The 55,579-nt window shown below is 68.7% G+C and carries 56 protein-coding genes (2 of these 56 running past the window's edge); 22 read left to right on the forward strand and 34 right to left on the reverse strand.

Annotation, left to right across the window (positions count from 1 at the left end; all coding sequences use genetic code 11):
* From KY572_RS04705 to KY572_RS04715, 3 genes are all read right to left on the reverse strand, one after another.
* Positions 1-906: the 5' portion of a Kelch repeat-containing protein gene (locus KY572_RS04705; RefSeq protein WP_224240956.1), read on the reverse strand. It extends 228 nt beyond the left edge of the window; the window shows 906 of its 1,134 coding nt (coding positions 1-906); it begins with the start codon at positions 904-906; its stop codon lies beyond the left edge, outside the window.
* 117 nt (positions 907-1,023) lie between these two features.
* Positions 1,024-1,908, reverse strand: coding sequence for a S1 family peptidase (locus KY572_RS04710; RefSeq protein WP_224240957.1), 885 nt, complete (start codon positions 1,906-1,908; stop codon positions 1,024-1,026).
* 116 nt (positions 1,909-2,024) lie between these two features.
* Entirely contained in the window at positions 2,025-4,274 is a 2,250-nt protein-coding gene (locus tag KY572_RS04715; RefSeq protein WP_224240958.1) for a PrkA family serine protein kinase, read from the reverse strand.
* 352 nt (positions 4,275-4,626) lie between these two features.
* Between KY572_RS04715 and KY572_RS04720 the strand changes: the two genes are divergently transcribed.
* From KY572_RS04720 to KY572_RS04730, 3 genes are read left to right on the forward strand one after another with little or no spacing between them, the layout of a single operon-like run.
* Entirely contained in the window at positions 4,627-7,104 is a 2,478-nt protein-coding gene (locus KY572_RS04720) for a hypothetical protein (protein ID WP_224240959.1), read from the forward strand.
* Positions 7,105-7,155: 51 nt separating this feature from the next.
* Positions 7,156-8,679, forward strand: a complete 1,524-nt coding sequence (locus tag KY572_RS04725; RefSeq protein ID WP_224240960.1) for an Hsp70 family protein — start codon at positions 7,156-7,158, stop codon at positions 8,677-8,679.
* A gap of 7 nt (positions 8,680-8,686) precedes the next feature.
* Positions 8,687-9,967 (forward strand): protein kinase family protein, encoded by a 1,281-nt coding sequence (locus KY572_RS04730; protein WP_224240961.1) that lies wholly within the window; start codon positions 8,687-8,689, stop codon positions 9,965-9,967.
* A gap of 9 nt (positions 9,968-9,976) precedes the next feature.
* Here the strand turns inward: KY572_RS04730 and KY572_RS04735 are convergent, their stop codons facing one another.
* The 8 genes from KY572_RS04735 to fabZ are packed head-to-tail and all read right to left on the reverse strand — an operon-like array spanning position 9,977 to position 17,017.
* Positions 9,977-10,399, reverse strand: coding sequence for a phosphopantetheine-binding protein (locus KY572_RS04735; RefSeq protein WP_224240962.1), 423 nt, complete (start codon positions 10,397-10,399; stop codon positions 9,977-9,979).
* Positions 10,396-11,070, reverse strand: coding sequence for a nitroreductase family protein (locus tag KY572_RS04740; protein ID WP_224240963.1), 675 nt, complete (start codon positions 11,068-11,070; stop codon positions 10,396-10,398). The genes KY572_RS04735 and KY572_RS04740 overlap by 4 nt, the downstream gene beginning before the upstream one ends.
* Complete coding sequence (locus KY572_RS04745) at positions 11,067-11,810, reverse strand: SDR family NAD(P)-dependent oxidoreductase (RefSeq protein WP_224240964.1); 744 nt, start codon at positions 11,808-11,810, stop codon at positions 11,067-11,069. The genes KY572_RS04740 and KY572_RS04745 overlap by 4 nt, the downstream gene beginning before the upstream one ends.
* Positions 11,807-13,006 (reverse strand): beta-ketoacyl synthase N-terminal-like domain-containing protein, encoded by a 1,200-nt coding sequence (locus tag KY572_RS04750; protein ID WP_224240965.1) that lies wholly within the window; start codon positions 13,004-13,006, stop codon positions 11,807-11,809. Before KY572_RS04750 ends, KY572_RS04745 begins: the two co-directional genes overlap by 4 nt.
* Positions 13,003-14,286 carry a beta-ketoacyl-[acyl-carrier-protein] synthase family protein gene (locus KY572_RS47705; protein WP_224240966.1) on the reverse strand — a complete coding sequence of 428 codons (1,284 nt, stop codon included), beginning with the start codon at positions 14,284-14,286 and terminating at the stop codon, positions 13,003-13,005. The genes KY572_RS04750 and KY572_RS47705 overlap by 4 nt, the downstream gene beginning before the upstream one ends.
* Entirely contained in the window at positions 14,283-15,323 is a 1,041-nt protein-coding gene (locus KY572_RS04760) for a beta-ketoacyl synthase N-terminal-like domain-containing protein (protein WP_224240967.1), read from the reverse strand. Before KY572_RS04760 ends, KY572_RS47705 begins: the two co-directional genes overlap by 4 nt.
* Positions 15,320-16,519, reverse strand: a complete 1,200-nt coding sequence (locus tag KY572_RS04765) for a beta-ketoacyl-[acyl-carrier-protein] synthase family protein (protein WP_224240968.1) — start codon at positions 16,517-16,519, stop codon at positions 15,320-15,322. The genes KY572_RS04760 and KY572_RS04765 overlap by 4 nt, the downstream gene beginning before the upstream one ends.
* A 30-nt stretch (positions 16,520-16,549) precedes the next feature.
* Positions 16,550-17,017, reverse strand: a complete 468-nt coding sequence (gene fabZ, locus KY572_RS04770) for a 3-hydroxyacyl-ACP dehydratase FabZ (protein WP_224240969.1) — start codon at positions 17,015-17,017, stop codon at positions 16,550-16,552.
* Positions 17,018-17,155: 138 nt separating this feature from the next.
* Here fabZ and KY572_RS04775 point away from each other — a divergent pair, with 138 nt between their 5' ends.
* From KY572_RS04775 to KY572_RS04805, 7 genes are read left to right on the forward strand one after another with little or no spacing between them, the layout of a single operon-like run.
* A complete protein-coding gene (locus tag KY572_RS04775; RefSeq protein ID WP_224240970.1) occupies positions 17,156-18,952 on the forward strand; it encodes a radical SAM protein in 1,797 nt (598 codons plus the stop codon).
* Entirely contained in the window at positions 18,949-19,689 is a 741-nt protein-coding gene (locus KY572_RS04780; RefSeq protein WP_224240971.1) for an SDR family NAD(P)-dependent oxidoreductase, read from the forward strand. Before KY572_RS04775 ends, KY572_RS04780 begins: the two co-directional genes overlap by 4 nt.
* Positions 19,690-19,698: 9 nt before the next feature.
* Positions 19,699-21,192 carry a radical SAM protein gene (locus tag KY572_RS04785; RefSeq protein WP_224240972.1) on the forward strand — a complete coding sequence of 498 codons (1,494 nt, stop codon included), beginning with the start codon at positions 19,699-19,701 and terminating at the stop codon, positions 21,190-21,192.
* A complete protein-coding gene (locus KY572_RS04790) occupies positions 21,189-21,932 on the forward strand; it encodes an SDR family NAD(P)-dependent oxidoreductase (RefSeq protein WP_224240973.1) in 744 nt (247 codons plus the stop codon). Before KY572_RS04785 ends, KY572_RS04790 begins: the two co-directional genes overlap by 4 nt.
* A gap of 9 nt (positions 21,933-21,941) precedes the next feature.
* Positions 21,942-23,249: an aspartate aminotransferase family protein gene (locus KY572_RS04795; RefSeq protein ID WP_224240974.1), complete on the forward strand. Its 1,308-nt coding sequence runs from the start codon at positions 21,942-21,944 to the stop codon at positions 23,247-23,249.
* On the forward strand, positions 23,234-23,959 hold the full coding sequence (locus KY572_RS04800; RefSeq protein ID WP_224240975.1) for an SDR family NAD(P)-dependent oxidoreductase: 726 nt from the start codon (positions 23,234-23,236) through the stop codon (positions 23,957-23,959). Before KY572_RS04795 ends, KY572_RS04800 begins: the two co-directional genes overlap by 16 nt.
* Before the next feature lie 27 nt (positions 23,960-23,986).
* Positions 23,987-24,631 (forward strand): glutathione S-transferase family protein, encoded by a 645-nt coding sequence (locus tag KY572_RS04805; RefSeq protein WP_224240976.1) that lies wholly within the window; start codon positions 23,987-23,989, stop codon positions 24,629-24,631.
* A gap of 52 nt (positions 24,632-24,683) precedes the next feature.
* Here the strand turns inward: KY572_RS04805 and KY572_RS04810 are convergent, their stop codons facing one another.
* From KY572_RS04810 to KY572_RS04825, 4 genes are all read right to left on the reverse strand, one after another.
* Positions 24,684-25,316 carry a VanZ family protein gene (locus KY572_RS04810; protein WP_224241501.1) on the reverse strand — a complete coding sequence of 211 codons (633 nt, stop codon included), beginning with the start codon at positions 25,314-25,316 and terminating at the stop codon, positions 24,684-24,686.
* 70 nt (positions 25,317-25,386) lie between these two features.
* Positions 25,387-25,812, reverse strand: a complete 426-nt coding sequence (locus KY572_RS04815; protein WP_224240977.1) for a hypothetical protein — start codon at positions 25,810-25,812, stop codon at positions 25,387-25,389.
* A 35-nt stretch (positions 25,813-25,847) separates the two neighbouring features.
* The gene (locus KY572_RS04820; RefSeq protein WP_224240978.1) at positions 25,848-27,068 is read right to left on the reverse strand and encodes a sterol desaturase family protein; all 1,221 of its coding nucleotides are present in this window, start codon (positions 27,066-27,068) and stop codon (positions 25,848-25,850) included.
* Positions 27,069-27,084: 16 nt separating this feature from the next.
* The gene (locus KY572_RS04825) at positions 27,085-28,569 is read right to left on the reverse strand and encodes a radical SAM protein (RefSeq protein WP_224240979.1); all 1,485 of its coding nucleotides are present in this window, start codon (positions 28,567-28,569) and stop codon (positions 27,085-27,087) included.
* A 231-nt stretch (positions 28,570-28,800) separates the two neighbouring features.
* Between KY572_RS04825 and KY572_RS04830 the strand changes: the two genes are divergently transcribed.
* Positions 28,801-30,204 (forward strand): clostripain-related cysteine peptidase, encoded by a 1,404-nt coding sequence (locus tag KY572_RS04830; protein WP_224240980.1) that lies wholly within the window; start codon positions 28,801-28,803, stop codon positions 30,202-30,204.
* A 17-nt stretch (positions 30,205-30,221) separates the two neighbouring features.
* Positions 30,222-30,566: an MGMT family protein gene (locus tag KY572_RS04835; protein ID WP_224240981.1), complete on the forward strand. Its 345-nt coding sequence runs from the start codon at positions 30,222-30,224 to the stop codon at positions 30,564-30,566.
* Between the two features lie 7 nt (positions 30,567-30,573).
* On the opposite strand, the gene KY572_RS04840 is transcribed toward KY572_RS04835, so the two are convergent.
* From KY572_RS04840 to KY572_RS04865, 6 genes are all read right to left on the reverse strand, one after another.
* A complete protein-coding gene (locus tag KY572_RS04840) occupies positions 30,574-31,320 on the reverse strand; it encodes a hypothetical protein (RefSeq protein WP_224240982.1) in 747 nt (248 codons plus the stop codon).
* Between the two features lie 37 nt (positions 31,321-31,357).
* On the reverse strand, positions 31,358-31,927 hold the full coding sequence (locus KY572_RS04845; RefSeq protein ID WP_224240983.1) for a hypothetical protein: 570 nt from the start codon (positions 31,925-31,927) through the stop codon (positions 31,358-31,360).
* Complete coding sequence (locus tag KY572_RS04850) at positions 31,924-33,030, reverse strand: hypothetical protein (protein ID WP_224240984.1); 1,107 nt, start codon at positions 33,028-33,030, stop codon at positions 31,924-31,926. The genes KY572_RS04845 and KY572_RS04850 overlap by 4 nt, the downstream gene beginning before the upstream one ends.
* A 98-nt stretch (positions 33,031-33,128) precedes the next feature.
* A complete protein-coding gene (gene clpX, locus KY572_RS04855) occupies positions 33,129-34,409 on the reverse strand; it encodes an ATP-dependent Clp protease ATP-binding subunit ClpX (RefSeq protein WP_224240985.1) in 1,281 nt (426 codons plus the stop codon).
* 199 nt (positions 34,410-34,608) lie between these two features.
* On the reverse strand, positions 34,609-35,241 hold the full coding sequence (locus KY572_RS04860; protein WP_224240986.1) for a hypothetical protein: 633 nt from the start codon (positions 35,239-35,241) through the stop codon (positions 34,609-34,611).
* Positions 35,242-35,291: 50 nt separating this feature from the next.
* Positions 35,292-36,206 carry an AgmX/PglI C-terminal domain-containing protein gene (locus KY572_RS04865; protein ID WP_224240987.1) on the reverse strand — a complete coding sequence of 305 codons (915 nt, stop codon included), beginning with the start codon at positions 36,204-36,206 and terminating at the stop codon, positions 35,292-35,294.
* Between the two features lie 68 nt (positions 36,207-36,274).
* On the opposite strand from KY572_RS04865, the gene KY572_RS04870 reads away from it, so the two are divergent.
* Entirely contained in the window at positions 36,275-37,117 is an 843-nt protein-coding gene (locus KY572_RS04870) for a tRNA pseudouridine synthase A (protein ID WP_224241503.1), read from the forward strand.
* Between the two features lie 6 nt (positions 37,118-37,123).
* On the opposite strand, the gene KY572_RS04875 is transcribed toward KY572_RS04870, so the two are convergent.
* The 9 genes from KY572_RS04875 to KY572_RS04915 form a co-directional block, all read right to left on the reverse strand.
* On the reverse strand, positions 37,124-37,288 hold the full coding sequence (locus tag KY572_RS04875; RefSeq protein ID WP_224240988.1) for a ribbon-helix-helix domain-containing protein: 165 nt from the start codon (positions 37,286-37,288) through the stop codon (positions 37,124-37,126).
* Between the two features lie 60 nt (positions 37,289-37,348).
* Entirely contained in the window at positions 37,349-37,855 is a 507-nt protein-coding gene (locus KY572_RS04880) for a hypothetical protein (RefSeq protein ID WP_224240989.1), read from the reverse strand.
* Between the two features lie 7 nt (positions 37,856-37,862).
* Complete coding sequence (gene larE / locus KY572_RS04885; RefSeq protein ID WP_224240990.1) at positions 37,863-38,750, reverse strand: ATP-dependent sacrificial sulfur transferase LarE; 888 nt, start codon at positions 38,748-38,750, stop codon at positions 37,863-37,865.
* 97 nt (positions 38,751-38,847) lie between these two features.
* A complete protein-coding gene (cysC, locus tag KY572_RS04890) occupies positions 38,848-39,564 on the reverse strand; it encodes an adenylyl-sulfate kinase (RefSeq protein WP_224240991.1) in 717 nt (238 codons plus the stop codon).
* A gap of 174 nt (positions 39,565-39,738) precedes the next feature.
* Positions 39,739-40,176, reverse strand: a complete 438-nt coding sequence (locus tag KY572_RS04895; protein ID WP_224240992.1) for a Mov34/MPN/PAD-1 family protein — start codon at positions 40,174-40,176, stop codon at positions 39,739-39,741.
* Between the two features lie 28 nt (positions 40,177-40,204).
* Positions 40,205-40,825, reverse strand: coding sequence for a ThiF family adenylyltransferase (locus tag KY572_RS04900; RefSeq protein WP_224240993.1), 621 nt, complete (start codon positions 40,823-40,825; stop codon positions 40,205-40,207).
* A gap of 4 nt (positions 40,826-40,829) precedes the next feature.
* Positions 40,830-41,102, reverse strand: a complete 273-nt coding sequence (locus KY572_RS04905) for a ubiquitin-like small modifier protein 1 (protein WP_224240994.1) — start codon at positions 41,100-41,102, stop codon at positions 40,830-40,832.
* A 2-nt stretch (positions 41,103-41,104) separates the two neighbouring features.
* Positions 41,105-41,344: a sulfurtransferase TusA family protein gene (locus KY572_RS04910; protein WP_224240995.1), complete on the reverse strand. Its 240-nt coding sequence runs from the start codon at positions 41,342-41,344 to the stop codon at positions 41,105-41,107.
* Positions 41,332-42,063 carry a HesA/MoeB/ThiF family protein gene (locus tag KY572_RS04915; RefSeq protein WP_224240996.1) on the reverse strand — a complete coding sequence of 244 codons (732 nt, stop codon included), beginning with the start codon at positions 42,061-42,063 and terminating at the stop codon, positions 41,332-41,334. The genes KY572_RS04910 and KY572_RS04915 overlap by 13 nt, the downstream gene beginning before the upstream one ends.
* A gap of 132 nt (positions 42,064-42,195) precedes the next feature.
* Between KY572_RS04915 and KY572_RS04920 the strand changes: the two genes are divergently transcribed.
* From KY572_RS04920 to KY572_RS04935, 4 genes are all read left to right on the forward strand, one after another.
* Complete coding sequence (locus KY572_RS04920) at positions 42,196-42,831, forward strand: hypothetical protein (protein WP_224240997.1); 636 nt, start codon at positions 42,196-42,198, stop codon at positions 42,829-42,831.
* A 90-nt stretch (positions 42,832-42,921) separates the two neighbouring features.
* Complete coding sequence (locus KY572_RS04925; protein ID WP_224240998.1) at positions 42,922-44,208, forward strand: sensor histidine kinase; 1,287 nt, start codon at positions 42,922-42,924, stop codon at positions 44,206-44,208.
* Between the two features lie 14 nt (positions 44,209-44,222).
* Positions 44,223-45,002: a response regulator gene (locus tag KY572_RS04930; RefSeq protein ID WP_224240999.1), complete on the forward strand. Its 780-nt coding sequence runs from the start codon at positions 44,223-44,225 to the stop codon at positions 45,000-45,002.
* Between the two features lie 69 nt (positions 45,003-45,071).
* Positions 45,072-45,815, forward strand: a complete 744-nt coding sequence (locus tag KY572_RS04935; RefSeq protein WP_224241000.1) for a DUF7873 family protein — start codon at positions 45,072-45,074, stop codon at positions 45,813-45,815.
* A 413-nt stretch (positions 45,816-46,228) separates the two neighbouring features.
* Here the strand turns inward: KY572_RS04935 and KY572_RS04940 are convergent, their stop codons facing one another.
* The 3 genes from KY572_RS04940 to KY572_RS04950 form a co-directional block, all read right to left on the reverse strand.
* Positions 46,229-48,031, reverse strand: a complete 1,803-nt coding sequence (locus tag KY572_RS04940; RefSeq protein WP_224241001.1) for an acetate/propionate family kinase — start codon at positions 48,029-48,031, stop codon at positions 46,229-46,231.
* 110 nt (positions 48,032-48,141) lie between these two features.
* Entirely contained in the window at positions 48,142-48,666 is a 525-nt protein-coding gene (locus KY572_RS04945; protein ID WP_224241002.1) for an ankyrin repeat domain-containing protein, read from the reverse strand.
* A gap of 35 nt (positions 48,667-48,701) precedes the next feature.
* Entirely contained in the window at positions 48,702-50,174 is a 1,473-nt protein-coding gene (locus KY572_RS04950) for a catalase (RefSeq protein ID WP_224241003.1), read from the reverse strand.
* 156 nt (positions 50,175-50,330) lie between these two features.
* On the opposite strand from KY572_RS04950, the gene KY572_RS04955 reads away from it, so the two are divergent.
* The 5 genes from KY572_RS04955 to KY572_RS04975 are packed head-to-tail and all read left to right on the forward strand — an operon-like array spanning position 50,331 to position 54,890.
* The gene (locus KY572_RS04955; RefSeq protein WP_224241004.1) at positions 50,331-51,584 is read left to right on the forward strand and encodes a cytochrome-c peroxidase; all 1,254 of its coding nucleotides are present in this window, start codon (positions 50,331-50,333) and stop codon (positions 51,582-51,584) included.
* Between the two features lies 1 nt (position 51,585).
* Positions 51,586-52,707 (forward strand): metallophosphoesterase family protein, encoded by a 1,122-nt coding sequence (locus KY572_RS04960; protein WP_224241005.1) that lies wholly within the window; start codon positions 51,586-51,588, stop codon positions 52,705-52,707.
* Between the two features lie 12 nt (positions 52,708-52,719).
* A complete protein-coding gene (locus KY572_RS04965) occupies positions 52,720-53,496 on the forward strand; it encodes a c-type cytochrome (RefSeq protein WP_224241006.1) in 777 nt (258 codons plus the stop codon).
* Between the two features lie 21 nt (positions 53,497-53,517).
* Positions 53,518-54,078: a sigma-70 family RNA polymerase sigma factor gene (locus tag KY572_RS04970; protein ID WP_224241007.1), complete on the forward strand. Its 561-nt coding sequence runs from the start codon at positions 53,518-53,520 to the stop codon at positions 54,076-54,078.
* On the forward strand, positions 54,075-54,890 hold the full coding sequence (locus KY572_RS04975; protein ID WP_224241008.1) for an anti-sigma factor family protein: 816 nt from the start codon (positions 54,075-54,077) through the stop codon (positions 54,888-54,890). Before KY572_RS04970 ends, KY572_RS04975 begins: the two co-directional genes overlap by 4 nt.
* A gap of 29 nt (positions 54,891-54,919) precedes the next feature.
* Here the strand turns inward: KY572_RS04975 and KY572_RS04980 are convergent, their stop codons facing one another.
* Positions 54,920-55,579, reverse strand: the 3' portion of a protein-coding gene (locus tag KY572_RS04980; RefSeq protein ID WP_224241009.1) for a patatin-like phospholipase family protein. 4,569 nt of this gene lie beyond the right edge of the window; the window shows 660 of its 5,229 coding nt (coding positions 4,570-5,229); the start codon falls outside the window, past its right edge; the stop codon is at positions 54,920-54,922.

Consider the following 55,579-nt stretch of genomic DNA (forward strand, 5'->3'; position numbering starts at 1 on the left):
AGGCAGCAGCGTCGCCGAGTGATGTTCCCGAGCCATGGCCATGGCGCCCACCGTCTTCCAGGTGCGCGAGGCCGGCGCGTAGAGCTCCGCGCCACTGTCGCCTCCCCCCGTCACCAGGACCGCACCCGAATCGAGCAGGGTCGCCGTGGGATGGACGCGCGGCCGCGCCATGAGGTCGACCTCGGACCAGGTTCGCGTGACCGGGTCGTACTCCTCCGCGCTGCTCAGCTCGCCCATCGCTCCGATGCCTCCCACCACGAGCACCTTCCCCGTGGGCAGCAGCACGGCCGCGTGGCCGTAGCGAGCCCGGCTCATGCGGCCCGCCAGCGAGAAGGTGCGGGAGACAGGGTCGTACAGCTCCGCCCTCGAGAGCGCTCCCCCCACTCCGAAGCCACCCGCGATCAACACCTGCCCCGAAGGCAGGACCGTCGCGGTGTGCCCCGCTCGAAGCGAGGCCATCGCCCCCACGGGAGACCAGCGGCCCGTGCTGGAGTCGTACTCTTCCGCGCTGGCGAGGATGCCCTCTCGGAGGTTGTGCCCGCCGGCCACCAGCACCCGGCCCGAGCGCAGCACGCTGGCCGTATGGCCTCTGCGGGCCGAGCCCATCTCCCCCGTCCTCGACCAGCGCCGGGTGGCGGAGTCGTACACTTCCGCGCTCTCGCGGGCGTCGTCCGTGTAGCGCCCCGCGATCAGCACCTGGCCCGAGGGCAGCACGCTGGCCGTGTGATCATGGCGGGGCGCATGCATGTCCTCCGCGGAGGACCAGCCGACCCGCTCGAAGCTGCCTGGAGGTGCCTGCCCGTCACCCACATCCCATGCGGAGCGCCGCTCCTCGGCGGGAGCACCACAGCCCGCGGCGAGCACAGCCACTCCACCGATGAGCCACCAGGCGCGCCCCCTGCTCACGAGCCATGCGAGTGCCTCGCGTACTTGTCGCATGCGGCGCAAGGTACGCGCCGCTCGGGGGAGCGCCTGTACCCCTCCGGGAGCATTGCCCCGGAGGAGCGAAGTCCCAGCGCCGCGCTACCGCTGCGCGGTCTGCCCGACGCCACCCTCGGAGGGGCGCGACAGCAGCCGGCCAAAGCCCTTGGACTCGAGGAACCCGCGCACCTTCGAGGTCGGCGCGGCGAACGTCTCGCCCGGCATCGGCACGTCGAAGCTGTAGTCCTTGTCCGCCACCGCGAAGCCCACCTTCGCCGTGCGGTAGCCCTCGACGATGGCCAGCAGCTTGCCCGTCTCCAGGCTGAAGATGCCGCCGCCCGAGGCCCCGTAGCCGATCGGCGCGTCCGTCTTCACCATCTTCGGGCGCTTGCTCTCGGGATCCCACTCCACCTGCGACAGCATGCCGCCCGACAGCGACAGCGACTTGCCGAACGGGCACGCGGCCACCACCACGTCCTCGCCCAGCTCCAGCTCCGTGTCCGTGGCCAGCTCCGCCGCGGACAGCTCATGCCCCGGCACGCGCAGCAGCGCCAGGTCCATCTCCGGCACCTGCCCCGTGGCCACCACCTCCACCGGGTACTCCGTCACCTCGGCCTGCCGCTCCTGGGTGACGAGCATCTTCGGGCTCTTCAGCCCGTCCACGTCCACCGCGTGCGCGTTGGTGATGACGTAGCTGGCCACGCCCTTCTCCGTGCGCTCGGTGGCGATCACCACGCCCGAGGCCGTGCGCCGGGACTTGCCACCCTCGGTGATCACCAGCCGTACCGTGTGCGGCAGGATCCCCCGGACCATCTGCTTGCGCGAGGGCCTCGCCGAGGCGACGGCGACCGCCTGCTCCACCGGCGCCGAGAGGCGCGGAGCCTCCGTGACGGGAGCCATGGGCGCGGCGGGAGACGACGATGGAGCCGCGCTGGCGCAGGACAGCAGGGTGAACAGGGCCGGGGCCCCGAGGAGAAACCGGTTCATCAACGCTCCGGGTGAGGGGTACGGGGTGCGTACATCCTTGAAGGGATGGATCATCCCGTGGCCGGCCGTGATGCGAAAGCACCTCGGCCGACAGGCCCTCCCCTGCCCGGCTGCCCTCAGCCGTAGCGCTTCTTCATCAGGAACAAGATGGCGTCCTTGGCGCAGTGCTCGCAGTAGCCGTACTTCTCCGCCATCGTCTTGAGCGTGCTCTCCACCTGCGTCTGCTCGCGCGAGGAGAGCGAGCCGCGCTCCTCGGACAGGTACTTGAGGACGTTCTCCTTGTTCTTGCGCAGCACCCGCTTGCGCTCCTCGAAGTAGTGGTCGCGCAGGCGCTTGAACATGTCCGGGAAGATGACCGAGTAGTCGATCTGCGCATCCGGGTTGTCCAGCCGGTGCGCGCCGATGTTGGAGATCAGCCCGCGGCGGTACTCGCCGGCGTCCTCTCCCTTGGGCATGACGATGGCCTCCAGCTCCGCCATGCGCTGCTCGTCCGGGCGCTCCATCTCCCCGGTGATGCGGTTGCGCATCTTCTCGCCGCGCACCCAGTGGCTCACGTGCTGGATGTAGCGCTCCACCAGCTCGCGGTACTGGCCCTCGGACACCAGCCCCATCGAGTCGCGGACCTCCGAGTCCACCAGATCCAGGTACTGGCCCTCCACCGCGCGCACGAACTCCTCGTGATCGTGGTAGCCGTCCACCACCTCCTGCTGGAGGAACTCGAAGACGCTCTTGTCCTGGCAGATGGCCTGCAGCTCCTCGAACACCGCCAGCGCGTGCAGGCACTTGTAGTCCGGGCTCTGCGCGGCGTTGAAGAGCGCCATCTTGATCTCTCGCGCGCTGGCGCCCGAGCGGCCCTCGTAGTTCGGGTAGGCGTCGGACTCCTCGTAGAGCTCCGTGCGCAGCTTCTTGAGCTCCTTGGTGTTCGCCAGGCTCAGCCGCGCCGGGGCCCGCGCCTCCTCATAGAGGTGCATCTTCTCCAGCGGCGTGACGTGATCGACCAGCTCCTTCACGTCCGGGGCGTAGCGCTCCGGGATGGGCTTCTTCAGCCGCGTGAGCACCGCCCACATGGCGGCCACCTCGGTGGCGTGCGGCGACACGTGCTTGCCCACGGAGGTGGGGGTGATCTCCGCGTCGTACACCTCCTGCTCCTGCTTGTAGCGGCGCAGGTAGGGCACGCGCACCAGCTCGATGCGGCCCTTGAACGAGGCGAAGTCCGGCAGCTCCTTGAAGGCCCCCAGGTGCTTCTCGTTGGCCGAGGCGATCAGCACCTCGTCCAGCTGCAGCACGAAGGGCTCGAGCGGCACCTGCGCCGTCTCGCTGAAGCCCAGCAGGTACTTGAAGGCCTCCAGCGGGCGCTTGAGCAGGTCCGCGTACTCGATGAGCCCGCGGTTGGCGTGCACCAGCGGGCCGTGCGGCTCGTAGAGCACCACTCCGTGCAGGGCGGCCGGCAGGTTGAGCTGCGTGCGGTCCGCGGTGATCTGCTGGGCGATGGCGTCCACGCTCATCTGCGGCTCCACCGTCACCGTGCCCACCTGGTAGCGCCGGGAGATGTAGAAGCGCTCGATCTGCACGTGGCGCAGCACCTTCAGGTAGTCGCCCCCGTACGAGGCCAGCAGCGCGGTGTAGATGCGCCGGCACTTGTGGCACATCTCCCCGTCGCGGATGTAGTCCGAGAGGATGAAGTCCCCCGTCTCCCCGTCCCCGCTGCCCAGGCCCTTCTTCTTCAGCGCCGACTCCAGCATCTTGCGGCGCTCGGTGGGCGGGACGACGAAGAGCGGGTGATCGTTGAGCTCGCACGGCATCCGGACGTCGATGGCCTCCGCGTCCAGGTGCGCGAAGCTGCTGAGATCGCCCGTGCTCGCCGGCACCCGCTCGCCGAAGCCGATGGAGCCCTTGATCAGCTTCTCCGAGGGGAAGACCCAGCCCAGCCGGTACAGCGCGCCCTGCGGCTGGTGCGAGTAGTCCTCCATGCCCGCCTTGAGCGCGTTGACGAGCGTCGACTTGGCGCTGCCGTTGGGCCCGTGCAGGAGGATGAGCTTGTTGATGCGGCCGGCGCGCACGAAGTTGCCCAGCAGCCGGTAGATGGCGTTCTGGATCTCCTCCTGGCCGGCCACCCGCCCGTCCCGATCGCTGGACGGCACGTCGAACACCTTGAAGCGGCGGATGGTGCCGGTGGGGTGCGGCACCTGCTCGGTGCCGTAGTGGTCCATCACGTCGTGCAGGTACTGCGCGGCGTTGCGCGCCTGACTCCGTGGATCGTTGAAGAAGAGGGTGACGTACTCCTCGAAGGACAGGATGGACCTGTTCTTGACGAAGTCCGCAGACACCTGACTCCCGATGTCCTGCAGGTAGCGCCTGGCTTCCACGTCGTCTCTCCTGTGTGCTTGAGTCGTGGCCTATCTATGACACCAAGCGGCCGTCATTGCTCGGTGGAACACGCGAACTTTCCCCCCGGTGCATCAGATGTCCAGGGCCCTGCTTGCACTTCTGTTGGTGGCCACGCTCTCCGGGTGCCCGCCCGCCCCCTCGGCCCCCTGCGTCACGGACGCCGAGTGTCCAGAAGGACGCTGCCGCTTCGGCGGGTGTGGGCCGATGTGTCTGGATGACACCGACTGTGGCTCTGGACAGGCCTGCGCCGGGGGGATGTGCGCGGCCCGCCCGGAGTGTGCCTCCACCGAGGAGTGTGCGCGGGGCTTCACCTGCACGGAGGGCCAGTGCATGTGCGGCTCGGACGCGGCCTGTGCTTCCAACCAGGTGTGCCGCCAGGGCCGGTGCGAGGATCGCGGCCGGTGCACGGGGGATGCAGCCTGCCCGGACGGTCAGCGCTGCGAGGTGACGCAGGGTGCCTGTCTGCCCGCCTGTACCACCGCCGCCAGCTGCGCTCCGAACGTGGATCCCCAGGTGGCCAACCTGCTCTTCGTCTGCCAGGGAGGAACGTGCATCCGCCGGTGCATCAATGATGCCTCGTGTGGGGGGCAGGGGCTCATCTGCGAGGGGAACCTGTGCGCCCGCGCCGACTGCGCCACGCTAGCGGACTGCCCCTCGGGCCAGTACTGCACCAGCGCCACGGCGGGCCGCTGCCAGGAGTACCGAGTCTGCCAGTCCCGCGAGGAGTGTCCCGAGAACACGGACTGCCGGGCCTTCGGCGCCTCCAGCTGTCCTCCCGGCTTCGACTGCTCGCTGAAGATCTGCCAGGAGCTGCCGCGCTGCCTCATCGACGCGGACTGCGCCGCTCCGGCCTTCTGTCAGCAGGGATACTGTCAGCCCTCCACCGCCTGTGGCTCGGAGGGTGCGTGTCCCACGGGTCAGCTCTGCGTGGCGCAGCGGTGTGTGCCCGGCGGGTGTCGGGGCCACGCGGACTGTCCGACGGGTCAGGCGTGCACGGATGGGGCGTGCCGCTCCGCCCCCTCGGCCTTGGAGATCTCCAGCCTGGCGCTCAGTCCCAACGCGGCGGTGCTGGGGGTTGGGGGCTCGCTGAAGCTCTCGCTCGTGGCCTTCACCTTCACAGGGGAGAGCTTCCCCTTCGTCTCCGGCACCTTCTCGGTGGTGGACGCCAGCGGCTCGCCGAGCGATGCCGCCACGGTGACGTCCTCCGGAGAAGTGACGGCGGTGAAGGCCGGGACAGTCCGGATCCGAGCGAGCGTTTCGAATTCGGGGGTGACACCCGTGGAGGCCAGCCTCACGCTGCTGCCGACACTCGGCCAGGGCCGCCGGGTCACCGTGGTGGAGGCGGCCACGAACCGCCCGCTGAGCGGAGTGGCGGTGCTCGGGTGTGACGCGCCTCCCGTCTCCGCGCCCTGCCCCGCTCCCGTCACGGTGACGACCGATGCCAGCGGCACCGCCTCCTTCCCCACCCTCACCGGAGCCACCGCGAGCTTCTCCGTCGCCTCGCCGGAGCTCCGCTCGGATGGCTACCCCCGCTACGACCGCCTCTCGGTGGCCGCGACGACCGCGCGCGACCTGCTGCTGCCCCTGGGCGAGAACCCCGTGCACGGCGCCGCGGGCTTCAGCGCGGGCATCCAGTTCTCCGAGGTCCACTCGAGCGGCTCGGCCTGGCTCGGCTTCTCGCTCCTCTCCGCCGGAGACGTGCCGGACCTGGACCTCGGCACGCTGCTGGGTGAGACCTTCTTCAGCACCGTGCCGGGCCTGCCCCAGCCGGTGCCGCTGCCGGGCAGCGCCGTGGCCTATGCCTCCGCCGGCATCGGCCCGCCCGTGGAGCTCAAGGGGCGCTCTCTCGGACTGGGGCAGCCGGGACGCCGCGCCGCCGTGGCCTTCGCCGGGCGGACGGACCTGAGCCTGGCCGCGAGCCTCGGCTCCACCGATCTGCTGGCCTACACGGGGGCCATGGACTTCGCGCTCCAGGCCTTCACGCCGGTGCCCCTCGAGCCGCGCATCCCGGACACGACGGACGTGGACTCGGACGGCCGCTGCTCGGACACCGCGCGCTGCGCCCAGGGCCCCGAGGATGTGCCGGACTACCTCCGGCTGCCCGGCTTCTCCCACCGTCCCCGCCGCGAGCAGCTGCGCCGCACGGAGGTGGTGTTCCCCCGGCTCCCCGCCGGGCTCGACACGGCGTTCGCCAGCGCGGTGGAGCTGTCCGCCGAGGCCGGACTCACACCGCTGGGGTTCTCGTCACGCACTGGCGGTGCTCCCGCTCCGGACGGAACCCGCGCGCTGGAGCCCGTCCTGCTCCGCAGCGGTGCCCCCTACGGCGGAGTGGAGACAGGGACGCCCGGAGTCTGGGCCTTCGCCACCCAGGCCGCCCAGGCCCGAGGCGACCTCACCGGCCGTCTCACCCGAGCCACCTCCCTTCCCACGCGCGTGGTGTTCCCGCCCTTCCTGCCCCTGCCCGCCGCGACCTACGACGCGACGCAGCGTCTCTTCACGCCCTCCGCCGAGCGCTGGACGGCACTCGCCCGAGCAGGAGCCGAGCTGGCGCGCATCACCATCACCGGCGCTCGCAGCCGACACGTGGTGCTGCTGTCGATCTCCGAGGAGCAGCCGGCGCTGCGCCTCCCGGACTCGCCCCTGTCTTCCCAGGAAGACCCGGCGAACCAGGAATCTGCGACAGGCGAGATAGCAGCTATGGATCTTTCGAGTCCCACTACCCCCCAGGACATTCTGGACGTGCTAGGGGCGCAGCTGCCGGGGCTGACGGTCCACCTGGATGCTTACTCGCGGGCCCGTTCCTGGTGAAATAGCCTCTGTCACTCGTCCTCTCGCGGCCAACCTGGGAGTCCACGCCCGATGCAAAAGAAGGAGCCCATCATCGGCATCGACCTGGGCACGACGAACTCGTGCGCGGCGTATGTCGAGGAAAGCGGAAACGTGAAGCTCATCCCCTACAAGGGCGGTGACTACACGATCCCCTCCATCTTCGCGATTGACGACAAGGGCAACGAGCTCATCGGCTACGAGGCCAAGCGCCAGTGGCAGCTCAACCCGCGCAACACCATCTACGGCGCCAAGCGCCTGGTGGGCCGCGGCTACAAGAGCGACATCGTCGACACGATGAAGAAGGTCGTGGCGTACCAGATGCGCCCCGGCAAGAAGAACGACGTCGTGCTGGACGTGGGCAAGAAGGAGTTCTCGCTCCAGGAGATCAGCGCCAAGCTGCTGAACAAGATCCGGGACGTCGCCTCCAACTACCTGAAGACGCCCATCAAGCGGGCGGTGGTGACGGTGCCGGCGTACTTCAACGATCGGCAGCGCCAGTCGGTGAAGGACGCGGGCAAGCTGATCGATCTCGACGTGGTGCGCATCATCAACGAGCCCACGGCCGCGGCGCTGGCCTACGGCGTGGGCAAGGGGCTGAACGAGAAGGTCGTCATCTATGATCTGGGCGGCGGCACGTTCGACGTGTCCATCATCGAGATCCGCGACCGGGTGTTCGAGGTGAAGGCCACCGGCGGCGACATCTTCCTGGGCGGCATCGACTTCGACAACGCGATCATCCACCACGTGCTGAAGGACTTCGCGGCGAAGACGGGCATCGATCTGGCGACGGATCCGGTGGCCATGCAGCGCATCAAGGATCTGGCCGAGCGCACCAAGATCGATCTGTCCGCGCGCGAGGAGGTGCCCTTCAACATCCCGTTCATCACGATGACGGCGCAGGGCCAACCGCTGAACATCGAGATGAAGTTCACGCGGAAGATCCTGGAGATGCTGACCAGCCACCTGATCGACAAGTCGCTGCAGATCGTGGCGCGGGTGCTGGTGGACGCGGGGCTGTCGACGAAGGAAGTGGACGAGGTGATGCTGGTGGGTGGGCAGACGCGCATGCCCATCGTGCAGGACCGGCTGACGAAGTTCTTCGGCAAGCCGCCGAGCAAGGGCGTGCACCCGGACGAGGCGGTGGCGATCGGGGCGGCGCTCTACGCGCACTCGCTGCAGGACGACACGAACCTGCGCATCCAGCTGCTGGACGTGATTCCGATGGCGATCGGGCTGGAGAAGGCCGGTGGGATGTTCCACACGGTGTTCCCGCGCAACGCGCCGATCCCCAACGCCAAGCAGCTCCTGGCGACGACGAGCATGGACAACCAGACCGAGCTGGCCATGCGCATCTACCAGGGCGACCACGAGATGGTGGTGAACAACGACTTGCTGGGCGAGTTCACCTTCTCGGGGATCCGGGCGGACAGGGCCGGCAAGGTGCAGGTGGAGATCACCTTCGACGTGAGCGTGGAGGGCATCCTCACGATGCGCGCGAGGGATCCGGCCACCGGCCGCGAGATGAGGACCACGGTCCGCGTCACCCAGAGCTGAGGCTCCGATGGCATCGAAGAAGGTCAGCCCCTACGCGAAGCGCCTCGCGGGGCTGGCGAAGACGATCGCGAAGGCGAAGCCGGAGAAGCTCCATCCCCTCCTCTTCGACGCCTTCGTCGTCGTGGCGGCGACGGGCGACGCGAAGCGGGCGGCCAGGGTCCTCGATTGGATGTACGGCCGTGTTCCCGCGCCCACCCAGGTGGCGCATGTGCTCTCCACGCAGGCGATCGATGGGTTCTGCGCCGCGGCCGGGCTGGGCGATCGAACGAAGGGCCTCCCGGCTCAAGGGAAGGTCACCGGCTCGCTCGCCGAGCGCGTGAAGCGAGCCGAGCTCCAGGTCCGTGAGCGCGTCACGGCCAACGCGTACGACGGCAACCCTCCGAAGGACGATGCCTGGGAGAAGAAAGAGGAGCCGTGGCGCACGATCGATAGATGGCGCCGCATCCAGACGCTCGCGGCGGCGAAGAAGGAGCAGGACGCGCTCACGCGGCTCGTCGGCTACCTCGCGGACCTCGACTCCAAGGCGAACGGCGCCGGGTATGGGGACGAGCTCGTGCTCGGGCTCGACCTCGCGCTGCGGAATGGCGGCGAGCAGTACATTCCAGGCTGGCTCGACCGACACGGACATCGCTTCGCGTCCTCGCCGGGCCTGCTGCTGGGGATGTTCTGCCTTCCAGCGGTCGCGACCGCTGTCGCGAAGGGCTTGCTGACCGGGACGATCGGCCTGTCGACGCGCGAACTCGACGAAGCGCTCGATGCGATCGAGGAAGCGCTCGAGAAGGTGATGAAGCCCGCGAGGACGGCTCCCAAGCCGGCGGCGAAGGTGCAGCGGCGCCGTGTCAGCGCCGAATACTCACAGGTCCAGCTCGAGCCCGCCGAGCTGAACTCTCAGGAGCAGAAGCAGGTCCATTTCCAGAAGAAGAGCGACCACACGCGCGGCATGTCACTCTTCCCCACGATGGTGGGGATCGCGACGCCTCCGGAGACGGTCTACGTCGACGCGGAGATCACGGTCGTCGATGGAGCGAGGAACAGCGTCGATCCGAAGGACGCCGTTCAGGCGGTCGCGTTCCCACTGAACGTGCGAGGGCCCCTCCTGCTCCGCAGCGCGACAGGCACCGAAGACGACCCGTTCGTCATCCCGAATGGGGACTACGACGTGCTCGCGTCCTTCTTCGAGAAGAAAGCTCCCCGCGCCTCGGCTGGAATGCGTGTCTTCCGGCTCGAGCTCTCGTTCCATCCCGCGAAGAGCCTCGGAGCGCCGAAGACGCTGCGGCTGGAAGGCTGACCGGCCAGCTCAGGCGCTCTGGCCCTGGCACTTTGCGAGCACCAGGTTCACGAACGTCCGCACGGAGAACAGGGTGAGGATCTGAGAGGGACGCAGCCCGGGCTGGATGCGGTGGGAGGCCTCCGGCATCAGCTCGCGGAGCCGCGTCAGCCCCGCCTCCGAGATGACGCCTCCGGGCGCGAACTCCTCGTCGGACATGGTGCCTCGGGCGGCACGCTCCATCTCCCCGCGAGTAATCTGGATGTCGAAGGCGCGCTCCAGCTTGAAGACGATGTCCAGGAAGTCGAGCGACTCGGCGCCGAGCTCCTCCATGAGGATGCTCTCGAGCTTCACCTCGGAGATGTCCCGGGCCAGCGCTTCGGCGACGACCTCGCGCACCGTCTGCTCCGTCTTCTGGACCTCATCCCGGCTGGGTGCGACTGCGACGGTCATGACTGGGCCTCCCGAGGCTCGGCGTCATCCTCGAACCACGTCACTACCTGCGCAAGGGGCTTGCGAGAGGGCTTCGTCGGGAGCTGCTCCGGGTAGCCGACGGCCATGGCTCCGACCATCTTCCACGGCTCCCGGATGTCCAGCAGGCGCTGGATCTCGTCGCGAGCGATCATCGGTCCGGACATCCAGCAGGCGCCCAGCCCCTCGGCCTGGGCCTGGAGCAGCAGGGCCATGCAGGCGGCACTCGTCGAACAGAGCTCCGCCTGCATCGAGGCGGCGGTGTGGAACTTCGTCGGGTCCCCTCCCCCGGAGGCCACGAGGTTGGCGATGAGGTCCGGATAGACGCGGTACTGCGGCACGATGATGGCCGTGGCGGTGGAGAGGGGCTCGTGGAAGAAGTCCCCGTACTGGCCGAAGTCCTCCGCGTGGTGGCCCTGCCGGATGATGGCCTTCATTTCCTCGGCTCGGAGGCGAACGGCCTCGGTGATGCGCTGGCGGAGGGTGCTCTTGGTCACGACCGCGAAGCGCCAGGGCTGGCGGTTGGTGGGGGAAGGAGCCGTCACCGCCGCCTGCATCAGCCGCTCCAGCACGGCGCGGGGAACCGGCTGGGCCGTGAAGGCGCGCACGCTCCTGCGCAGGGAGAGGAGATCCAGAAAGGATTCGCCATTCATTCGAGCTTGAACCCTCCATCCACGTTCCACACCTGACCGGTGACGTAGCTGGCGTCCGAGGAGCACAGGAAGGCCACCACCTTCGCCACCTCCTCGGGCCGCCCAGGACGCCGCAGCAGGATGCGCTTCTTCACCTCATCGGGCGCAAGGGCGAGGATGTCCCGGGTCATCTCGGTCTCGATGACTCCGGGGGCGACCGCGTTCACCCGGATGTTCCTGGGGGCCAGCTCCACGGCAAGGGCTCGCACGAAGGACTCCACCGCGCCCTTGGTGGCGGCGTAGAGGCTCTGGCCCCGCCCGGGGCGCTGCCCCGCGACCGAGGAGAGCGCCACGATGGAGCCCCTCCGACGCCCGAGCATGCGCTTCGTGGCCTCGCGGCAGCAGTGCACCACGCCGTCCAGGTTGATGGCACGGACCGCGTCGAGGTCCTCGGGAGTGCTCGCGCCCAGGAGCGTGTCCCGGGTGACTCCAGCGCCGCAGACGAGCACGTCGACGGGGCCGAGCTGGCGCTCCGCGTCCTCGAAGAGGCGGGCCACCTGCGCCGCGTCCGTGACGTCCGCCTTCAGCAGGAGCGCCTTCTGGCCGAGCGCCTCCACCTCGCGTGCGACCTCCGCCGCACGAGCCTCCTGGTCGCGAAAGCCGATGCCTACGGAGTAGCCACGGCGCGCCAGCTCCAGCACGACGGCCCGGCCGATTCCCCGTGAGCCTCCGGTCACCAGCGCCACGGTTGGGTCGCTCATGGGGCACCTCGCAAGGCGGGAGCATCCGTGATTTCGATTCGGACCGCAGCCGCCAGCCCCGGCGCCCCCGTGGAGAGCGCCAGTGCCGATCGCGCATCTGTCGGCTGGGACTCTCGAAGAGGGATGAGCGGGCCTTCCGCAGGCTCACGCAGGCCCGTGATGCCGGGGAGCACGCCTCGGCCCAGGCAGTTCCCGAGGGCGATCGCCTGAACCAACGTGGTGGCGGCTCCCAGTTGTCCGAAGGCGGCCTGGACCGCCGTGAGCCTCGCGCCCTCCCCTAGCGATCCCGCCAGCACCGTTCTCTCCTCCGTGTCCAGCCCAGGCACCGCCCTCCCGGCGCCGTCCACGACCGTGTCTGCTCGCGCGACTCGTGCAGCGACGGCAGCGAGGGTCTCCGAGCCAGGCTCCGAGGGACGGCCATCGCCCCCATCCGCAGCCGTGATCGACATGAGCGCTCCCCCGCTACCCGGCCGTTGCAGCACGAGCGCCGCGGCGGCCTCTCCGGGGACGAAGCCGCCCGCTTGGACGTCATAAGGAGCCGCGAGGCGCGCCAGCTCCGCGGTGGTCGCGGCCCCACGCGCGGCAAGGTCGACCAGGGTCTCGGGCTCGAGCAGCGAGTCGTAGGCGAACACCAGCGCCACATCGATGCTCCCCGCGTCGAGCGCCCGGATGGCCGCGCCGAGCGCCTGGGAGCCTGCCGTGGCTCCGCCGTACGTCGCGCCATCACCCCGCGCCGACAGGTCCGCCGCGAGCAGGGCATGCGCGTTGTTGGAGAGGTGCTTGAGCATCCAGTACGGGTGGATGCGCTTGAGGCCTCGCTCCCACGTGCCGCTCTGCTCCGGCTGCTGCCCGGAGAGCGCCTCCATCATGTCGTCCCAGTGGGCGCGCAGTCCGCCGTAGCCACAGAAGATGCCTAGCCGCTCTCCGGAAACCTCACAGCCACGGGTGCGTGCCTGCTGGAGCGCTTCATGCGCGGCCTCCAGCCCGAAGAGGCCCATCCTTCGCAGGAAGCGCGAGTGCTTGGAGCGCTGCGGAGAGGAGAGGATCGGCGCACCGATGCGGCAGGCGTAGGTGCGGGTCTCGAAGCGAAGCTGGTCCGTCGCGGCCCGCTCTCCCGCGAGGAGCCGACCCACGGCGGTGTCCACCGTGTCTCCCAGCGGCGTGCGCCAGGCCTGGCCGACGACGTCCACGCTCATGACCATCTCCCGAGGATGATGGTCGCGTTCTGGCCTCCGAACCCGAAGGAGTTCGAGAGCACCGTGTCCACGTGGGCCTCGCGCGGCCGCTCGCCAATGACGTCGATGTCGCACTCGGGATCGCGCTCGCGGTGGTGCGCCGTCCCAGGCAGGCAGTCACGCTGGAAGGGTAGCAGACAGGCCGCCAGCTCGACGGCTCCCGAGGCCGCCATCAGGTGTCCCACCGCGCCCTTGATGGAGCTGACCGGCACGTGGCCCAGCACCTCGCGGATGGCCCGAGCCTCCGCGGGATCGTTGAGCGGCGTGCCCGTGCCGTGGGCATTCACATAGCCGATGTCGCGAGCGGAGAGACCGGCACGCTTCAGCGCCTGCTGCATGGCCCGCTTCGCCATGGCGCCATCCGGCAGAGGGGCCGTGGCCCTGTAGGCGTCCTGGGTGCTCCCCCACCCGAGGATGCGTGCCAGGGGGAGTGCGCCGCGCGCGAGGGCTCGCTCCTCCGACTCAACGACGAACATGGCGGCGCCTTCGCCGATGACGAGCCCATCCCGCCGCCGATCAAAGGGGCGGCACGCATCCGGCTCGGCACGAGGCGAAGGGGCTCCCAGGCGGGACATTCCTCCGAGCCCGAGGGGATTCACCATCGAGTCGCTCGCGCCGCACAGCACTCGCGTGGCCGCACCGCGCTCGATGAGCGAGGCGGCGTGGGCCACCGCGAGCGTGCCCGCCGCGCACGCCGAGACGTGCGGTATCACGGGCCCTCCGAGGCGCAGCATCGAAGTGAGCCCCTCGGCACAGAGATCGATCCGGGAACGGAAGCGCACCCGAGGCAATGGCGCACCGGACTCGGCGGCCCAGTCGATGGACGGGCGTCCTCCCTCCTTGCGCAGCAGCGGCCCGAAGTCCTCTAGGAAGGCCTGCTCCAGCCCGAGGGCCATGGACAGCCAGGTGTCCTGGCCATCGTCGCCGCAGCCCGCCTGGCGCCAGGCCTCCAGCGCGGCGACCCACCCGAAGCCAATCTTCCTGTCGCGCAGTGCTCCGGACTGCTCCCAGGCCTCGATGGCGACCTCGGACAGGTGTCCACCCAGGGCTTCCCGGAGCCAGGTTCCATTCGTCTCCAGGACCGGCACCTCTCCAGCCACCCGGGTCGGGAGCTTCGAGGCGTCGAAGTGACGGATGGGCCCCACGGCGGCTCGGCCCTCGCTGAGCGCGTTCCAGAACGCCCGTGTCCCCAGACCCAGGGCGGAGACGATCCCGCAGCCCGTGATGACGGCGCGGCTCACGACGTCCCCTCCCGGACGAGCCCTACGATCCCCAGGCTCTCATCCGGTCCCGCGACGAGCACCCCCACCCGCAGCGCTCCCTCCTGGAGGAGATCCAGCGCCACCACCGTCGCCAAGGCCGCGGAGGCGGCCAGCGTCTCACCGAAGAACTCGGAGGCCTGGAGAACAGCTCCCGTCCCCACCGTGGCGGCGATCTCGTGCGCGCTCCCTCCGCGCCCGGAAGAGGCCGCGAGCACCACCACCTCCGGGTTGAAAGCGATGAGGGAGCGCCTCGCGGACTCGAGCGAGAGATCGATCTGCTGCCTCCGAGGGTGGACCTCACAGCGCTCGAGGATGGCGAGCGAACTCCCGGTTCCCTGAGGGGCCAGCGCGAGCACCGCAGCGCCCTCTCCCGGCATCACGGATGCGTATCCGTCACGGCGCAGCTCCGCCCAGGTCACAGGATGAAGCGCCGAGTCCGCACCGCCCGCGAGCGCCGTCTCGCACTCGCCTGAGGCGACCGCGTAGCGCGCCTCCGCCAGCGCCAGCACCGTGCCCGCCCCTCGTGAGAAGATCGCGGCGTTCGGGCCCCTCAGCCCCTCGCGGATGGCGGCATGGCAGAGGGTGTAGTTGTTCATCAGCTGGAAGGCGAACAGCGGATTGCAGGCGTTGAGGCCTGCGGTGCCAAACCGCCCCACATCGAAGTGAGCCTCCGAGAAGCTCCCTTCGAGCATCGCCTCGAGCTCCTCCACCGCGCCCCCCGAGGCGCCCACGCCCAGGAAGAAGCCTGTCTCCTCCCTCGGCAGGGACGGCATCTCCTGGAAGAGCTGGCGGGCCGCCACGCAGGACAGGCGTGCCCCTCGGCTCATCAGCTTGCGCTGGCGTGGTTCCACGTCCTGAGCCGCGGGCAATGCGGGCACCTGCGCGGCGAGGATGCCTCCGAGCGCCTCACACGGCGTGGCAGCGCTCGTGCCCGTGCGAAGCGCCTGACCGAGACCGCGCCAGCCCAGCCCTCGGGCACTCACAGCGGAGGCAGCGACCACGGCCACGGGCCTCATGCGCGGACCACCACGAGGCTCGTATTCGCTCCACCGAAGGCGAACGCATTGACCAGGGCGGAGTCCACCCGCTTGCGCAGCGCCGTCCCCTGCACGTGGGGAAGCTCGCAGCGGGGATCCGGGTGACGGAGGCCGGCGGTCGGAAGGATCTCTCCCCGCTCCAACGCATGGAGTGCGCAGAGCAAGCCCAGCGCTCCCGCGCCAGCGATCCAGTGGCCCAGGGCTCCTTTCACGGAGCTCACATGAGCCTGCGCCAGCCGCGAGCCCAGCACTCGCCGGAGCGCCTGAGCCTCCACCTCATCGTTGAGCTGTGTCGAGGTGCCGTGCGCCTGCACGCAGTCCACGGCCTCCAGCTTCGCCTCTCGCAGCGCGGCGCGCATGGCCATCGCGGCGCCCTCGCCCTCCGGATCCGGAGCCGTGAGGTGCCAGGCGTCAAGCGAGCGCCCCACCCCCGCCACCGAGGCCCGAGCGTTGCCCCGCTCCGCCGCGAGGACGACCATGGCCGCACCCTCTCCCACCACGAAGCCATCCCGATGCGCATCGAAGGGGCACGAGACGCCACGGGCCGACAGCGCCCCCAGCAGCCCGAAGCCAGCCAGCATCAGCGGATCCACGTCGGCCCCGACGCCGCCGCACAGCGCCACGTCCACCTCACTCCGGCGGATGGCTCGCACGCCCTCGGCGATGGCCGCCGCGCCCGAGGAACACGCCAGGGACAGCGTCTCACACGGCCCGCGAGCCCTGAACTCCCCCGCCAGCATCGAAGCCACCGCCGCCGGAGACACCGCCGCCGCGTCGATACGGGGAGCCAGCTCTCGCGCCCGCTGGCCGAACGCGCCATGGTCGAAGCGAGCACCGCCTCCCGCCGCCTGAGCCAGCGCCAGCACCGTGGAGTAGCTCGCGCGGCCCGACTCGGCCCCGATGAAGACGCCCACCCGCTCCGGAGCGGCCTCCAGGCCCGCCTGGGCCCAGGCCTCACGCGCGGCCCGCAGGGCGAACTCCCTCCGGCGATCCTCCGCGCCCTCGGCGATGCCTCTCACCGGCGCCGCGACCTGGCACGGGAAGCCCTCCACGTCGAAGTGCTCCACCCGCGCGACGGCACTCTCCCCTCGCGCAAGGGCCTCGGCGGTGCTCGGCCAGTCCAGCCCGAGCGACGAGACCGCGCCCACGCCGCGCACAAAGGCCTCACGCCTCATGGCCGCACCCCGCGTGTGGCACCCGCGCCCTCACGGCTCCTCCGCGGCTCCCGTGAGCCAGACGTTGAGCACCTCACGACGGCGCGCGCGCAGCTTCTCGCTCTTCACCTCGGCGAAGGCGAACGTGAGCTCGGCCTCGGCCGCGAGCTGCCCATCCACGGAGGCCGTCGCGCGCACCTGACCGCCCTCTTCACGGGCAGTGATGAGGCGCGCCTCCAGCTCCAGCTTGTCTCCAGGGCGCACCATGCGGCGGAACTTTGCCCGATCCACCATCGTCAGGAGCGCGTGGAGATCGTTGCGCCCGCGCTCGCGCATGGTGGCCTCCACCAGGACGCCGCCGAGCTGCGCCAGGGACTCGACGATGAGCGCGCCGGGCATGACGGGGTGGCCGGGGAAGTGGTCGACGAAGATGTCGTCCGAGAGCGAGACGCACTTGACGCCATGAGCCACCTCGGATGGCACCAGGCGCGTGATGCGGTCGAGCAGGACGTAGCGCACGAGCACTCCTCCGCGTGCCGGGCCGGGCCTCCAGGAAGCGCCGCCGCCGGAGCGTGACGGGCTGCGCTATAGCACGCGCCCCAAGACCCTGGACAGGCGCACTCCGGACAAGCACGATGCCTCCACCTGAGTCGCCCGATGCGCGCGTCTGTCGTGCCCCGATTCGTGGCGTCCACGGAGGCCTCCATGGAGTGCACGAGCTGCGCGCCCGTACCGGGAGTGGTCCAGCGGCCGGACAAGCCCCACACCTTCCTGCACCACGAGCCCTCTCGCTGCGAGCGCTGCGCCCAGTCGGTGGAGGCGCGCGTCGTGCTGCGCAAGGGCGAGGTCTGGGCCCTGAAGTTCTGCACCACCTGCGGCCAGACGGAGGCCAAGGTCGCCGACAGCGCGGACGCGTACCTGAACGCCTGGGTGAAGCGCGGAGAGGTGACCGATGACGCGCGAGACCACCTCTTCAAGCACACCACCTCCACCTGCCCCCAATGCCTGGCGCTGCTGCAGGCCGAGGTCGTCATCCGCCGAGGCAAGGTCTACTTCAAGAAGAACTGTCGCAAGTGCGGTCCCTCTGAGGCGCTGGTGAGCGAGGACGCGCGCTACTACGTGCGAGCCTACACCTTCGCTCGCGCGGGCACCGAGCCGCTGAAGTTCGCGGCCGAGGTGAAGCACGGCTGTCCCACCGACTGCGGCACCTGCTCGGACCACGAGCAGCACACCTGCCTGCCCATCGTCGAGGTGACGGACCACTGCAACCTCGAGTGCCCCATCTGCATCGTCAACAACCAGTACTCCAACCACATCGAGCTGGACACGTTCCAGCGCATCGTGAACGGGATGGTGGAGCGCGAGGGACAGCTCGAGTCGCTGGCGCTCTCGGGCGGCGAGCCCACCAGCCACCCACGGATCCTCGAGCTGCTGCGGATCGCGAACCGGCCGGAGATCGGCCGCATCGTGCTCATCACCAACGGCCTGCGCCTGGGCCGGGACCGAGCCTTCGCCGAGGCCGTGAAAGCCACTGGCGCCTACGTGGGGCTGCAGCTCGACGGCTTCACGGCGGACACGCACGAGAAGATCCGCGGGCGAGATCTCACCAAGGACAAGCAGGCGGCGCTGAAGATGCTGGAGGAGCTGAACATCCCCACGCAGATCATCTTCGTGGCCACGCGCGGGGTGAACGAGCACCAGATCGGCCAGGTGGTGCAGCTGCTCCTGGAGAAGGACTTCGTCCTCTCGCTCAACTTCCAGCCGGCCGCCTACACGGGCTTCGGCGGAGGCGCCTTCAAGCACGATCCGATGGATCGGCTCACCATCCCGGGCCTCATCCAGCGCATCGAGGAGCAGACGGGCGGCAAGCTCAAGGTCAGCGACTTCTCGCCCCTGCCCTGCTCGCATCCGCAGTGCGTGTCGCTCACCTACCTACTGAAGCTGAACGACGGCTCGTACATGCCCTTCGGGCGCTTCGTGGACTTCAAGCGCCACGGGACGCTGCTGCGCTCGTCGGCCACGCTGGGAGCGTCGCCGGAGATCCATGACGCGCTGGAGGAAGTGATCCACGACGTCTTCGCCCGCCAGGACGAGGTGGAGCGAGGAACGGATGTCCTCAAGGCGCTGCGGCGCTCGCTGGACGTGATGTTCCCGGACCGCAAGCTGACCAACAAGGAGTCCGTGCTCATCGGCGAGCAGCAGGCCAAGAGTATCTTCCTCCACCACTACATGGACCGGCACGACTTCGACCTGGAGCGGCTGCGCAAGTGCTGCCACCACTACCCGCAGGTGGATGGCCGCGTGATGCCGGCGTGCGGCTTCAACATGTTCCACCGCGGCGCGGCCAAGGGCCCGAAGACGGAGCTGGCTGCCTGGGGCAAGAAACCGTGGACGACGAACGTGCCCGTGAACGCGGCGGGCCCGGCGTCGTTCAAGCTGCCGGTGCTCAAATGAAGCTGCTGGAGGGCCGCACGGCGCTCGTCACTGGCGGCTCGCGAGGGCTGGGGCGAGCCATCTGCCTGACCCTGGCGCGCGAGGGCGCCAACGTCGCCTTCTGCTACGCCCGCTCCGAGGAGCACGCCGCGGAGACGCTCGCGCGCATCCAGGAGCACGGCGTGCGCGGCCAGGCCTTCAAGGTCTCCGTGCTGGACAAGCCCGCGGTGCAGCGGATGGTGCGCACCCTGGAACAGGAGTCGGGAGGCGTGGACATCCTGGTGAACAACGCGGGCGTGGGCCAGGTGGTGCCGCTGGCGCTCATGGAGGAGGAGGACTGGGACCGCGTGATGAACACCAACGTCAAGGGCGCGTTCCTCGTCACCCAGGCGGCCATCCGCGGGATGATCCACCGCAAGCGCGGCCGCATCCTCAACATCAGCTCGCTGGCCGGGGTGAAGATGATGCAGGCCCCCGTGCACTACTGCGCGGCGAAGGCGGCGCTCAAGGGCTTCACGGAGGCGCTGGCCAAGGAGCTCGGCCGCTACGGCGTCACGGTGAACTGCCTGGCGCCAGGCGTCCTGGAGGAAGGCGTCTCCGGCAACCTCCCGCAGCCGCGGCTCGAGGAGTACCTGCGCAACTGCGCCCTGGGGCGCGTGGGCACGATGGCGGAGGTCGCCGAGGTGGCCGCCTTCCTCGTCTCGGATCGCAACAGCTACATGAACGGAGCCACGCTCGTCCTGGACGGCGCGGTGTAGGGAGGGCGCATGCCGGATGGATCCGTCGTCGCGGAGCGGCTGCTGCACGAGACGACCAGCCTGTGTCGGCACTGCAAGAACGCGGTGCCCGCGCGGGTGGTGGCCGTCGGCGGCGAGGTGCACATGCGCAAGCGGTGCGAGTCGCATGGCGACCAGTCCGTGATGCTCTCGGATGACTCGGCCTGGTACGAGCGCACGCGCGCCATCGCCACGCCTCCCGCGCCTCCGGTGGCGCGCAAGGAGGTCCAGCATGGCTGCCCGTTCGACTGCGGCGCCTGCTCCGCGCACGAGCAGAAGGTGCGCCTGCCAGTGGTGACCATCACCAGCGCGTGCAACCTCAACTGCCCCATCTGCTACGTGCACAACAAGAACGAGGGCGCGTTCCACATGACGCTCGAGGAGTTCGACAAGATCCTCGGGCACCTGGTGAAGGACCACGGCGGCGAGCTGGACCTCATCAACTTCACGGGCGGCGAGCCCACGGTGCACCCGCACTTCCTCGAGTTCATCGAGCACGCCCACACAGCCGGGGCCCACCGCGTCACGATCTGCAGCAATGGCATCAAGCTCGCGCAGGACGAGCGGCTCGTGCAGCGGCTGGGGGAGCTTCAGGCGCGGGTGGCGCTCTCGTTCGACTCCTTCGAGCCCTCCGTGGACCAGGCGATGCAGGGAGCGCGGCTGCTGGACATCAAGCTTCGGTGCCTGGACCTGCTCGACAAGCACAACGTAGACACCACGCTCATCCCGGTGATGACGCGCGGGTACAACGATCACGAGATCGGCCGCATCATCCAGCTCGGGCTGGAGCGCTCCTGCGTGCGGCACCTGGAGATCCACACCATCACCTATACCGGGCAGGGAGGCGTCAGCTTCGATCGCTCGGGGCGAATCTCGATGCACGAGGTGCTGCGGCGCATCGAGGAGACGACCGGGGGGATGCTGCGCGAGCAGGACTTCGTGCCCTCCCCTTGCGCGCACCCGCTCTGCTACCAGATCGCCTACCTGCTGCTGGATCCGGAGGGCGGACCTCCGGTGCCGTTCACGCGCTTCATGCCGGCCGAGCAGTTCTACCAGGTGCTCGGCGAGCGCCTGTACCTGGAGCCGAGCCCGCGCCTGGAGGTGGCGATGCACGACGCCATCGATCGGCTGTGGGCCTTCGGCGGCGACGAGGCCGAGCGCACGCTGCGGATGCTGAAGCACCTGCTCGGCGTGCTCTTCCCACAGGGGAGGACGCTCAGCCGGCACGAGGGGCTGCGCGCCTCGGAGCGGTGGGTGAAGGCCGTCTACGTCCACTCGCACATGGACGAGGAGACCTTCGACGTGGAGCGGGTGATGCGCTGCTGTGACTCCAACTGCTACCCGGATGGGACCACCATCCCGGTGTGCAACTACAACGTGCTGTACCGGGAGAAGGAGGCGAAGTTCATGCGCGCGCCGAAGGCCTGGAACGAGCGGAGCGGCGGCTTCAAGCTCCCGGTCCTCAACAACGGGAGAGGCCAGTGACGCCGCGCATGGAGGGAAAGCGCTGCCTCGTCACCGGCGGCTCGCGCGGGTTGGGGCGGGCCATCTGCCAGGAGCTGGCGCGGGCGGGAGCACGTGTGGCCTTCACGTACTCGCGGAACACGCAGGACGCGGAGGAGGCTCGCGCGCGCATTGCCGAGGCCGGCTCGGAGCCGCTGGTCTTCCAGGGCTCGGTGGCGGACGCCGAGCACGTGAAGAAGACGGTGGCCTCCGTGACGGAGGCCTGGGGCGGCATCGACGTGCTCGTGAACAACGCGGGCGCCAACCAGGTCCTCCCGATCGCGCTCATCGAGGAGTCGGACTGGGACCTGGTGATGGACGTCAACGTCAAGGGGACCTACCTGTTCTCGCGGGCGGTGCTGCGACCGATGATCCGCGCTCGGGCGGGACGCATCCTGAACATCGGCTCGTTCGCCTCGGAGCGAGTGGTGGAGGCGCCCGTGCACTACGCGGCGGCCAAGTCCGCGCTGCGCGGGTTCACGGAGGCTCTCGCGCGGGAGGTGGGGCGCTACTCCATCCAGGTGAACCTGCTGGCGCCAGGGCTGATGGAGGCGGGACTGTCTCGCTCCCTGCCGCAGCACCGGCTGAATGAGTACCTCGGGCAGTGCTCGCTGGGGCGGCTCGGCACGGTGGAGGAGCTCGCGCGCATGGCTGTCTTCCTCGTCTCGGACGAGAACACGTTCATGACGGGCGCGAAGGTCGTCGCCGACGGTGGGCTGTAGGAGCATGGGATGACGTTCAGCGTCGAAGACATCCTGCGCAGGGGGTTCGAGGACTTCCGCGAGTTCGTCAACCCGCTCATTGCGCTGCGCGCGGAGGTGGCCGGAGAGCCCACGCGCGTCGTCCACGCACGAGAGGGCCGCCTGGAGGATGTCGAGGGCCACCTGATCGAGGACTTCCACGGGACGCAGGCCTTCGGGCACCGCAACCCCGCGATCGCGGCGGCGGTGCGCCAGTTTCTGGAGACGGACTCGCCCTCGTGGTTCCCCTCACGCGTGAACCCGTACGCGGGGAGCCTGGCGCGGCGCCTGTGCGAGCGCACCGGGTACTACTCCAACGCCTTCTTCGCGAGCTCCGGAAGCGAGGCGGTGGAGGCGGCCCTCAAGCTGGCCCGAGCGGTGACGCGCAGGCCGCGGGTGCTGTCGCTCGAGCGGGCGTACCACGGCTGCACCATGGGGAGCTGCGGCCTGATGACACCCGGGACGTTCCGGGACCCGTTCGATCCGCACCTGCCGGGCGTGGGTCCCCTGCCATTCGGAGACATCGACGCGCTGGCGAAGGCGCTGGAGCAGAAGGACGTGGCGGCCGTGGTGGTCGAGCCGATCCAGCTCGAGGGCGGCGTGCGTCCCCTGCCCCCCGAGTACATCGACGCGCTCTGCGAGCTGACGCAGCGGCACGGCACGCTCCTCGTGGCCGACGAGGTCCAGACGGGACTGGGGCGCACGGGCCGATTCCTCGCGAGCGAGCGCTGGCCGCGCCGACCCGAGTGCGTGTTGCTGGCGAAGCACCTCGGCGGCGGACTCCTGCCCATCTCGGCGATGCTCACCCGGCGCGAGCTGTTCGAGACGGCGTACGGGAAGAACTTCGAGACGGCCGAGGCGCACAACTGCACCTTCAGCGGGAGCGCCATGGTGTGTGTCGCCGCGCACGCCGCGCTGGATCTGCTGACAGACTCGCTCATCGAGCACGTGCGCGACGTGGGAGCGGGCTTCCACTCCGGGCTCACGGAGGCGCTCTCCTCGCTGCCCCTATTCGAAGAGGTGCGCGGGGCCGGGCTGGTGGCGGGCATCGTGCTGAAGCCCACCGAGCACCCGTGGCTGTCCTTCGAGCACTTCGGCATGGAAGATCTGGCCCACCGGCCGACGATAGGACTGCTCCTGTGCCACCGCTTGTACAAGCGCGGCTACTTCTGCTTCGTCTGCGGCCATGACTGGAGCGTGCTGAGGCTGCAGCCGCGCTTCACCATCGCGCCCGATGCGCTGGCCACCTTCACCCGGGTCGCCCGGGAGGAACTGGAGTTCCTGTGCAATCTCGACTGAATCCGCCTCGAGCGCTCGTCTTCGGAGGTACGGGAGCCGTGGGCTCGGAGGTGCTCCGAGGCTTGGCTCGCGCGAACGTCCCCACAGCCTTCAGCTGGCACCAGTCCAAGGAGCGGGCGCACGCCCTGGCCAGCGAGCTGTCGATGCGCCCGCTGCAGGTGGACCTCGCGGACGCCACGGCGACGCGCGGGGCACTGCGAGCGCTGCGGGAGGAAGGTTTCGTGCCCAACCTCTTCATCCACTGCGCGGGGACGAACCCGAGCGCTTCGCTCGCGGATATCACGGATGAGAGCTGGCACAGGACGATGGCGGTGAACTGCCAGTCGGCGTTCATCGCCTGCCAGGAGCTGACTCCCGCCATGGCTCAGGCCGGCGAAGGGCACCTCGTGCTCGTGGGAGCACTGGACCGGACGCAGTCGGCGCCCTCGCCGGTGCACTTCGCGGCGTCCCAGGGGGCCCTGTCTGCCCTGGCAATGGCAGTTGCCAAAGAGCTGGGCCCGAAAGGAGTGCGCATCAACGTGGTGGCGCTGGGGCTGCTGGAGGGCGGCCTGTCACGACAGGTCGGCGAGAAGCTGGTGGCCGACTACAAGGGCTTCAGCGCACTGCGTCGGCTCGGCCGCCCCGAGGAGGCCGCGAAGGCCATCCTGTGGCTGGCGCTGGAGAACACGTACATGAATGGCAAGGTGCTGCCCGTGAACGGCGGCATCTGACAGACAAAACGGCTCGGAGAACCACGTATGACCGCTGCAAACGAAGAACTCGCCAGGCCCGTCCTCATCGGTCGCTCGAGCTCCCACTTCACGCGCATCGCACGGATCTTCGCTGCGGAGCTGCGAGTCGACTACTCCTTCAAGGTGGTGCGCGATCTCATGTCCTCCAATCCGGAGGACTACGGTGGGAACCCCGGGCTTCGCATCCCGTCCTTGCAGACGCCCCAAGGCGTCTGGTTCGGTTCGCTCAACGTCTGTCGCGAACTCTGGCGGCGGTCGAGCCTCAAGCCCCGGGTGGTCTGGCCGGAGGACCTCGACCAACCGGTCCTGGCCAATGCGCAGGAGCTCGTTCTTCAGGCCATGGCCACGGAAGTGTCGCTGATCATGTCCAAGGTAGGCGGCGCCAACGAAACCAGCGCTCACCAAGCCAAGATGCGGCAGGCCCTGCTCAACATGATGGCGTGGCTGGAGGAGAACACGAAGGCCGTGCTCGCCGCACTGCCGCCGCAGCGGGACCTGAGCTACCTGGAGGTCTCGCTCTACTGCCTCCTGATGCACCTACAGTTCCGCGAAGTCCTGCCGACGGACGGCTATGCCGAGCTGACCAGGTTCTGCCAGCAGTTCGGAATGCGCCCTTCCGCCATCGAGACCACTTTCCGCTTCGACACGTAAGAGCCGAAGGGGACATCAACTCACGATGCGCAGATCGGCATTGGCTAGCGTGTTAGCGCGATGCCACACCGCTTCGACCATGCGCGAGCAACACAGACTCCAGATGCCCCCAAGGCTTATCGCTCCGAGGGTTTGCGTCTCTCGGGTCGCGACGTGACAACGATCGGTAGATCAATGCCAGGAGCCTCAGGAGTGCATATCCGATCAGCACGCCTGTGACATTGAGTAGGAAATCGTTGATATCCGTAACCCGGTAGGCAAATCCATAGAGCACCGATATCGCAAGTTGGGTCAGCTCTATAGCGGCGGAAAAACAGGCTCCGGATCGTGCTATCGCGCGCCATCCCAGGACCGGCACGACAAACGGGTACAAGAAACCCCAAGGAATTCCCAGGACGAGATTGCCCCATCCTTGGACGCTCGTCAGATAGCGGAGAGACATGTCCCTGAATGGAACGAGCTTCACTCCGTCGAGCAATCGGGTCTGGCTGCGAAACGCCTCGATGTACGCCGAGTCAAAACGAAGCGGGAAGATCGTGTAACTGCTCACCATCAATAGATAGACCGCGAACATGGCGACCGCGATCAATCGGCCCACGGTGAGTCGGTGGCGAGTGCGCAGATACCACAACAGGATGACCACTCCGGGCAGCACCAGCGGAAGTATGGTCTCCAGGTCCACCATCACGATGCAGCACTCCAAGGTGGTGGCCAGTGGTTGAAGACAGCTTCCATTGCGAACGCGCGCTCCCGTATCACTTCGTTGTCAGGGTTCCGTCCGATTGGATATCGCACCCGTCGTCCTCCACCTTCCAAGCAACCACAAAGAAGCTCGACTTGGAGACGGATTGACACGTCGTACTGAAGGAGACTTTCTCGCCGAGTTTCTTGGATGGGATGACGGCAAAGCTGCATAACGAATGATCCAGGATCCCATCCTCCCACACCTCGACGGTGACCGAGGACGGACCGGTGGCTCCCGGCGCGCATCGAGTCACCCAAAGCTGACCCGAAATTGTCAGGACGCCCCGATCCAGGCTGTGCACTACGCCATTCTTCTTTCCATGGACAAGCCGATGCTCCATCGTCAATGAGAACTTCGACCCATTGGCGAGAGCTGGCGTGGCAATCGCCATCAGCCCGATCATCGTGAGCGCAGTCGTTGAAAAGCTTGTGGGCATTCACATTCTCCCTGTCGAGAGATGTTGAGGGTAGCTCATGCTCGAGGAGGCCTCGCAATGCGAGGTGCTGCCTTGGACGAGAACACCGCAAGCGCCGCACCGCTGACGATAAAGCAGGCGGCCGTGGGCACGAGCCACGCCGCCTCGTAGCGCGCAGTCGCCAGCAGTGTCAGCACCGAGGAGAGCCCCAGCCGCAGCAGCTCGAGCCGCACGGCCCACGGCTTTCCCTCGAACAGAGCCCCCATCGTCCCCGTGCCCCAGAGCACCAGGGCGACGATCACGGCCGCCCCGACGAGGCCCACTCCCCCTCCCAGCCACTGGAGCGCGCTACCGATGACGGCCAGCAGCAGGAACTGCAGGACACCGTACGCGGCCAGCCACCCGGGCACGTCTTTTGGGGGACGCGCGGGGGATTCCGGCACCTCCACCTCTCCAGGAGCCCGCCATCCCGGCGGCTTCAACCACATCTTCGCCGCATCGCGCCATGAGGTCGCACGGCGCGTCCGGCGCACCAGCTCCACGAAGGGCTGGAACTGCGCCCAGAGCGGGTTCCAGCTCGCCAGCGCTCTCGGCGTTCCGTACGTCGGCTCGTGCGTCTCTCGCACGAACGTACCGAACAGCCGATCCCACACGATCAACGTCGAGCCGAAGTTCCGGTCCACGTACTCCGGATCCTTCCCGTGGTGTAGCCGGTGGTACGAGGGCGTGTTGAACACCCAGCCCCAGACTCCCGTGCGGCGGATCAGCCGCGTGTGCATCATCGCCTCGTAGAGCGACAGGCACCCCACCGCCAGGAAGAACGCCTCCATCGGCACTCCCAGCAGCGGCAGCGGCCAGAAGAACAGCAGCGCGCTGATGTCCGACGTCCACGGCTGCCTCAGCGCCACCGAGATGTTCATCTCCTCGCTCTGGTGGTGCACTACGTGGATCGCCCACAGCGCCCCCACCGCGTGCGAGCCCCGGTGGAACCAGTAGTAGCAGAAGTCCACCCCCACGAACGCCAGCACCCATGGCACCGGCGAGCCCTCCTCCCACCGCACCACCCCGAACGTCCGCTGGAACCCGTCGTACAGCGCCAGCAGGAAGCCTCCCGTGAAGATGCCCAGCAACACCGACCCCATCCCGCACGACAGGTTCGACAGCGTGTCCGGAAGCACGTACGCCCGCTTCCCCTGCCGCTTCGCCGCCCACGCCTCGATCCCCATCAGCAGGAAGAACACGGGGACCAGCAGCGCGTAGTAGTCGTTGGTATCCACCCTGTCCTCCCGTGACTCAGAGCCGTCCGCGCCCCAGCGTAGCGATCGGCGCCGCCGGACGCTGGTTGAATCGCCCATCCCGGTTCCGATACAGCACGTTGTAGGCGCACGACGGGATGTTCGTTCCGTCCGGCTCGCGGATGCCCACCGGGCACTGCCGGATCCGATCCGTGTCGAACGTCTCCTCGTCCATGTGCGCGTGCAGGTAGATCGCCTTCGAGCTCCGCTCCGCCAACCTCAGCCGCTCCGCCTGCCCCACCCCCGGCGCCGTCATCCTCCCCACCAGCGCCTTGAGCACCGCCAGCACCTCATCCGCCTCCGCGCACGCCAGCTCCCCCGTCCACAGCCGGTTGATGATGTCCTGCAGCCGCTGCTCCATCTCCGGGCTCGGCTCCAGGTACAGCATCCCTCCCAGCATCGCTCGCAGATCCGCCCGCTCCATGAACCGCGGATATGGCAGCCAGCGCCCATCTCCCAGCTTCAGCAGGTACGTCACCTGGTAGCAGAGCGGATGCGCCGCCGGTGACGGCACGAAGTCGTCCACCCTCACCTGTCCCCCCGTCTGCCTCTCCAGATCCACCAGCACGTCGTACGGCGTGTACCGCGCCTGCCGATCGAACCGCGCCCCGCCCTGCCCCGTGAACGTCATCGTGTGCAGCTCCACGCTGCGGATGAAGTCCTTCTCCAGCGCCAGCTTCACGAAGTCGCCCACCTCCGAGTCGTTGTAGCCCCGCGCCAGCACCGGCAGCAGCGTCGTGTCCACCCCGTGCTTCTCCAGCAGCTGGAGCACCTTCAGCTTCGACGCCAGCAGGCTCCCGCCCAGCATCTGCTTGTTCGGCTCCGGCTTGAACGAGTCGAACGAGAGGATGATCCGCGTGTCGATCCGCGCCAGCCGCTCCAGCAGCCACTCGTCCTTCAGGAACCGCAGCCCGTGCGTTGACAGCGTGATGCGGTGGATGCCCTCCTCCCGGCACAGCTCCACCAGCCGCTCGAAGGCCGGGTGCTGCGTGGGCTCGCCTCCCGTCAGGTTGATGATGCGCTTGTCCGGCGCCACCCGCCGCAGGTGCCCCAGGATGGCTCGCAGCTCGTCCTCGGACATGTGGTACGCGCCCGCGTTCCGGTTGTGCGTGTAGCAGATGGGGCAGTCCAGGTTGCACGCCGACGAGATCGGCACGATCGGCAGCTGCACCTGCTGCTCGTGCCTCGTGCACGGCCCACAGTCGTACGGACACCCCTGCGCCGCCTGCTTCAGCGCCACCGGCCGCTGCAGCGCTGGCGCCTCCTTCAGCAGCGACTCGTACCAGGCCGCGCTCGACGAGATGAGCACCTGAGCCGCGCCGTGCTCCGGGCAGCTCTTGCGCATCACCACCTGCCCGCTACTCCGCCAGAGCGTCGCCTCCACGCTGCGGAAACAGCGCGCGCACAGGCTCGTCGTCGTCCGCAGCAGCTCGTCCGCCATGCCTCGAGTGTACTTCCGGCACTCCGGGTGCGGCGCCCTCATGGCGCCGTGCATCATTTCCGCTCGCGGGCTCCACCTGCGTTCGAAAGGACACCGCGCCCGCCTCCGCTCTGTGCGTGCCCGTACAGATTTCCTCGCACTTCCAGCCCTTGTATGCCTCGAAGGGAGCCCCCCACAACCCCTTGAATCCAGGCCCCTTTCAGTCCTTTCGGCTGAGCGCACAAAAATTCATCCCACACGCAACTTCATGCGCTCACCGGAGACAATAAGGACATGAAAGTCCTCAACGCTCCGACCTCGACTCCGCGCCCCGCTACCTCTTCCGGTCCGAGCAGCAAGGCCCTCCCGCCCTCGCGCGGAAACGAGCTGGCGCCGCAGCGCTCCGTGGACGCGTTCGAGTCGAGCTCCCGAGGCACCCAGAGCCGGCCGGCGATGCTGACCGGTGAGCAGCCCTCCCGAGCCCTTGCGACGCCGCAGCCCACGCCCGGCCCCACGCCGGCTGCCGCCACTGGCCCCATCAGCCCCAAGGACATCCCGGCCGCGGAGTGGACGGTGTTCGTCCACCTCAACGCCGACAACAACCTCGAGTCCTTCGGCAAGGACGACATGAACGAGATGGAGGCCGGCGGCGGATCCATCCAGGGCAAGCTGAACCTGATCGCCCTGGTGGACGGCGGCGCGATCAACTCCGACGGCTGGAACACCGGCGCGCGGCTCATGTACGTGGGCAAGGACCCGGAAAACTCCCGCAAGATCGTCTCTCGCGAGATCGAGATCGATCCGAAGTCGGAGCTGGGCAAGATGCTCGCCGCCGGCAAGGGCGAGCTCGACACGGGCAGCCCCGAGGTGCTCCGCGCCGCGCTCGACTACGTGCAGCGCAACACCGAGTCCAAGCACTACATGGTGGACCTGTGGGACCACGGCAACGGCTGGCGCGGCGTCTCCTATGACGACAACCCCAGCAGCAGCCTGGACATGCACGAGCTTCAGAAGGCGCTCACCGGCCTGCCCCAGAAGGTGGACCTGCTCACCGCCGACGCGTGCCTGATGGCCACCGTCGAGGTGGCTGCCACGGCCAAGGCCATCGGCTCGGACTTCCTGGTGGGCAGCGAGGAGCTCGAGCCCGGCACCGGCTGGGACTACAAGGATCTGCTCGGCCGCATGGGCAAGCTGTTCCAGGGCTCCGGGAGCGTCAGCGCGGAGCAGATGGCCAAGGCCATCCAGGAGTCCTACGCCGCCGGGCCTCGCGACAACGTCACCATGTCCGTGACGAACCTGTCCAAGCTGGACGGGCTCAACAGCAAGCTGAACGACTTCAGCGACGCGCTCCTCCAGGCCGGCGGGCTGCAGAACGCCACCCTCCGCAGCGCGTACGACAAGGCGCTGCGCTTCGACGACGCGGACCAGATGGACCTGGGCGACTTCGCCAGGCGCATCTCCCAGGGCACGAAGGACGCCGCGCTGAAGAAGGCGGCGGACGCGCTCCTGTCCGAGCTCGCGGCGACGACCTCGGAGAAGGGCGCCAAGGGCGACCCGAAGTTCGCCGCGGCCACCGGCCTCTCCATCTACAGCCCGCGGGGCTCGGTGGACAGCGCGTACAAGAAGGAGGGCGCGGCCTGGCTGGACAGCCACTGGAACAACGTCATCAAGACGTACAGCGCCACGCCGCGCTCGTAGGCTACAGTCCCGGGCCCGTGGCCCTCCGAAAGAAGACGCCAGGCTCCCGTCCCGCGGCCAAGGCCGCTGCTCCGCAGGCCTTCCATGAGGCGGTGATGCGTGCCGTCCGAGCCATCCCCCGAGGCGAGGTGCGCTCCTACTCCCAGGTGGCGCTCTACGCGGGACGCCCGGGCGCGGCACGCGGCGTGGGCCGAGAGCTCAAGACGCTGTCGAATCTTCAGGCGGTGCCGTGGTGGCGAGTCGTCCGCTCGGGCGGGACGCTGGCGCCTTTCGTGGCCCACGAGCAGGCCCGTCATCTCCGTCTGGAGGGCGTCGAAGTCCTGCAGCGCGGCGAGGTGTTCCGCGTCAAGGTGAAGCGCTGAGCAGGCCTCAGCCGAGCGGCACCGCGGCCGGCGTCGGAGGCAGCCTCGCGAGGAGCTGAAGCACCCGCTCCAGCGGATCTCCGTCGGAGGCCTCCAGCCCGAGCGCCGCCGGGGTGGTCCGCACCTCCATCACCCGCTCCCTCAGCAGCGCCCGGCACTTCGTCACCGCCTCCTGGAGGATCTGCGCGGCCGCGACGCTCGTCACGGGCGCGCTGCCGGCCGCGACGCTGCGCGTGGAGAGGACTCCGGGGTCTCCTCGTCCCAGCTCGGGGACGATCAGCAGCGCCCGGTCGGGGAGCTGCTGGCCCGACGCGAGAGCCTTCGTGCCGCCGAAGAGGTCCGCCTTCCCGGCGCTGCCCGGCTCGCCCCGGAGGCGGAGATCGACGATGCGGAGGACGTCCCTCGCCTGGATGAAGCGGCGCACCCGGTTGCGCTGCTCCAGGATGAACTGCCCTCCCTCGATCAGCAGCCGCTCGCCCTGGATCAGGGTGACCAGGGGCAGCTCCCGATCCCAGGCGATCGACTCTCGCCCACGCGCCGTGAGCACCCGCGCCAGCGACTCCGCCTCCTCGAGCGAGGAACGGGAGCCGATGATGCGAGGCAGCGCGCCCCCGAGCACATCCCGCGTCAGCTCGGGGCTCAGTCCCAGCAGCCGCGCCATCTCACGCGTGTCCGCCGCGGCGGCGGGCTCGGGCCGCATCGCGACGAGGAACCTGCCTCTCGGGGCCACCCCTCCCTTCCGCGTGCTCTCCATCGGAAGCCTTCTCCTTCGACGGCCGCGCCGTGGCGGCTCAACCGTGGGCGGAGTCTACCGCGAGACTCCGGGAACGCGCCGTCAGGCGGCGCAGCGCCACATGGGACAGGCAGAAGCCGCCCAGCATGACCGCCGCGTTGAAGGCCCACGACAGCCAGACTCCGCCCATCACGTGGGCCAGCGGCCCCCACGCCTCGTGAGCGAGGTTCACGTTGAGCGCGGGATCCGTCACCCACCGGCAGAGCACCACCCACGCCGAGAAGCAGAGCCAGGCGGGCAGCACCACGCCGCTCGGCCATCCCCTGCGCCGCACCTCGAGGGCCCCGAAGACCAGCGGCAGCACGTGGACGAGCACCGAGCTCGGCGTCGTGTCGCGGGTGGCCAGCACATCGAGCAGCCAGCCCACGGTGCCGAACCCCACGTGCAGGAGGAACCCCATGGCCACCAGCCGGTGCCACCCCGAGAGCAGCCCGAGCGCCATCACCACCGTGGCCACATGGCACAGCCACAGCATCTCCTGCAGGTGGGCGGCGTCCTTCGTGGCGGCATGCAGCGCGAACGCGCCCAGGAGCGCCACGCCCAGCAGGCGCGAGGGGAGCTCCTTCATGGCGAGGGTTCCGCCAGGCCCAGCTCCCGACGCAGCACCGGATCGCGCCGGGGGTGCCAGATCTTCTGATCCAGGTAGTAGTGGTGCAGCGCCCCGCCCCAGTAGAGGGCCAGGAAGAACCGCCCCGCGTCCGAGTCATAGGGGAACAGCGCGAGCCCCGGCGAGGCCCCCCGGCAGGCGTTGACGACGAGGTACAGCAGCGACACCGCCACCAGACAGCCGTACGCCAGCACGGGCGCCCGTCCCAGGCGAGCGGCGAGCGTAGCCTCTCCCCCCGCCGCGTACCTGCGCCGGTTGGTGGCGAAGACGATGCCCAGGTACTGCACGCCGTGCAGCGTGCCGCCGACGATTACCACCGCGAAGGAGAGCTGCTCACCGTTGGTGGGGTTCGGCACGAGGGGCTCGAAGGCACCCACGAGGAAGTAGCTGAAGGCCGAGGTGCCCACCGCCACGAGCAGCGCATAGAGCCCCGGGCGCAGCGCCTCGCTCCGTCGCCAGCGCCGCGCGAGCAGGCCCGCGTAGCCCAGGATGACGGCGGCGGAGGTGGCCGCGAGCGCTCGCACCGCCCACTGCTCCTGGACGGACGGCTCGGGAGGCAACCCGAGCAGCGTGCGGTTCCCCGGGAAGACGAGCAGGTAGACGACGAACAGCAGCCACATCGTCCCGTGCAGGAAGGCCGAGTCCTGTGCACGCGCCCGAGGGCTGGCTCCGCCGAGGCGCTGGTAGATGGACATGATACCGAAGTGCTGGCGCACCGCATGGTGCACGGCCCAGAGGGCGGCAAACCCCAGGAACGCCTCGAACGGCGCCGGCGAGCCCAGCACCCGGCCCACCCCGAGCGCGATGAACCCCGGCAGCAGGAAGACGAGGCTGCCGAGCAGCAGCGGCGCTCGGGTGCGCCGCTCCTGGGGATCCAGGTAGGTCCTCACCCACGTGGCGGCGAAGTGTGGCCCATCCACCAGGCCCAGCCACACCCACCACAGCGGGACGACGAGCACCGGGGCCACGAGCACGAGCATCCCCGCCAGCACCGCGAGCAGCGCGGCGCCGAAGAAGAAGGCGCCGTCATAGCGGGCGCTCGCGATCCACCCCTGTCCGGTCATGGCCAGAGAAGGAGTATAGCCCCGCCCCCGGAACACGAACGCCGCTCGATCCGAGGGGACCGAGCGGCGCCGGGTGCTTCCTTCGCGGAGAGAGCGGCCTAGGCCGTCTTCTTCTCCATCTTCTCCAGGGTGATCTGCGGAGGCTCGTGCTTGGTGATCACCTGCTCGGTGATCTTGCACTCCTTCACACCCTCGCGGAACGGGACGTCGTACATGATGTCCAGCATCGCGTCCTCGAGGATGGCCCGGAGGCCACGAGCGCCCGAGTTGCGGCGCATCGCCTCGCGAGCGATGGCCCGCAGGGACTCCTTGGTGAAGGTCAGCTTCACCTTCTCGATCTCGAAGAGCTTCTGGTACTGCTTGATCAGCGCGTTCTTCGGCTGAGTGAGGATCGTGACGAGATCGTCCTCCTTCAGATCGTTCAGCGTGGCCACCACCGGCAGACGGCCGATGAACTCGGGGATCATCCCGAACTTCATCAGGTCCTCCGGCTCGGCCAGGGCGAGCAGCTCACCCACGCTGCGCTCCTCGCGGTGCGTGATCCGAGCCCCGAAGCCCAGGCCCTTCTCGCCCACGCGACGCTTGATGATGCCGTCGATGCCGTGGAACGCGCCGCCACAGATGAACAGGATGTTCGTCGTGTCGACCTGGACGTACTCCTGCTGGTTGTACTTCTTGCCACCGCGCGGAGTGACGTTGGCCCGGGTGCCCTCGATGATCTTGAGGAGCGCCTGCTGCACGCCCTCGCCGCCCACGTCGCGGGTGGCGCTCGGCGTGTCACCCTTGCGCGCGATCTTGTCGATCTCGTCGATATAGACGATGCCGCGCGAGGCCTTCTCCACGTCGTAGTCGGCGTTGTGGAGCAGGTTCTGGATGATGTTCTCCACGTCCTCACCCACGTAGCCGGCCTCGGTGAGGCTGGTGGCATCCGCGATGGTGAACGGGACGTTGAGGAAGCGCGCCAGCGACTGCGCCAGCAGCGTCTTGCCGCTGCCCGTGGGGCCGATGAGCAGGATGTTGCTCTTGCTCAGTTCCACATCCTCCGTGCCCTGGGCCTTCACCCCGGGACGAGGCCGCGCCGTCGCCTTCTTCTGGTAGATGCGCTTGTAGTGGTTGTACACGGCCACGGCGAGGACCTTCTTCGCCATGTCCTGGCCGATCACGTAGTCGTCGAGGAACGCCTTGATCTCCGTCGGCGTCGGCAAGCTGACCTGCGGCTTGCCCTCCTCGCGCTCGTTCTCGTCCGCGATGATGTCGTTACACAGCTTGATGCACTCGTCGCAGATGTAGACGGTAGGGCCCGCGATCAGCTTGCGGACCTCCCTCTGCGACTTGCCGCAGAACGAACATGACAGGTTGACGTGGTGCTCCTTCTTCACTGCTCGCCTCCGAGTTCGCCGGACCCCGGTCACCCGGAGCCTACATCACCGCCACACACCCGCTCGACAGGCTGCCCACGTCTCGAACAGCCGTCCGCGACAAAATATAGGCCCCCGGCCGACGCGCAGGAAGTCCAACGACGACATCCTTGTGCCGGACCCACATCCCCGAGGTGGGTCAGCGTTCGATAACAGTCGCTCAGGCGTTCGTCACGCTCGAGGCGAGCTCCTCGACCTCCTCCGCCAGGGCGGAGGCCCGCTCGGCGATGGCGGAGGGCACCCGTCGGCAGCCTGAGAGCTCGCTGGCAAGCTTCCGGGCGGCCTGGGCCAGCCGGCGCAGCTGCAGGTTCTCCGGGGGCGGCTCCGGGGCCGGCCGGGGGAAGCGCTCGGTGAACTCCTTCTTCAGCTCGGTGGGGGGCTTCTCCGGGTTCCAGATGCTGTCTCGCAGTGAACGGTACTCGGACGGGGACAGCTGCCCCCGGTCGGCCGCGTCCGCCAGGACCTCCACCACCTCGAAGGCGGGGGCCCGCTGGGGGAACTCCTCGTCCTTGAGGACTTCGGGGGCCTCGTGCTTGGCCAGGAAGCTGAACGAGCGCGTGAGCTTGAGCGCCGTCTGCTTGCGGATGTGGAGCTCCTTCAGACAGTAGGCCTCGAAGGACTCGTAGCCCCACTCCTCGTACTTGGCCTCGTCTCGCACCTGGACGAGCAGCTTGCCCAGCTCGGCCCAGGTGGACTTGAAGCGCTTGGCGGAGAGGAGGACGGTGTGCCGGAAGGTGCCGGCGGGAATGGACTTCGCCTTGTTCTGGAGGTCGGCTTCGACAGCGGTGGCCATGGCGGCGCTGTATCGCTCAGCCGCCTGGCCCGGGCAACAAATCCTGGGGGCTAGCTCCTCTTACCCACAGTGAAGGCCAGGCCCACCGACGCACGCTCGCCCGCGTACGGCTTGAAGGGCCACTTCTGAAGCTCGGTCAGCAGACACTCGTACAGCGGGCCCTTCTTGAACTGCGGGTTGTCCACGTAGAGCTTGGTCACCTTGCCGTCGTTGCCGATGACGAACTCGATGGGGACCTTGGCGTACATGCCCGGCTGGCGCTCCGCCTCCTCCTTGAGGCAGCGGAAGAGCGTCTTCTGGTTGTTCTTCACCACCTTGTTGATGGCGCCCTGGTCGAACTCGGTGGCCATCTGCAGGCCGTCCGGCTCGGAGGAGACGCTGCCCGAGGGCTTCTTCTCCGTCTTGGCCGACGCCACCGCCGAGGCCGGCGTGGTGGGCGTCTTCGGCTTCGGCTCGGTGGAGGGAGGAGCCTTGTCCGGCGCCTTCGGCGTGGTGGTCGGGTAGGCGATCAGGTCCTCATCGTCTCGGCGCGCCTGGGCCAGGGCGATGGTGGGCAATTCCACGGAGATGCCCTCGTACTCGTCCTCCTCGGCGCCGGGCCCGTGCACCGCCGCCCAGCGGGCCACCTGCCACGCGGTGATGCCGAGCGCCACCGTGACGGCCGCGGCGATGGCTCCGAAGATCAGCCGCTTGCGGTTGGTGCGCTCCCGCTCGGCGCGCACCTCCGCGTCCACCCGGGCCTTCGTCTGCGCCCGCGCCACGTGGACCTGGAAGCCCTCCACGTCGCCAATGCGCACGAAGTCCCTCTCGCCCGGCGGGGCGATGAGGGTGTCCGCGGTCATCTCGCCCGTGTAGAGCTTCTCCACGAGCTGATGCCCACTCAAAGGTCCGAGGACGAGATCGCCCTGACGGAACAACCACTGCTGCTCGCCCAACTCCGAATCGAGCTCTTGTCCGGCCACCATGCAGGGCGAAGTATCCTTGGCCCTCATCCACATCGCAACGCCCACCCCACCCCGAGCCCCCCTCCTTGATGCGAATTCCCGTCGCCCTGTGGATCTGGTACCACGGCGGACCCTTCCGAGGGTTCCAGCGCCAGGCTCTCGGGCCGACCGTCCAGGAGAGCCTGGAGGCCGCCCTCCAGACGGCGGGCGTGCCCTCGACGGGGGTGATGCCGTGCGGGCGGACGGACCGGGGCGTCCACGCTCGGATGCAGGTGGTGAGCTTCCGGATCGATCCCAGGGACACCCCCGAGGCACTCGCGACCCGCCTGCCTGCCCTGCTCCCGCCAGGTATCGGCATGTGCGTGGCGCGGAGGCCCCACCCGTCCTTCCATGCGCAGTGGAGCGCGGAGGGCAAGACGTACCGGTACCGGGTGCAGCTGGGAGGCACGGTGGCGCCGGAGTGGCGACCGTACGTGATGGAGGCGCGAGCGGAGCCCCGCCTCGCGCCGCACGACATCGCCCCCGGAAGGCTGGAGGAGCTCTTGCGGATGGCGGTGGGCCAGCGGGACTTCGTGGCGTTCCACGAGAACTCCAGCCCGCGCAAGCTACGCACGCTGGAGTCCGTCGCCGTGAAGGAGCTGGGCGGGGGGTTGTTCGAAGTCATCCTCCGAGGCGACGCCTTCGCGCGCTACCAGGTGCGCTACCTGGTGGGCTCGGCGCTGCTCACCGCCGCGGGGGGACTTCCGGAGGAGCGCTGGCAGGCCGCGCTCGAGACGGGAGAGCGGATCACCGGGCTCAAGGCCGAAGCGGCGGGGCTGGTGCTCTGGGAGGTACGCTACCCGGCGAAGCTCGATCCGTTCACCCCCGCCGAGCGGGCCGCTCCCCCCGGACTCCCGGAGGGGCCACCCTTTCTCGGCGCGCCGGAGGGGTGAGGCCCGTCAATCGACGAGCCGATCCTCGTACTTCACCAGCAGGTCCGAGATCGCCTCGCGCAGGTACTCGCTCTGCCGGATGCGCGTGCTGCGCGACAGCTCCTTGAGCGCGTCGAGCTTCTCGCGGGAGAGACGGAAGACCACTGAGGTGAGGCGGGGAGAAGTGTCCAAGTGCGAAACCTCCTACAGTTGCGCACACCATCTCACAGCACTTCGTGATCGCAAGAAAAGTCACCGTGATCCGATCGGGAAGCTCCACTGGAGGCCGATCGATGCCTCGGTGTCCACGCGCATTCCTGATCCGAACCCGAGCGACAGTCCGAGCCCCCCATATAAGGAGGTGCGATCCGTGAGCGTGCGGCGCAGGCCGAACCCTAAGCGAGGCCCCGCCCACGTCCCAGAAAACAGCCGGACGGCGGCGCCCAGATCAAAGAAGCTCTGCCACTCGTCCAGGCCGAAGAAGCTGCGGAAGCCGCTGATCAGCACCCCTCCCCTGCCCGCCTCGCCCAGTCCGCCGCGAGCGAGGAGGAAGAGCTCGTCGCGATCGTCGCCCACGGTGAGGCTGCCGCCCACGTCGAGGAGCACGCCCGGGCCCGTCTCGGCGCGATCACCGCGGATGGCGTTGGTGTAGCCGAAGCCGGGGCCCACCAGCAGGCTCACCGCGCGGCGCTGCTCGTAGTCCTGGGCGCTGGCGAGCGCGGGGGCGGTGAGCAGCAGGATCAACAGCGAGGGCCGCACCGGGGGTTCAGCTCACCACGGGCAGCGCGAAGCCCTGCGTCTGCGCCTGCGGCTTCACGCCCGCCGCCTCGTTCATGCGGCCGGAGCGGAACGGCTCGAGGTCCAGCGCCACGAACTTGAAGCCAATAGCCTTCAGCGCGGTGTTGATGCGCTCGCGCACGTCCGGGGCCAGGAAGCGCTCATACTCCTCGGCGGCCAGCTCGATGCGCGCCACCTCCTGGTGGTAGCGCACGCGGAACTGGCGGAAGCCCAGCCGCCGCAGCTCGGACTCGGCGCTGGCGATCTGGAACAGCCGCTCTCGCGTCACGGACGTGCCGTACGGGATGCGCGAGGCCAGGCACGCCATCTGCGGCTTGTCCCAGGTGGGCAGGCCCAGGTGGTGGCTCCAGGCGCGGATCTCGTCCTTGGTGAGCCCCGCCTGCGCCAGCGGCGACTGCACCTGGTGCTCCTTGGCGGCCTTGTGCCCGGGCCGGTGATCCTTGAAGTCGTCCGCGTTGAAGCCGTCCAGCACCACCGCGTAGCCCAGCTCCTTGCGGCGGGCCTCGCACAGATCGTACAGCTCCGTCTTGCAGAAGTAGCAGCGGTTGGTGGGGTTGGCGGCGTACTGGGGGTTGGCCAGCTCGTTGCTGGACACCACCTCGTGGCGAGCCCCCAGGCGGGCGGCCAGCTCGCGGGCCTCCTGCTCCTCCTCGGGCGCCACCGAGGCCGAGAGCGCCGTGATGGCCAGCGCTCGCTCGCCCAGCTCCTCCACGGCGATCTTCAGCACGAAGGTGGAGTCCACCCCGCCGGAGAAGGCCACCAGGGCCGTGCCATGGGCGCGAATGGCGGCGCGCATCGCCTCCAGCTTGGGGAGCGAGGCGTCACACAGGGCCTGGATCTTCTCGGGGCTCAACATGGCGCTGTCCTAAAGGAAAGGGCCCCCGATTGCACGCGCAACCCGGGGGCCCTGAGTGCTGATGGACGCTCCCTCGTTCGACGAGGGGCGGCGGTGACTACTTGCCGCGCTTGGCGCCCTTCTTCGGAGCCGCCGCGGGCTTGGCCACGCGAGCCGCGCGCGTCGCGGGGCGGGCCTTGGCGCCCTTGCCCGGCTTCTCCGGCTTGGCCTCGGGCTGCCGCGCCTTCTTCGGCAGCGGGTTGGCCTTCATCTTCTTGCCGGTGATGATCTTCAGCTCATCCGGCGTCACCAGGCCCAGGTCCAGCAGGGACTGGAAGATCTTCATCGCGCCGTCCTCGACACTCTCGGTGTCGGAGTGGATCGTCACCTCGGGCGAGGTGGGCGGCTCGTACGGCTCGGTGATGCCGATGAAGTTGGGGATCTCGCCGCTCAGGGCCTTCTTGTACTTGCCCGTCGTGTCGCGCTCGATCAGCTTCTCGGTGGGGCAGTCGACGTAGACCTCCACGTACTTGCCGATGACGCGGCGGTTCTCCTCGCGCACCGTCTTGTAGGGGCTCACGCACGGCACGATCACCGCGACGTTGTTGCGCGTGAGCAGCTGGGCCACATAGCCCAGACGCCGCACGATGGTGGAGCGCTCCTCCTTGCTGTCGCCCAGCCCCTGCCAGAGCTCGTCGCCAATCTCACCTTCGTCGAGGATCTCCACATTGCGGCCGACCTGGCGCAGGCGTGCGGCGATGTAGGAGGCGTAGGTGCTCTTGCCGGTACCGTGCATGCCGGTCAGCCAGAGCGTGAATCCAGTCGTGCTGGGCATAAGGACGCTTACTCCCTGCGCTCGAAGCGGTTGGACGCTCCGTGTGTGCGCGGCAGATCAAAAGACGGGCGCGTTATAGACGAAAACCCCAGCGCTTGACAATTGACACACACCTTTCCGCAGGTGGGGGAACCAACCGGCCAAGTGCCTGCTCTGACTGGGTTTTTGTCTGCCTTACGCCTGGAGCGGAACCGGACGGTCGAGAAATCCTCCCTCGAGCCATCGGAAGAGCCGTGCCTCGGCGGCTCGGCCGGCAACAATGGCAACCACAAGGTAGGATATGCCCGGAAGAACAGGCAGGCCTTCAGGCGCTGCCTGGGCCCGGTCCTCGGCGGAGAAGTCCGCGATTCCATTCACGTGAGAGTGGAACACACACGCGATCTGCTCCCCGCGAGCATCCGCCTCCTTATGGAGCGCCAGCCATTCCTGAGGCTCGAAGAGGTAGGCGGTGCGTGAGGTGCGAGGAAAACGCGCAGGATCGGCCGCGTGGTATCGATCATATGCGTTGAGCAGGCTTCGCACGCGCCAGGGCCCGTTGGCGCCGGCTCGCAGGATCACGCCGCAGCCTTCCTGCGGGTAGGAGGCCTCCAGGTGTCGGATGATTTCCGACAAGTCTGAAGGCAAATCCCACCCCATTTCCCTACCTTGCCCCACGGCACTTCGCGCACAGATGGAGGTCCATCTCGAGCACCTGTCCGGGCGCCACCAGCCAGCGGCCTCCCAGCTCCGGGCCCATTCCGAGCCGGAGCCGCTGGAAGACGAGAGCCCCAAGCGCGCCGAGCGCCACGCCCAGCACCCCCATGGGCGGCGTCCCCAGGTTCCGAACGGTCTCTCCGAAGCACCACACACAGCCCTGGGGGCCGCGGAACACCACCGCGCCGCGCGTTCCATCGCCTCCGAGCGCCACCCAGGGAGCCTCACCGTTCCAGGCCGAGGGCAGCTCGGCGAGCCGACCTCCCTCACGCGGGGTGGCCGCGTCCGCGTTCACGTCCGGGAGCACGCGGGCGAGGACCTCGGAGACAGGCCGTCCGATGTCCTCTGGAGTGACCAGGAAGCCAGCGGAGGCGGGGCATACCGCCTCGTCCGAGGCCACCACGGGTGTTCCTCCGGCGGCGAGGTAGGCGGCGGCGGTGAGCGCGGCGGGCCCGTCGCCCTCGATCTTCGCCCCACCCTCCAGCAAGGCCTCCTGCCCTCGCCCACCGACGTCCTTCAGCAGGATCTGCCGCGAGTAGCGAAGGATCTGCTCTTCACGCAGGGCCACGGGGCTAGCCTCCGGCCATGGCGGGGATGAGGGTGAGGCGATCCGAGTCCTTCACCGGCGTGTCGAGCTCCTGCAGGAAGCGGATGTCCTCGTCGTTGAGGAAGACGTTCACGTAGCGGCGCACGGCGCCCTTGTCATCGAGCAGCTTCGGGCCGAGGCCGGGGAAGAGCTTCTCCAGTTCGCGCAGCACCTCGCCCACGGTGGCGCCGCGAGCGGTCACCTGGTCCTGGTTGCGGGTAAAGCTCCGCAGGGTGGTGGGGATACGGACGTGGGCCATGGTCACCTTCCATGCTTTCGGAGCAGCAGGCGGTGGGAGCCGTCCGGCCGCGCCTCCAGGGTCAACACCTCGTGCCCCTCCTCGCGAGCGCTGCGAGGGACGTTCTTGAGCGGCTCGTCGCCCTTGAGGAACACCTCGAGCACCGCGCCATCCCCGAGAGACTCCAGCTTGAGCTTGGTGCGCACGTAGGTCATCGGGCAGACCTCGCGGGTGATGTCGAGGGTCGCCGTCACGTCGTGCATCGCGCGGCCTCCTCGGGAGAGACGAGCCTGGGGACCCTGCCCGGGGCGCAGCTGGCGCAATCGGGAGACCGAGGCACGCGCACCTTCCGCCCCGAGAGCGTCGCGCCATCGATGACATGGAGCACGGCCTCGCCGCGAGGTGGCCCGAGCAGGCCCGAGAGCCGCTCCAGCGCGAGCATGGCCTGGAGCGCCCCCACGAAGCCCGCCACGGGGCCGAGCACTCCCGCCTGGGCGCAGGTGGGCACTGCGTCCGGCGGGGGCGGAGCCTCATAGAGACAGCGCAGGCACGGGCCCTCGGGATCGATGCGCAGGGCCTGGCCCTGCATGCGCAGCACGCCGCCGTAGATGAGGGGGACCGCAGTCACCACGGCCACGTCGGACAGGAAGAACTTGGTGGCCGTGCCATCCGTGGCGTCGATGACGACGTCATGCGCTCGGAACAGGGCCTCGGCGTTGTCGACGTCCACGCGCTCGGTGATGGCCTCGGTGCTCAGGTCGGGGAAGGCGCGAGACAGGCCCGCCACGGCGGACTCGGCCTTGGGCCGGCCCACGTCCGAGGTGCGGTGCCAGAGCTGCCGGTGGAGGTTGGTGATGTCCACCCGGTCCGGGTCGGCCAGGGTGAGGTGGCCCACTCCGGCGTGCGCCAGGGCCAGGGACGCCGGACAGCCGAGCCCTCCCGCGCCCACCACCAGCACTCGCGCCTCGGAAAGGCGGCTCACGTGACATTCCTCCTCTTCAGACGCTTCCCCGAGCGGGCCGAACGAATATCCTCCGGCGCCGTGTCGTCCCACCCTCGGTAGCACAGTTCCTCGCCGTACCGTGCAGCCCTCGGGGCTCACCTGCCAGGACATATGAAAAAGCTGACCGGCGCGCTCGTCCTTTCGTTGTCCCTCCAGCTTCTGTCGGGCTGCCGCAGTGCCGGCGAGACCCGTGACGCGGAGGATGCTTCCACCCCCTCCAGCGTGCAGCCGACCCCCTCCTCCGACGACGCCAGGGAGGACGCCCAGAAGGTCCTCCCCTCCAAGGATGACGCGGGGACCACCACGGGAGCAGGCCAGCCCTCGGCGGGCGTGGACCTCGGCGGGATGAAGGCGGACTCCGGCACCGGCTCGGGGATGGGCCTGGTGGCGGGCGGCTCGGGCGCGAGCTCGGACCCGGGCACCCAGGCGGGGAAGACCTCTGCGGAGGGCTCCACCTCGGCGACGCTCTCGGAGGCGGAGCGGCAGGCGCAGGAGAGCTGCCTGGACAAGTGGCTCAAGAGCAAGAAGCTCGACCGGTACGGCAGCGAGGAGGGCACCATGTACATGGGAGGCACGCCCCTCTTCGACGAGCGCACTGGCGAGTCCCGCGACCGCCTGGACTTCGTCTACGCGCGTCACCCCGAGGCGAAGAAGGCCTGCGCCACCCCGAGCAAGAAGCCCGTCGCGCCGTCGGGTCCGGACACCTCGCCGGCCCCCAAGGAGACGACTCCCCAGAAGAAGAAGTAGGCGGGACCGGAGGTGCTCCCTCGGGCTCCGAGGGGGCATGCAGCGGCTCGGGATTCACGGAAACCCGGTTGCTCCCTTAAGCTGCCGGCCGTGACTGAGACCGACCTCGCCCACGACGGGGAGAAACCGGCGAACGACCTGCGCGAACGGGTGCGCGCGGTGCTGCAGCGCCGCAAGCTCACGGACAGTGTGTCCGCGGAGCAGGCCGCCGCATCCTGGGAGCAGGATCGCTTCGTGGCCCGGGCACGCGCGCTCTTCTACGCGCGCATGATGTTCCTCACGCTGGGCCTGCTGATCCTCGCGGTGCCCACCTGGTCGGGGTACTTCGGGCTGAACGGGCCGGTGGCCTTCGCCGGGTACTTCGCGATGCTGCTCTACAGCGTCGCCAACTTCCTGGTCATCGATCACCCGAAGGCCGGGCGCTGGGTGACGTACCTGACGCTCTGCCTGGACCTGATCACCGCCGTGGTGCTGATCGTGAAGCCGCAGGTGGGCGGAGGCCTCCAGAGCCCGCTGCTGGCCACGCAGCTGCTGTTCACCACGCTGTTCGCCATCCTCTACCCCAAGCCGCTGGCCATCCTTCCGCCGCTGCTGGCGCTGCCGGTGACGACGCGGCTGGACCTGCTGCTCAACCGCTCGGTGACGGCGATCGAGCTGCTGACGCTGCTGTGGTACTCGGCGCTCAACTTCATCATCGTCTACGTGCTGGTGTACCTGAACGAGCGAGAGGCCGCCGCCCACCGCGAGGTGGTGGAGCTGCAGGGCGATCTCAAGGAGCTGGCCATCGTGGAGGAGCGCAACCGGATGGCGCGCGAGATCCATGACGGCCTGGGCGCCTCGCTCTCGTCGATGATCATCCAGTCGGAGTACATCCTGGGGCTGGCGAAGGACGGGCCGCTGCGAGACGAGATCGGCGAGCTGAAGGCGACGGCCGAGGAGTCCATCGACGAGCTGCGGCGCAACCTGCGGATGATGCGCGAGGACTTCGAGCTGACGCAGGGCCTGGAGGACTACGTCAAGACGTTCCGGGACCGGACGCAGCTCGACATCCGCTTCGAGCGCTCGGGCGTTCCGCGCAAGCTGTCGCCGGACGCGCAGCTGGCCCTCTTCCGGATCCTCCAGGAGGGCCTGTCCAACGCCGCCAGGCACGCGCAGGCGCGGCAGGTGAACGTGAAGCTCGACTTTGGAGAGAACCGGGTGCACCTGACGGTGCGCGACGACGGCAAGGGCTTCGATCCCAAGAAGACGCCGCGCGGGCACTACGGACTGTTGAACATGCGTGAGCGAGCCTTGAAGCTGGGAGGCGAGATCATCGTGGACTCGACGCCCGGCGCCGGAGCGCTGGTGTCCTTCTCCCTCCCCTGCAACCCCTCGTGACGACCGGAGCCCCCGTGGAAGCCCAGCAGACGACGCCCACCGCCCCCATCCGCGTCTTCGTGGTCGAGGACCAGACCAAGATCCTGAAGAACCAGCTGCGCCTGTTCGAGGGTCACCAGGAGATCGAGATCATCGGCACCGCGCTGTCGGGCGAGGCCGCGCTCGAGGAAGTGCCCAAGGTGATGCCGGACGTGCTGCTGCTGGACCTGGGGCTGCCGCGCATGAGCGGCATCGACGTGACGCGAGCGGTGAAGGCCAGCTACCCGAAGGTGGAGATCCTCATCTTCACGATCTTCGACGAGGAGGACAAGGTCCTCGAGGCGGTGAAGGCGGGCGCCTCCGGCTACCTGCTCAAGGGCGCGCCGGTGGACAAGATCATCGAGGCCATCAAGGAAGTGCGCGCCGGCGGCACGGTGATCCAGCCGAACCTCGCGCGCCGGCTGCTGCGTCACTTCCGCGTGGATCCGGACAGCGCGCCCCTGCCCACCCAGCCCGCGCCCGCCACGCCCGAGGCCGCGCCGCTCCCCGAAGCGGAGGCCACGCCCGCGGCCGCGCCGGAGGCCTCCACCAGCTCCTCGTCGGACGAGCCGCCGATCAAGCCCCTGTCCGATCGCGAGCGGGAGATCCTTCAGCTCATCGCCAAGGGCGTCTCCAACAGCGAGGCCGCGAAGCTGCTCAACCTGAGCAAGGCCACCATCCGCACGCACCTGGAGCACATCTACCGCAAGCTCGAGGTGACCAACCGCGTGGAGGCCGTCACCGAGGGCATCCGCAAGGGCCTCATCTCCGTGTAGATCCGTCAGACGGACGCCACCGCTTGCGTCGCCGTCTCCAGACAATCTCAAAGAGTGGAAAAAACCGTCATGGCCAAGCTGAACCAGATCATCGCCGTCGAGAAGGGCATCAAGAGCCGCTCGCACCAGGAGCTGAGCGACGCTCACCACGCGCTGCAGAAGCCCGCACTTCTGGCGGGTATCGCGCGCACCTATCAACCCAAGGACGAAGAGGGTGAGAAGTTCCCCCCCGAGTCCACCCGCGTCCAGGTCCGCGCGGAGGAGCTGCTCAAGAAGACGCAGGAGATCCTCACCCGCCTCTTCGATGTCACCGCGACCAAGGACCTCACCAACTGCCGGGCCAAGGCGGACGTCGTCGTCGATGGGCGAGTCCTCCTGAAGAACGTGCCCGCGACGTACCTGCTCTTCCTCGAGAAGCAGCTGGTGGATCTGCACACCTTCGTGAAGAAGCTGCCGGAGCTGGACCCCAGCGAGATGTGGGTCCCGGACGCCGCCCAGGGACTCTGGGCCACCGAGCCGGTGCAGACCGCGAAGACGAAGAAGGTTCCCCGCAACCACATCAAGGCCGAGGCCACGGAGAAGCACCCCGCCCAGGTGGACGTGTACTACGAGGACATCGTGGTGGGGTACTGGAAGACCGTGAAGTTCTCGGGCGCCCTGCCGGCCGCGCGCATCCAGGACATGCTCGAGCGGGTGGAGAAGCTGCAGCAGGCCGTGAAGTTCGCCCGCGAGGAGGCCAACAACACCGAGGTCGAAGAGATGAAGGCCGGAGATGTCGTGTTCGGCTACGTTTTCGGTGAGCGTCACCGCTGACCGAAAGGTTTGGAGTGCAAGCTCAATCTGAAACTCAAACTGATGCGGAGCGGTCCCTTCTTCACTGAAGAGTGCAGGTTCGAGCCCTGCCCCCGCCACTCACCTCACGGCGGGGTAGCCCAACCAGGTAGAGGCAGGTGAAGAAGCCCGTGAGGCACCCCACGTTCAGACTCTCACTCCAGACTCAGTATCCGCTGTCGCAGGCCTGATCGACTGTCCGCAGCCCCCACCCTCGAGATGCCGGTGCAATTCCGGCCCGCCTCTTCCGAAGCACCCTCATGAGGCGGTAGCTCAATCGCAGAGCGCGAGGACTCAAACTCAGCAGCGGACTTAAACGTGCAGGCCTCACCCAATGGCAGCACCCCGAGCCCGGCCAGGAGGATACCCTGGTCGGGCTCACTTTTTTCCGAGCGCTACTGGACGCCGTCGAAGGTGGCCACGCTGTCGTTGGTGAGCCCCGAGGCGTTCGCCTCGTCGGTGTCCACGTGCATGTCCAGGGCGTACTGCTCGTTGACCCGGACGATCACGTCTCCGAAGACGGTCTCGCGCTCGCCCTCGACGCGGATGCGGATGACGCTCTTGTCCCCCACGCCGAAGCGGCGCGCGTCGTCCGGGTGCATGTGCACGTGGCGATGCGCCAGGATGACGCCATGGTCGATGGCCACCGTGCCCTTCGGGCCGCGCAGCGTCAGGCCGGGCGTGCCCTCGAGCTTGCCGGACTCACGCAGCGGCGGGTTCACTCCCAGGGTGATCGCGTCCGTGCGGGCCACCTCGACCTGGGTCTCCTTGCGCAGCGGGTTGATGATCGCCACGCGCTCGATCTCTCCCTTGGGCCCGACCAGGTCCACCGTCTCGCGGCACACGTACTGGCCGGGCTGTGACACCGGGCGGCGCTCGGTGAGCTCATAGCCCTCGCCGAAGAGCGCGGCGCAGTGCTCCTTGGACAGGTGCACGTGGCGCACGCTGACGCCTACCGGGATGGCATGGCCGGTGACGCGCTGCCGCGCCGCCGTGGGCCCCGCCGTCACCCGCACGACCTCGCGGGCGATCATCCGCTCCTCGTCCGTGGCGACGACCAGCACCCGGGTCGGCGCGCGCGGAGAGGCGATGTCCACCACGCCGCCCGAGCCGCGCGCGTCGCAGTGCTGGTTCTTGTCGGCATCCACCACCACCCCCATGTAGACGAGGGCGTCACACACCGCCGAGCGCACCTTGACGCTGTTCTCGCCGATGCCGCCGGTGAAGACGATGGCGTCCGCTCCGCCCAGCACCGCCGCGTACGCGCCGATGTACTTGCGGATGCGGTGGACGAACACCTCGATGGCCAGGCGGGCGCGGGCGTTGCCTCCCGCGGCGGCCTGCTCCACGTCACGGAAGTCCGAGGAGACGCCAGAGATGCCGAGCAGGCCCGACTTCCGGTTCAGCGCCTCGTCGATGGCGTCCGGAGACAGCCCCTGCCGCCCGAGCACGATGGAGAGCGCCGGGTCCACATCGCCCGAGCGCGTGCCCATCACCAGCCCCTCGAGCGGCGTCATGCCCATCGAGGTGTCCACCGAGCGGCCGCCGTCGATGGCGCTCACCGACGCGCCGCCGCCCAGGTGGCAGGTGATGAGCTTCAGCCGGGAGAGGTCCGTCTTGAGGAACTCGGAGGCGCTGGCCGCCATGAACTGGTGGCTCGGGCCGTGGAAGCCGTACCGGCGCACGCCGCGCTCGAGGTACAGCTCATACGGCACCGCGTAGAGGTAGGAGTGCGGCGGCAGCTCGCCGTGGAAGGCCGTGTCGAAGACCGCGACGTGGACGGCGTTCGGGAGCGCGGCCTGCGCCGCCTCGATGCCCGCCAGGTTGGCCGGGTTGTGGATGGGCGCGAACTGCGCGCACGTCGAGATGATCTCCTTCACCTCGGGGGTGATGACGCACGGGCGCACGAGCTTCTCGCCGCCGTGCACCACCCGGTGGCCCACCGCGCGCAGCTCGGAGAGATCCTTGAGCGCGCCGCCCGGGCTCGTCAGCCGGGCGAGCACCGCGTCGAGCCCCGCGCGCATCGTGGGCGCGGGGATCTCCGCCTCCGATCGGGTCGGGCCGACCCGCCACCTGTGGAGCGCATGAGGCGAGCCGACCCGCTCGACGACGCCACCAGCGAGGATCTCCTCGGTGTCCATCTCATACAGCTGGTACTTGATAGAGGTGCTGCCGACGTTGATGACGAGGACTTTCATGGCCCGCCCATAGTGCCGGGCCTCGCCTCGGGCGTCGAGAGAAGCTCACTGCTCCAGCAAGCGCACAGGCTCGCCGCCATTGGCGCGTCGCACCAGCCTCCGCCCCCGGACTACAGGTTGGCGAGCCGCGCCTGGGTCCGCTGAGCCCCCATGGCCCGCGCGTAGTCGAGCGCCGTGCGTCCCCCCTCATCCTGGCGCCCCGGCGCCGCGCCCCGAGCGAGCAGCAGCTCGAGCACCTCCAGCCGATCGAACATGGCCGCGAACATGAGGGCCGTCTTGCCATCCGGTCCCGCGCCGTCGACCTGGGCGCCGTGGTCCAGCAGCAGTTGCGCCGTCGCGACATCCCCCTTGAAGGCCACACCGGCCAGCGGCGTCTGCCCCCGGTCGTTGGTGCGCTCCGGATCGGCGCGGTGCGCCAGCAGGAGCCGCGTGGCCTCCACGTGTCCGAGGTAGCTCGTGAGCATCAACAGGGAGTCTCCTCGCTCGTTGCAGACGTTGACGGGGACGCCCACCTCGAGGAGCCAGGCCAGGCGGTCCACCTCCCCTGCCCTCGCGCACCGGAAGGACTCCCGGGCCAGGGCCATCACTTCGGCGTCGATCTTCGTCGCGGGCGAATCCTGAGTCTGTGTCTTCATGGCAAGGTCCTCGGTTCGAGAGTGGAAGAAGGGAATCAGCGAGACTGCCGGCGCTTGTGGACGGCCGTCGCGACGCGGGCGCCGTACTCCTCGTCGGCGTTGCGGAAGTGGGAGACGCAGCGAGCGATGATGTCCTCGCGGCTCACCTGCGAGAGGCTGCCCGCGATGTTCGCCACGAGCCGCTCGCGCTCCGCCTCGCTCATCACCCGGTACAGGGCGCCGGCCTGCACGAAGTCGTTGTCCTCGGCGTGGCGCACGGGGATGTAGGTACCGGAGACGCCCGAGACGGAGACGCCCAGGCCCGAGCTCTCGTTCGTCTGCACGGGGCCGTCGAAGCTGTTCGGCTCGTAGTTGCGGCTCCGGCCTCCGTTGCCGTCGAAGCGCATGGCGCCGTCACGGCCGTAGTTGCGCGCGCCGCCCGGAACGCCCTTGGGCGAGTTCACCGGCAGGCGCGTCCCGTTGATGCCCAGCCGGTAGCGCTGCGCGTCTCCGTAAGCGAAGAGGCGCGCCTGCAGCATGCGGTCCGGCGAGGGGCCGATGCCCGGGACGAAGTTGGCGGGATCCATCGCCGCCTGCTCCACCTCGGCGAAGTAGTTGTCCGGAGCCCGGTCCAGCACCATCCGACCCACCTCGATGAGCGGGTAGTCCTTGTAGGGCCACACCTTGGTGAGATCGAACGGGTTGAAGCGGTAGTTCTGCGCGTCGGCCTCGGGCATCACCTGCACCTTGAGCGTCCACGAGGGGAACTCGCCGCGCTGGATCGCCCCGTACAGGTCCCGCTGGTGGTACTGCGGATCGCGTCCGCCGATCGCCTCGGCCTCCTCGGAGGTGAGGTTGCGGATGCCCTGGTGGGTCTTGAAGTGGAACTTCACCCAGAAGCGCTCACCCGCCGCGTTCACCCACTGGAAGGTGTGCGAGCCGAACCCGTCCATATGACGCAGCGTGGCGGGGATGCCCCGGTCTCCGAAGAGCCAGGTGAACTGGTGCGTGGCCTCGGGCGAGTACGAGAAGAAGTCCCAGACGTTGTCGGGCTCCTGGCAGTTGGTGAAAGGGTCGTACTTCTGCGAGTGGATGAAGTCCGGGAACTTGATGCCGTCACGCAGGAAGAAGATGGGCGTGCTGTTGCCCACCACGTCCCAGTTGCCGTCCTCGGTGTAGAAGCGGACCGCGAAGCCGCGTGGATCCCTCGCGGTGTCGGGCGCGCCCCGGGAGCCGGCCACGGTGGAGAAGCGCACGAAGACCTCGGTGCGCTTGCCCTCCTGGCTGAAGAGCTTCATGCGCGTCCAGCGCGCCACGTCCGGGTTCGTCACCTCGAAGTGGCCGTAGGCGCCAGAGCCCACCGCGTGCACCACGCGCTCGGGGATGCGCTCCCGGTTGAAGCGAGCCAGCTTCTCGATGAGGTGGTGGTCCTGCAACAGCACCGGCCCCGTGGGGCCGGCCGTCTGCGAGTGCTGGTTGTCGGCGACGGGTGCGCCGGCTTCGGTGGTGAGATGGGAACGCGTGGTCAAGCGGCCTGCTCCTCGTGGGTGGGTGACGCCACGAAAAGTAGAGAGGGCGCGCTGATTTGCCCAAGACATCGTTCCGATGACGCTGATAGCACGCGACTATCAGCACCCCTCCACGGAATAAATCGCGCGAAGGGAGTTCATTTTCATGAGGTGACCATGAAAGCGATCTCCTTCGCAGGCGCGCTCACGTTGGCAACCGTGGCGTTCGCGGGTGACAACGCCGCTCCCCCGCTCCCACTCGGACTCTCCCCCAAGCTCTACGAGCTGACCGTTCCCAAGCCCCCTACCCCGGCCCAGGTGGCGCTCGGGGAGAAGCTGTTCAACGACAAGCGGCTGTCCGCCGATGACTCGGTGAGCTGCGCCACCTGTCACGACCCGGCCAAGGCCTTCGCCGACGGCAAGGCCCAGGCGGTAGGCATCAAGAACCAGGTGGGCCAGCGCAACAGCCCTACCGTCCTCAATGCCCTCTTCCTGGCCACCCAGTTCTGGGACGGCCGGGCCGGCACCCTCGAGGACCAGGCCAAGCTGCCCATCCTCAACCCCATCGAGATGGGCATGCCCTCCCCGGAGGCCGTCGTCACCAAGGTGAAGGCCATCCCCGAGTACAGCGCCGCCTTCAAGCAGCTCAACGGCCGCGACGTCACCTATGACGACATCGCCGCCGCCATCGCCGCCTTCGAGCGGACGAAGCTGTCCGGCAACGCCCGCTTCGATCGGTTCCTCGCGGGCGACTCGAAGGCCTTCTCCGCCCAGGAGAAGCGCGGGTGGGCCCTCTTCAACGGCAAGGGCCGGTGCAACTCCTGCCACGCCGGCAACGCCGTCTCCCCCCTCTTCTCCGATCAGAAGTTCCACAACATCGGCATCGCCGCGCACAAGCAGGACTTCGTGCAGCTCGCCTCCGAGGCGATCCGCGTCGTCCGCGCCGGCGATGAGCAGCAGATCGACCGGCTGGCGCTCGAGACGAAGTTCTCCGAGCTGGGTCGCTTCCTGGTGACGCGGAAGGAGAACGACATCGGCTCCTTCAAGACGCCCACGCTGCGCAACATCGGAGTGACGGGGCCGTACATGCACGACGGCTCGCTGACCACCCTGTGGGACGTGATGGACCACTACAACAAGGGCGGCATCCCCAACCCCTACCTCGACGGGGGGATGCAGCGGCTGGGCCTCACCGAGCCGGAGATCGACGATCTCGTGGCGTTCATGTTCGCCCTCACCTCGGACGACTTCCAGGCCCTGGAGAAGAAGGAGTTCGCCCGCCAGCGCGGCCTGAAGAACAAGCGCCCGGAGCGGGACACCGACGCGGCGATGGGAAAGAAGGGCAACCTGGGCGATCTCGCCCCCAACCCCGACATCAAGAACCCGGCCGATGTGGGGCTGTACGGTCCGGTCGTCAAGGCGGAGAAGTGACATGCGCAAAGGCGTGAAGAGCATCGAGACGAAGCACTACGAAGAGCGCGACTCCTTCTTCGACGGGCTGCGGCGCATGGACCGCCGGGGCTTCATGCGGCTGGCGGGCCTGTCCGCCGGCATCGCCGCCGCCAAGGGGCTGGTGACGCCGCAGAGCTTCCAGCTCATCAGCGTCGCGGAGGCGGCCCCGAGCGCCAGGCCGAAGTTCTCCTTCGCGTACATCTCGGACTCGCACCTGTACAAGAAGGAGCTCAACGACCGGTTCGTGCGCTCGCTGGTGCGCGCGGTGGATGATGTCAACCGCCTGGATCCCCAGCCGGACTTCGTCCTCTACGGCGGCGACCTGGCGCAGCTCGGCCAGAAGGAGGAGCTGGATCTCGGCAAGCAGATCCTCAAGAGCCTCAAGGCGCCGGTGAAGATGATGGTCGGGGAGCACGACTGGTTCCTCGACATGGGCGAGCACTGGCGCGCGCTGTTCGGCGAGCCGCAGTACTCGTTCGATCACAAGGGCGTCCACTTCGTCACGCTGATGAGCGTGAACGAGAAGGACTTCTGGACCGCGCGTGGCATGACGCCCATGGAGCGCATGCAGACGGTGGCCGGCCTGGACAACGGCCTCCAGTCGCGCTTCGAGGTCGGCCAGCCCGGCCGCGAGTGGCTCAAGGCGGACCTGGCCAAGGTGGACAAGAACACGCCCATCGTCGTGTTCAGCCACTCGCCGCTCTACAAGTACTACAAGCCGTGGAACTTCTGGACGGACGACGCCGACGACGTCCAGGCGCTGCTCAAGCCGTTCAAGAACGTCACGGTCATCCACGGCCACACGCACCAGATGCTCTCGAACCAGATCGGGAACATCTCCTTCCACGGCATGCTGTCCACGGCGTGGCCCTGGCCCTACGCGCCCGAGGGGCTGCCGTCGCTCACCGTCCCGATGAACCGCCCGGACCCGTTCAGCAACTTCGACGGCTGCGGCGACGGCCGCATGGACGTGCTCGAGGGCGGGCTCGTCGACAAGCTCTACAACCTGTGGGACCGCGATCCCGTCACCGTGAAGGCCACGTACCTGGCCAGCAACGGCAAGCAGGATCGTCCGCCCTCTTCTCGGCTCCCCCCCTACTAGGACCTGGCGATCATGCACGTGCGAAAGACTCTCAGCCTCGCGGCGCTCGGACTCGGGATCGGCTTCGGTGGCCTCTCCACCTGGCAGACGGCCTTCGCCGAGACCCCCGCCCAACCCAAGCACAACGTCCCCCGCTCGAAGGACGGCGACGTCGTCATCGCCCTGTGTGACGGCGAGACGACTCTCGAGGTGGACGGCGTCAAGGATCCCTCCGCCATCTCCCGCAAGCAGGCCCAGGACATCTCCGACCAGCTGATGCTGCAGTGGCGCAAGAAGAACCCGGACGCCAACTGGGATCCCCCGGGCCAGCTCGTCGCCCAGGCCAACCCGCCCACGCCTCCCGCCGCGGCCAACGCCCCGGTGAAGAAGGAGGGCGTGACGGCCTCCTCGAACCCCGACCAGGCGGCCCGCCGCGCTGCTTCCAACACCCAGGACGGCCACACCTACGGCGCCTTCAGCGCCCGCGACGAGGCCATCTGGAAGGAGTCCACCGAGCAGGCCGTGCGCGAGGGACACAAGGTGTTCCACGACGCCAAGACGCTCGGCAGCACCGTGGCCATCTCCTGCGACATGTGCCACCCGGACGCCTCGAACACGCACCCGGAGACGTACCCGAAGTACCAGGTGCAACTGGGCCGTGTCGCCCTGCTCCGCGATATGATCAACTGGTGCATCGAGAACCCGGTGCGCGGCAAGCCGCTGGCCGAGGACGATCCGCGGATGAAGCAGATGGAGGCCTACATCATGGCCCAGCGCAAGGGCGTGAAGATGGAGTACGGCAAGCACTGAGGAGGCACGCGACACCTCTGCATGTGGAGACGACGGCCCCAGCCCACGCGGGATCCCGCGTTCGATCGTGAAGCGCTCGGCCACCTGGCCGCGCTCCATGACACGGCCTTGCGTCTGTGCGGTGACGCGGCGGAGGCGCAGGACCTCACGCACGACACGTACGTGAGGGCGCTCAACGCCGCGGACCGCTTCGAGCCGGGCACCTCGCTCAAGGCGTGGCTGCTGACCATCCTGCACAACCTCTTCCGCACGCGGCTGAGGGACAAGGGCCGCCACGCCGAGCTCGAGCTGGACGATGGGTCGGCGGAGGTGGCTGTTGCGCCCACTGGCGAGGAGGTGTGGCACGCCGTCACGAGCGCTCAGCTCGACTCGGCGATGGAATTGTTGCCACCGAAACTCCGCGAGGCGGTGGTGCTGCGCGATCTCCAGGGTCTGTCGTACAAGGAGATCTCGCAGGTGCTCGACCTGCCTGTCGGAACCGTGATGTCACGCCTCCACCGGGGCCGGGAGGCGCTGAAGGCGAGCCTGGTGCCTCTGATGCAGGGCGAGAGCGTCCCGGCGCACAAGCGAGATGTGAGATGACGGTGTCCTGTGACAGCGTGCGGAACTGGCTGTCGGCCTGGATCGACGGCGAGCGCACCCCGCTCTCGTCGGAGGATTTCGAGCGCCACCTCGCGGAGTGCGCGGACTGCGACAAGGCGGCGCGCACGCTGCGTGGGTTCCTCCGCACGGTGGCCTCCGCCTACGTGCCCGCGGCGGTCCCCAGCTCCCTGGAGGCCTCCGTCCGCGGCGTGGCCCGGCGGCGCTCGGCCCTGAGGCGGTTCGCTCCGGTGATCGCGGCCATGAGTGCCGCCGCGGCCGTGGCGCTGGTGGTCTTCACCCTGCTCCGCCCGGCGCCGGTGCAGGCGGCCTCGCTGGCGGAGGCGGCGGCCTGGGCGCACGAGGGCCTGGCCTCCGGTGTCCTCCCGCTGGACGTGGAGGGCGGCAACGCGACCGAGCTGTCCCGGTGGCTCACGGAGCGCGTGGGCTTCCAGGTGGTGCTCCCGAAGCTGGAGGACTCGACGCTCGAGTTCCACGGCGGCCGGCTGGTACCGCTGGAGGGTGCCTACGCCGCCGTCGTGAGCTTCGAGCGCAACGGAGAGCCGGTGAGCCTGGGCATCGCGCCCCGGCACGCGGAGGGCAACCTGGCGGACGCTCCGCGCACGGAGCTGTTCCGGAACATGAAGTTCTCCACGCGCACCGTCCGCGGCCTGAGCGTCATCAGCTGGAGCGAGGGCTCGCTGAGCTACGCGCTGGTGTCTCGCGTCCCGGCCACCGGGCGCGCTTCCTGCGCGGTGTGCCACGGGGCGAAGTCGGGCCTCAAGAGCGTGGACGAGTTCCACGGGATGCGGTGAGCCTGGGCACGCAGCCCAGGCCCGCGGCCTCAGTCGTCCGGCAGCTCGATCCGCGATGAGGTGACGTACCGAGTGCGCTCCCGCGCCGTGAGCTCCTTGCGTCCAGGCAGCGCCTCCACGCAGCCCGCCAGCGTCTCGAAGTCGACGGGGTGCAGGCGCAGCTTCGCATCACGGCCCATGGCCGCCACCCACTTCCCGTCCTCGGTGAAGGCTCCCCAGAGGAGCCGGGTGGTCTCGGAGTCCAGCACGGCCGACGTCACCCACTCCTCGCCCGCGGGCCGCCAGAGGTGCGCGCGGCCCACGTCATCCGCGGAGAACAGCGTCGTGCCATCGGAGCTCCAGGAGAGGTGATCGATGGGATGGCGCCGATGCTGCCCGCTGGCGATGAGATCGTCCCCATTGGTGTCCCAGAGCGCCACCGCGCCGCTCTCGTCGCCCGTGGCGAGCAGCGCCCCGGTCGGATTCCACGCGAGGTGCTTGATCGGATACCAGTGCTGAAGGGTCAGCACCGGCCCTCCCTCGGAGGGCCCGTCGGCGCCCACGCTGTAGAGCCGGACGCGTGAGTCGTTGCACGCGACGGCGAGCACGTCCCCTCGCGGGTTCCACGCGAGGTTCCACGTCCCGTCCGACTCCTCGCCTCCCAGGAAGGTCTGCCCGTCCTCCTGCTCGGGATTCCACAACATCACCGA

Origin of the sequence: Hyalangium gracile (assembly GCF_020103725.1) — a bacterium.
GTDB lineage: Bacteria > Myxococcota > Myxococcia > Myxococcales > Myxococcaceae > Hyalangium > Hyalangium gracile.

Excerpts from the sequence above, each read along its gene's own strand:
- KY572_RS04710 (WP_224240957.1), bottom strand. The coding sequence starts at position 1,908 with ATGAACCGGTTTCTCCTCGGGGCCCCGGCCCTGTTCACCCTGCTGTCC.
- KY572_RS04720 (WP_224240959.1), top strand. The coding sequence starts at position 4,627 with ATGTGCGGCTCGGACGCGGCCTGTGCTTCCAACCAGGTGTGCCGCCAG.
- KY572_RS04725 (WP_224240960.1), top strand. The coding sequence starts at position 7,156 with ATGCAAAAGAAGGAGCCCATCATCGGCATCGACCTGGGCACGACGAAC.
- KY572_RS04730 (WP_224240961.1), top strand. The coding sequence starts at position 8,687 with ATGGCATCGAAGAAGGTCAGCCCCTACGCGAAGCGCCTCGCGGGGCTG.
- KY572_RS04735 (WP_224240962.1), bottom strand. The coding sequence starts at position 10,399 with ATGACCGTCGCAGTCGCACCCAGCCGGGATGAGGTCCAGAAGACGGAG.
- KY572_RS04740 (WP_224240963.1), bottom strand. The coding sequence starts at position 11,070 with ATGAATGGCGAATCCTTTCTGGATCTCCTCTCCCTGCGCAGGAGCGTG.
- KY572_RS04745 (WP_224240964.1), bottom strand. The coding sequence starts at position 11,810 with ATGAGCGACCCAACCGTGGCGCTGGTGACCGGAGGCTCACGGGGAATC.
- KY572_RS04750 (WP_224240965.1), bottom strand. The coding sequence starts at position 13,006 with ATGAGCGTGGACGTCGTCGGCCAGGCCTGGCGCACGCCGCTGGGAGAC.
- KY572_RS04760 (WP_224240967.1), bottom strand. The coding sequence starts at position 15,323 with ATGAGGCCCGTGGCCGTGGTCGCTGCCTCCGCTGTGAGTGCCCGAGGG.
- KY572_RS04765 (WP_224240968.1), bottom strand. The coding sequence starts at position 16,519 with ATGAGGCGTGAGGCCTTTGTGCGCGGCGTGGGCGCGGTCTCGTCGCTC.
- KY572_RS04775 (WP_224240970.1), top strand. The coding sequence starts at position 17,156 with ATGCGCGCGTCTGTCGTGCCCCGATTCGTGGCGTCCACGGAGGCCTCC.
- KY572_RS04780 (WP_224240971.1), top strand. The coding sequence starts at position 18,949 with ATGAAGCTGCTGGAGGGCCGCACGGCGCTCGTCACTGGCGGCTCGCGA.
- KY572_RS04785 (WP_224240972.1), top strand. The coding sequence starts at position 19,699 with ATGCCGGATGGATCCGTCGTCGCGGAGCGGCTGCTGCACGAGACGACC.
- KY572_RS04795 (WP_224240974.1), top strand. The coding sequence starts at position 21,942 with ATGACGTTCAGCGTCGAAGACATCCTGCGCAGGGGGTTCGAGGACTTC.
- KY572_RS04805 (WP_224240976.1), top strand. The coding sequence starts at position 23,987 with ATGACCGCTGCAAACGAAGAACTCGCCAGGCCCGTCCTCATCGGTCGC.
- KY572_RS04810 (WP_224241501.1), bottom strand. The coding sequence starts at position 25,316 with ATGGTGGACCTGGAGACCATACTTCCGCTGGTGCTGCCCGGAGTGGTC.
- KY572_RS04815 (WP_224240977.1), bottom strand. The coding sequence starts at position 25,812 with ATGCCCACAAGCTTTTCAACGACTGCGCTCACGATGATCGGGCTGATG.
- KY572_RS04825 (WP_224240979.1), bottom strand. The coding sequence starts at position 28,569 with ATGAGGGCGCCGCACCCGGAGTGCCGGAAGTACACTCGAGGCATGGCG.
- KY572_RS04830 (WP_224240980.1), top strand. The coding sequence starts at position 28,801 with ATGAAAGTCCTCAACGCTCCGACCTCGACTCCGCGCCCCGCTACCTCT.
- KY572_RS04840 (WP_224240982.1), bottom strand. The coding sequence starts at position 31,320 with ATGGAGAGCACGCGGAAGGGAGGGGTGGCCCCGAGAGGCAGGTTCCTC.
- KY572_RS04845 (WP_224240983.1), bottom strand. The coding sequence starts at position 31,927 with ATGAAGGAGCTCCCCTCGCGCCTGCTGGGCGTGGCGCTCCTGGGCGCG.
- KY572_RS04850 (WP_224240984.1), bottom strand. The coding sequence starts at position 33,030 with ATGACCGGACAGGGGTGGATCGCGAGCGCCCGCTATGACGGCGCCTTC.
- KY572_RS04860 (WP_224240986.1), bottom strand. The coding sequence starts at position 35,241 with ATGGCCACCGCTGTCGAAGCCGACCTCCAGAACAAGGCGAAGTCCATT.
- KY572_RS04865 (WP_224240987.1), bottom strand. The coding sequence starts at position 36,206 with ATGGTGGCCGGACAAGAGCTCGATTCGGAGTTGGGCGAGCAGCAGTGG.
- KY572_RS04870 (WP_224241503.1), top strand. The coding sequence starts at position 36,275 with ATGCGAATTCCCGTCGCCCTGTGGATCTGGTACCACGGCGGACCCTTC.
- larE (WP_224240990.1), bottom strand. The coding sequence starts at position 38,750 with ATGTTGAGCCCCGAGAAGATCCAGGCCCTGTGTGACGCCTCGCTCCCC.
- cysC (WP_224240991.1), bottom strand. The coding sequence starts at position 39,564 with ATGCCCAGCACGACTGGATTCACGCTCTGGCTGACCGGCATGCACGGT.
- KY572_RS04905 (WP_224240994.1), bottom strand. The coding sequence starts at position 41,102 with ATGGCCCACGTCCGTATCCCCACCACCCTGCGGAGCTTTACCCGCAAC.
- KY572_RS04910 (WP_224240995.1), bottom strand. The coding sequence starts at position 41,344 with ATGCACGACGTGACGGCGACCCTCGACATCACCCGCGAGGTCTGCCCG.
- KY572_RS04920 (WP_224240997.1), top strand. The coding sequence starts at position 42,196 with ATGAAAAAGCTGACCGGCGCGCTCGTCCTTTCGTTGTCCCTCCAGCTT.
- KY572_RS04935 (WP_224241000.1), top strand. The coding sequence starts at position 45,072 with ATGGCCAAGCTGAACCAGATCATCGCCGTCGAGAAGGGCATCAAGAGC.
- KY572_RS04940 (WP_224241001.1), bottom strand. The coding sequence starts at position 48,031 with ATGAAAGTCCTCGTCATCAACGTCGGCAGCACCTCTATCAAGTACCAG.
- KY572_RS04945 (WP_224241002.1), bottom strand. The coding sequence starts at position 48,666 with ATGAAGACACAGACTCAGGATTCGCCCGCGACGAAGATCGACGCCGAA.
- KY572_RS04955 (WP_224241004.1), top strand. The coding sequence starts at position 50,331 with ATGAAAGCGATCTCCTTCGCAGGCGCGCTCACGTTGGCAACCGTGGCG.
- KY572_RS04960 (WP_224241005.1), top strand. The coding sequence starts at position 51,586 with ATGCGCAAAGGCGTGAAGAGCATCGAGACGAAGCACTACGAAGAGCGC.
- KY572_RS04965 (WP_224241006.1), top strand. The coding sequence starts at position 52,720 with ATGCACGTGCGAAAGACTCTCAGCCTCGCGGCGCTCGGACTCGGGATC.
- KY572_RS04970 (WP_224241007.1), top strand. The coding sequence starts at position 53,518 with ATGTGGAGACGACGGCCCCAGCCCACGCGGGATCCCGCGTTCGATCGT.
- KY572_RS04975 (WP_224241008.1), top strand. The coding sequence starts at position 54,075 with ATGACGGTGTCCTGTGACAGCGTGCGGAACTGGCTGTCGGCCTGGATC.